The sequence below is a fragment of the Pseudohaliea rubra DSM 19751 genome (genome assembly GCF_000764025.1).
In the GTDB taxonomy this organism is placed as follows: Bacteria; Pseudomonadota; Gammaproteobacteria; order Pseudomonadales; family Halieaceae; genus Pseudohaliea; species Pseudohaliea rubra.
Window position 1 is genome coordinate 1 of record NZ_KN234767.1, and the last position, 56,872, is coordinate 56,872.

Below are 56,872 nucleotides of genomic sequence, written 5' to 3' on the forward strand. Positions count from 1 at the left end.
GCCTGGCGCTCGACGGCGCCGCCGCCCCCGCGGCCCTGGTTGCGCTCAACGGCGCACTGTTGCCGCTGCCCGGAATGATGGGCAGGCTTTTCCCCGGTGCGGCCCGGGTGCTCGACCGGGTGCCGGCGCTGCCGCAGCTGCTGGCCTTCAGCGCCCGGCGGCGGCCGATGATGGACCGCTTTATCGAGCAGACGGGCTCTACTGCCGACAATATCGGCGTCGATTTCTACCACGGGCTGTCGCGATCCTCGAAGCACATCCGCGGCGTTCTCGGCATGATGGCGGCCTGGGAGCTGGAAGGGCTCGAGGCGGACCTTGCCGGGCTGGCCATTCCGCTACACCTGGTGGCCTGCCAGAATGACCGGGCGGTGCCGCCGGCGCAGGCACGCAGCCTCCTTGGTCGCGTGCCCGGCGCGGTGCTGCACCCGTTGCCGGGGCTCGGTCATCTCGGCCACGAGGAGAACCCGCAGCTGTTTGCGGCTTTGATCATGGGGATCGTCGACGAGGCGGGCCTGCCATGATTTTTTTTGTGGATGTATCGTGGATTGCCGGGACGGCTGCCGGAGGGTGCCCCCAGTCGCTCCACGATATTCGCTTGGTGGGGGCACCCTCCGGCAGCCGTCCCTACCGCCCTGGAAGTCCGCAGAGCGGTAGGGGCGGGCGCGGGATGCTTCTCTCACCAAGCGAATATCGTGGAGCGACTGAGAGAAGCATCCTGCGCCCGCCCCGGAAAGCTGCGAGGAGCCGATCGATGGATCGAGCCTTGTCCTGAATCAAGCTTCACAGGGGGGGAGGCTGTGCTATGCTGTTAAGACAGCTTGACACTTTATGGTGTAAGAAAAAATGAACAGTCCGCTGCCGGAGTTCGCCACGCCCATCGCCGGGCCCGATGCCCCTCACGCCGTCGTGATCGGCAGCGGTATCGGCGGCCTCGCCGCGGCGATCCGCCTCGGTGCCCGCGGTTTCCGCGTTACGGTTCTGGAGCGCCTGGATGCGCCCGGGGGCCGGGCCTACGTGCACAAGCAGGACGGCTTCACCTTCGATGCCGGGCCGACCATCGTTACCGCGCCGTTCCTTCTCCGTGAACTGTGGAATCTATGCGGCAAACGCTTCGAGGACGATGTGGACCTGCGCCTGATGTCGCCGTTTTATCGTATCCGCTTCGACGACGGTAAAGTCTTCGACTACAGCGGCGACGCCGACGCGACCCGCGCGGAGATCGCCCGTTTCAACCCGGCGGATGTGGCCGGCTACGATCGCTACATGGAAATCAGCCGCCGCACCTACGAGATCGGCTTCGAGAAGGTGGGGCACCTGCCCTTCGACTCCTTCGCCGATCTCGTCAAAATGGCGCCGGACTTCCTTGCCCTGCGCGCCTACCGGAGCGTCTACAACCAGGTCTCGCACTACGTGCAGGACCCCTACGTGCGTATCGTGCTCAGTTTTCACCCGCTGCTGGTCGGGGGAAATCCTTTCTCTGTGCCGGCAGTGTACACGCTCATTTCCTACCTCGAGCGCCAGTACGGTGTGTACTCGGCCATGGGGGGGACCGGGGCAATCATCAACGGCATGGTCGGCCTGATCCGTGGTCAGGGCAATCGCCTGCGCTTCAATGCGGAGGTCGACGAAATCCTGGTCGAGGAGGGCAAGGCTACCGGCGTGCGCCTTGCCGGCGGCGAGACCCTCAAGGCTGACATCGTTGTCTCCAACGCCGATGCCGCCTGGACCTACCGCCACCTGGTGCCGGCCAGCGCCCGGCGCACCTGGACGAACCGACGTATCGAGCGCTCGCGCTTTTCCAACGGATTGTTTGTCTGGTACTTCGGCACCAACCGACGCTACGAAGATGTGCCGCACCACGCCATCGTGCTCGGTCCACGCTACAAGGGGCTGGTCACCGACATCTTCAAGCACAAGCGGCTGAGCCAGGATTTCAGCCTGTATCTGCATCGGCCCACGGCGACGGACCCGGCCCTCGCGCCGGAAGGCTGTGACAGCTTCTATGCCCTGTCGCCGGTGCCGCATCTCGAGGGCGATGTGGACTGGTCGGAGCACGCCGAGACCTACCGCAAGGCGATCGAGCAGCGGCTGGAGGAGACGGTCCTGCCGGGCCTTGGCGCCTCCCTGGCCACGTCTCTGGTGACCACGCCCCTCGATTTCGAGAACCGGCTCCTGTCCTACCGCGGTGCCGGCTTCAGCTTCGAGCCGGTGCTCACGCAGAGCGCCTCTTTCCGTCCGCACAATCGCAGCGAGGATGTGCAGGGGCTTTACCTGGTGGGCGCCGGCACGCATCCGGGCGCCGGGATGCCCGGGGTTATTTCCTCGGCCCGGGTTCTCGATACGGTCGTTCCCCATGCCAACACCTTCCGCTGAGCGCCCGCTGCCGCTGCGGGAGGCGGATCTCGCCGCCTGCCGGACGCTGCTGAAAACCGGCTCGCGCTCCTTCTTTGCGGCGGCACATTTCCTGCCCTATCACTGCCGCGACGCGGCGACGGCGCTCTATGCGTTCTGCCGCCAGGCTGACGACGCGGTGGACGAAAGCGGCGCGCCTGCCGAGGCGCTGGGGGTGTTGCACGAGCGCCTCGATGCGCTCTACGACGGCACGCCGCAGAACTACCCGGCGGACCGCGCCCTCGCCGCGGTGGCGCAGCGGCGCGGCCTGCCCAAGGCGCTGCTCGAGGCGCTGCTCGAGGGCTTTGCCTGGGATGCGGAAGGTCGCTGCTACGAGGATCTCGAGGGCGTACTATCCTATTCGGCCCGGGTCGCCGGCGCCGTGGGTGTCATGATGGCGGTGCTCATGGGTGAGCGCGATGCCGATGTGCTCGCCCGGGCAGCGGACATGGGCGTTGCCATGCAGCTCACGAATATCAGCCGGGACGTCGGCGAGGACGCGCGCAATGGCCGCCTGTACCTGCCGCGGGCCTGGCTGCGCGAGGCGGGCATCGACCCGCAGGCTTTCCTTGCCGCGCCGGCGCACAGTGAAGGCCTTGCCGAGGTGCTGGCCCGCCTGCTGGCCATCGCCGCTACGCTTTATCGCCGGGCCGACAGTGGCCTTACGCGGCTGCCTTCCCGCTGCCGCCCCGGCATGTACGCGGCGCGCCTGCTCTACTCAGCCATTGGTGAACAGCTGGCGGAGCGCGGTTACGACGCCGTGAGCCGGCGCACCGTGGTGCCGGGCCTTGGCAAGCTGCAGCGCCTGCTCAGCCTCGGGCGCATGCCCTGGCTCAGTGACGCTGATCTTGCGGCGCCGGTGCTTGCGGAGAATCATTTCCTCGTGGAGGCGGTGAATGCGCACCCGGGGCCGCGAGTCAGTTCCCTGCTCGAGAGTGAAGGGCGGATCTCCTGGGTTCTGGAGCGTTGGGCCGAACTCGATGAGCGCGCCCGGATGCCGGCGCGTGCTGCCATCTCTGCCAGCGGCGCCCGCCGCGCCTGACGCTGCCCGCCCCTTTTACGGGGTCGGGTCTGGCAGACGACACCTTACCCCTGCTTATCCCTGCGGGCTCTTCGCGGCAGCCGGAACGGCAGCAGCAGCTGAACCCATCGGCGGCTGAAGCGATCCAGGTTCAGGCTTTCGTGTACCGCCCGCACCGGCTCGCCCAGGGCGCGGTACTGCAGCAGGGAGCGCGAGTAGAACGGCGTGTCCTCGAGGGTGCGTTGCACGGTCACCGGGGTGTCCCGGTCGGCCTGGGTGCTGCGCGCCATGCGCCAGATGCTGGCCCGCGGCAGCTGTTGCCTTGGCAGCGGGTCCAGCTCGCTGACCGCGCCGGTGGCCCCGAAGCGCAGCGCCAGCAGGCGCTCGCTGCCGTCCCGAAGGCGCGCGTGGTACTGCACCAGGCTGCCGCCGTCGGCCAGCGGAGCCCGCGACCAGTCCCAGTCCCGGAAGGCCGCTTCGAGCGGTTCGGCGCCCCGGTTGCTGTCGAAGTAGCCGTGACCCTCCCAGCTGAGCCCGGGTTTTTCCATGGTGACCCGGGCGCGGCAGCTCGGGGCGACGGGCCACCAGCGGTGTCTGCCGGCGGGGTCGAGGGCGTAGTCCGTGGCGGTAATGCCGGGCAGCTCCAGCTCGATGCGGCCGCGCAGGCGGCCGGGTACCGGCACGGTCACTTCGTCCAGGGTGACGCTGATCTGCCGGCCCTGCCAGTGGATCGCTGAGCCGCGGGCGCGCAGGTGCTCGCTGTCGCGGATCAGGTCGCCGGCCCCGCGCTCGGTCATCGCCCAGTGCTTGCGGCCAGGGTTGTAGAGCACCGCATTGAAGCCGCAGTACTGCTCCGGGTCCGGCGCCGCCAGGCGCCGCCGGGCGGCCGCATAGTAAGGCGAAAAGACGCTGCCGACGAACACGATCACCGTGAGTGCGTGCTCGCCGTCGTCGCTCATGGCGTCGAGGTACCACCAATGGTAGCCGCCAGCTGTTACCGGGGCGGCGAACCCGGGCGCCGGTGCGGCCGCACGCTCGAGCATGGCTTTTTGTCCTGGATCAGTAAAGTTCCTTGCAGTCTAGCAATGTCTAACTTAAATTACAGTTTACACTGTCAATAAAATTGGACATGTTTGCAGGCTGGCCTTCGGCCTCCGCTAGCGGTCCACGGAACAGCCCTGCAGGCGGCGCGGGATGATCGCAAGGCAGGCACGCAAGGAAGGTGGCGCGATGGGCAAGATCGAGGCACAGGGGCTCCCCGGATACGAGTTGGCGTTGCAGGATGCCGTTGCCGGGGCGGCGGGGGAGGCGTGTCCTCCGCAGTTGGGTCGGGCGCTGCATTACGCGGTTTTCCCCGGCGGTGCGCGGGTGCGACCACAGTTGTGCATGGCCGTTGCGGCCGCCAACGGTGGCGGCGACGCCGCGCTCACCGGCGCGGCGGCCGCGGCCATCGAGCTTCTCCACTGTGCATCTCTCGTGCATGACGACATGCCCTGCTTCGATAATGCCAGTGAGCGCCGGGGCAAGCCCTCGGTTCACCAGGTATTTGGCGAGCAGCTGGCGCTGCTCGCCGGCGATGCGCTGATCGTCGCCGCCTTCGAGACCCTTGGCCGTGCTGCCGGTGCCGGCGACCCGGCGCGGTTGCCGGCGCTCCTGGCCGTGATCGCCGAGGGCGTCGGCGCGCCCCACGGTATCTGTGCCGGTCAGGCCTGGGAATGCGAGCCCCGTGTCAATCTCGAGCGCTATCACCGCGCCAAGACCGGGGCGCTGTTCATTGCCGCGACCGCTGCCGGTGCCGTGGTGTCCGGGGGCGATGTTGCCGCCTGGCGCCGCCTCGGCGACTGCATCGGCCACAGCTACCAGGTGGCCGACGATATCCTGGATGCTGCCGCCGAGGCGTCCGAGATCGGCAAGCCGACCGGGCAGGACGAGGTCCATGGCCGGCCCTCGGCCGTGCGCAGTCTCGGTCTCGACGGCGCCGTTGCCCACCTCAAGGCGCTGGTCGATGCGAGCGTGGAGGCGGTGCCGCCCTGCGCCGGTCGCGAGCAGCTGCAGCAACTGGTCCGCAACCAGTCCCGGCGCTTTCTGCCGAGGGGCCTGGCCGGCCAGGCTGCCTGAGCGCGGTGAGCGAGCAAGACGGCAGCCAGGCGGCTACGGTCGTGAGTGGACCTCCGGCGCGGCCCGGCGGCCTGCGCAAGCGGTTCCTCTGCTGGCGGGACCGGCTCCTGGGTAACCCGTCTTTCCACCGTTTCGCTGCGCGTTTTCCGCTGACACGGCCGATCGCCCGGCAGCGTGCCCGGGGACTTTTCGATCTCAGTGCCGGTTTTGTCTACTCCCAGATTCTTTTTGCCTGCGTCCGCGCGGGGCTGTTCGACCTGCTCGCTGACGGTCCCCGCAGTACCGCCTCGATCGCCTCCGCCACCGGTCTGCCGGAAGAGGGCGCTCTGCGTCTCCTCCGGGGTGCTGTGGCGCTGCGCCTGGTGCAGCCCGCGGGTGCCGGCTACTGGCGCCTCGGCGTCCAGGGCGCAGTGATGCTGGGTAATCCGTCTATCGGCGCCATGGTTTCCCATCACGAGCGCCTCTACGCCGACCTTGCTGACCCCCTTGCGTTACTCGGCGGCCGCGCAGCGACGAACCTGGCGAGGCTGTGGCCCTACGCCGCCGGTGAGCGCGACGCTATGGCAGCCGACGAGGTGGCGGCCTACAGCGAGCTCATGGCGGCCTCCCAGAGCCTGCTATCCGAGGACGTTCTCGATGCCTGCGGTGCCGGCGATGCCCGCCACTGGCTCGATGTGGGCGGTGGTGAGGGGGTATTTCTCTCCGCAGCCCTGCGCCGCAACAGCGCACTGCAGGGCACGGTGCTCGACCTGCCCCAGGTGGCGACCCGTGCCCGGGAGCGGCTGCTGCAGTGTGGCCTCGCTGCCCGTGCCGAGGCGGTCGGCGGCGACATGTTCAAAGATCCCTGGCCGCCCGGGGCTGACACCATTTCCCTGGTGCGGGTGCTGCACGATCACGACGATGCCCCGGCCCGTGCGCTGGTCGCCCGGGCGCGGGAGGCGCTGCCGCCGCGGGGCCGGCTGGTGATCGCCGAGCCCATGGCCGGGACCCGGGGTGCTGAAGCTATGGGTGATGGTTATTTCGGCTTTTACCTCTGGGCCATGGGCAGCGGCCGGCCGCGCACAGCCGGTGAACTCAGGCGCTGGGTGCTGGAGGCCGGTTTCGATCGTTGTCGGGAATTGAAAACCGCCCAGCCGATGCTTGCGCGGGTGCTGGTGGCGGAGCGTGACAGGCAGAATGTTAAATGAACTTGACATCTGTGGATGTAAACTTAAACTTACACCCAGCGGTTTTGCTAAGACAGCCGCTCTGCCCGCCGCACCAAGGTGCCGGGTCAGCTGGTAATTCATTGTCAGGTCAGGGGATTTCCTGGTGAGCAGTCAAGCTACAGCCGTCGTCTTCGAGCAACCGGGCAAAATGTCCGTGCGTAAGGTCGGCCTTGTCGAGCCCGGTGAGGGCGACTGCGTCATTGATATTGAGTGGAGCGGCATCAGCACCGGCACCGAGCGTCTGCTCTGGCACGGCCGTATGCCGGCCTTCCCGGGCCTCGCCTACCCGCTGGTCCCCGGTTACGAATCTGTAGGCCGTGTTGCCGCCGTTGGCGATAGCGGTGCCCTGACCGTGGGCGAGCGCGTCTTCGTGCCGGGCTCCCGCGGCTATACCGATGTTCAGGGATTATTCGGTGGCGCCGCCGATCGCCTGGTGGTCGATGCCAGGCGGGTGACGCCCCTGAGCGACGCGTTGGGGGAAGAGGCAGCCCTCCTGGCTCTCGCGGCGACGGCCCTTCGTGCCGTAACCCGGGGGCCGGAGGGTGTGCTTCCCGATCTCGTGATCGGGCACGGCGTGCTCGGCCGGCTGGTGGCCCGGGTGGTGCTTGCCCTGGGCGGCGAGGCGCCGACCGTGTGGGAGCGCGACGCCAGTCGTCGCGCGGGCGCCAACGGCTACCCGGTCATCGATCCCGGCAGTGAAACGCGCCGCGATTACCGTCTTATCTGCGATGTCAGCGGCGCCGCAGGGCTCCTCGATACGCTCGTGGGGCACCTCGCCCCGGGCGGCTGCATCGTCCTCGCCGGCTTCTACGAAGAGCCGGTGTCTTTCACCTTCCCGCCGGCCTTCATGCGCGAGGCGCAGCTGCGCATCTCCGCTGAATGGCAGCAGGAAGACCTCGAGGCCGTGGTCAGGCTGGTCGCCGATGGGCGGCTGGACCTCGACGGCCTCATCACGCACCGCCAGCCCGCGGCTCAGGCCGCGCCAGCCTATCGCCAGGCTTTTGGCGATAGTGAATGCCTAAAAATGATCCTGGATTGGAGGTCCGCTAAATGACTGATGCATCCGTAAACGAATACACACCGGATCACGAAAAAGAAGACGCCGGAGATCTCCTGGCGAGCTCCGGAGGTGGACCGAAAACACAGATCATCGCCATCTACGGCAAAGGGGGCATCGGCAAGAGCTTCACGCTGTCGAACCTCTCCTACATGATGGCGCAGCAGGGCAAGAAGGTCCTGCTCATCGGCTGCGATCCGAAGAGCGATACCACGTCGCTGCTCTTCGGCGGCAAGGCCTGCCCCACGATTATCCAGACCGCCTCGGCAAAGAAAGAGGCCGGCGAGGAAGTGCGTGTTGAAGACGTCTGCTTCATGCGCGACGGCGTCTTCGCCATGGAGCTCGGCGGTCCGGAAGTGGGTCGTGGCTGCGGCGGTCGGGGCATCATCCACGGCTTCGAAACGCTGGAGAAGCTCGGCTTCCACGAGTGGGATTTCGACTACGTGTTGCTGGACTTCCTCGGTGACGTGGTCTGCGGCGGCTTCGGCCTGCCCATCGCCCGCGACATGTGCCAGAAGGTCATCGTGGTCGCCTCCAATGACCTGCAGTCGCTCTACGTGGCCAATAATGTCTGCTCCGCCGTCGAATATTTCCGCAAGCTCGGCGGTAATGTCGGTGTCGCCGGCATGGTCACCAACAAGGATGACGGCACCGGCGAGGCCCAGGCCTTCTGCGAGGCCGTGGGTATCCCGGAGCTGGCCAGCATCCCGGCCCACGAGGACATCCGGCGCAAGAGCGCCAACTACGAGATCATCGGCTATCCCGATGGCGAGTGGGGATCACTCTTCGGTCAGCTGGCCAGCAATGTGGCCGCGGCGCCGCCGCATCACCCGACACCGCTGTCCCAGGACGGCCTGCTGGAGCTCTTCTCCGGCGATGCCGTTGGCCGGGATGTGGTCCTGAAGCCGGCCAGTCAGGCGGATCTTTGCGGTGCCGACCATGCGCCCAAGCCGTCCCTGGAGGTGATCTATGACACGGTCTGAGCACGAGCAGGCGTCCGAGGCGCCGGCCGTGAACGGTGCCGAGCGCATTCCCGTTGCCTCGGTCGAGGACCTTCCGGCGGCAGACATAAAGAACGTTGAAGAGGCGGTCGCCTCCGAGGGTGGCGGCTGTCATGCCGGCGCCGACCGCATGCAGGCTGACGCCAGGGCCAGCGGCAAGGCTGCCGTACTTGAGCAGTACAAGCAGGACTATCCGACAGGCCCGCACGATCAGCCGCAGAGCATGTGCCCCGCCTTCGGCTCCCTGCGTGTGGGTCTGCGCATGCGGCGCACGGCGACGGTGCTCTCGGGCTCAGCCTGCTGCGTCTACGGCCTTACCTTTACCTCGCACTTCTATGGTGCCCGCCGCACGGTGGGCTACGTGCCCTTCGATTCCGAGACCCTGGTGACCGGAAAGCTTTTCGAAGACATCCGCGAATCCGTGCACAAGCTCGCCGACCCGGAGCAGTACGACGCTGTTGTGATTATCAACCTCTGCGTGCCGACGGCTTCCGGCGTCCCCCTGGATCTGCTGCCCAAGGCGATCAACGGTGTGCGGATCATCGGCATCGACGTGCCGGGCTTCGGTGTGCCGACGCACGCCGAAGCCAAGGACATCCTTGCCGGCGCCATGCTGCGCTACGCGCGCACGGAGATCGAGGCCGGTCCCGTGGCGGCTCCCAAGGGCGGCCACAGTGAGAAACCGGCGATCGCCCTGGTGGGTGAGATGTTCCCGGTTGATGCGATGACCATCGGTCGCCTGCTGGCGCCCATGGGCCTTGCCGCCGGTCCGACGGTGCCCACCCGGGAGTGGCGGGAGCTCTACGCCGCCCTTGATTGCGCTGCCGTCGCCATGATCCACCCCTTCTACACGGCCACGCAGCGCCAGTTCGAGGCCGCGGGCCGGCCCTGTCTCGGTTCCGCGCCGGTGGGCTACGAAGGTACGGAAGCCTGGCTCGAGGCCGTGGCGGCGACCTTCGACGTCGCCGGTGAAGACCTTGAGGCTGCCAAGGATGCGGTGCTGCCGGCGATCGCGGAGGCCCTCAAGGCCGCGCAGATCGACGCGCGCATAACGCTCTCGGGCTACGAGGGTTCGGAGCTGCTCGTGGCCCGGCTGCTGGTGGAAAGCGGTGCCGACCTTCGCTACGTAGGCACCGCCTGTCCGAAGACACGCTGGTCCGACGCGGACCGGGAGTGGCTGGAGGCGCGGGGCGTTGAGGTGAACTTCCGGGCGTCCCTCGAGGACGACGTGGCCGCCATGCGCAACTACCAGCCGGATCTCGCCATCGGCACCACCCCGGTGGTGCAGAAAGCCAAGGAGCTGGCCATCCCCGGCCTGTATTTCACCAATCTCATTTCCGCTCGTCCGCTCATGGGTGCCGCCGGGCCAGGCTCCATCGCCGAGGTCATCAACGCAGCCGTGGCCAACAAGGCCCGCTTCGATGCCATGGAAGCGTTCTTTGACGGCGTTGGCGAAGGCGACAATGCCGGGATCTGGCAGCCGGAAATGCTCGATGCGAAACATGCGCCCCTGGGCGCAGGAGGAGCAGTCTGATGCTGGTGCTTGATCACGATCGCGCGGGGGGTTACTGGGGCTCTGTGTACGTGTTCACGGCCATCAAGGGCCTGCAGACCATCATCGACGGTCCCGTCGGCTGTGAAAACCTGCCCGTGACCTCCGTACTGCACTACACCGACGCGCTGCCGCCTCATGAGCTGCCGGTGGTCGTCACCGGCCTCGCGGAAGAAGAGCTGGGTCAGCACGGCACCGAGGGCGCCATGCGCCGGGCCCACGAGACGCTCGATCCGGATCGCCCTTCCGTGGTGGTTACCGGTTCCATCGCCGAGATGATCGGCGGCGGTGTTACGCCGGAAGGCACGGGCATTGAGCGCTTCCTGCCCCGGACCATCGACGAGGATCAGTGGCAGAGCGCCGATCGAGCCATGAACTGGCTCTGGACCCGCTTCGGCGAGAAGAAGGGCCGCAAGCTCGGCGCCGCCTGGAAGAAAAAGCGCGAGGCCGGCAAGGCCGCGCCGCGGGTCAACATCATCGGTCCGATCTACGGCATGTTCAACACCTGGTCGGATCTCGCCGAGCTCCGTCGCCTGGTCGAGGGCATGGGTGCCGAGGTCAACATGGTGTTCCCGCTCGGCAGCCACATTGATGACGTGTGCAAGCTCGCCGAGGCCGACGTCAACATCTGCATGTACCGGGAATTCGGGCGCCTGCTCTGCGAGGAGCTGGAGATGCCTTACCTGCAGGCGCCTATCGGCCTGCACAGCACCACGAAGTTTCTCGAGAAGCTGGGCGAGCTGCTCGATCTCGACCCGCAGCCTTTCATCGCGCGGGAGAAGCACACCACCATCAAGCCGATCTGGGACCTGTGGCGCTCCGTTACCCAGGACTTTTTCGGTACGGCGAGCTTCGGCATAGCCGCCAGCGAGACCTACAGCCGTGGCGTGCGTCACTTCCTGGAGGAAGAGCTGGGGCTGCCGTGTCATTTTGCCTTCGAGCGCCGCGCCGGCAAGAAGACCGATAACGAGGCCGTCCGTGCGGCGGTGCAGCAGAAGACGCCCCTGGTGGTCTTCGGTGGCTACAACGAGCGCATGTATCTCGCCGAGGTCGGCGCCCGCGCCGTGTACATACCGGCCTCCCTGCCCGGTACGATCATCCGCCGGCATACGGGTACGCCGTTTATGGGCTATGGCGGCGCCTGCTACCTGGTCCAGGAAGTCTGCAACGCGCTTTTCGACGCCCTGTTCTACATCCTGCCGCTCGGTACCGATCTCGACAAGGCCGAGGCCACGCCGGCCCGGGAGCGGACCTCCATTGCCTGGGAGGTGGAAGCGGAAATGGCCCTCGACAAGCTTGTGGCCGCAGAACCGATTCTGGTCCGGATCTCGGCGGCGAAGCGCCTGCGCGATGCGGCAGAGAGTGCCGCCCGCGGCAGCGGCGCAGAGCAGGTCACACTTCAACACCTGCAGCTGGCTCGCCAGCTGCTCGCCACGGTAGGCACCGCGTGAGCGGTGCTACCGGGCGGATGACGCCGGGGCAGAACCCCGGCGCGATGACAACAGCCCCGTGAGAAACGAGGGGGAGGGATAAGACATGAAAACAGGTCAAGCGCACCACGACGTCCACGCGACCGCCCTGCACGACCGCATCGAGTTCCGCATCCTGATCGCGGTCTCCATGCTGTGGTTCCTGCTGGTTGCCGCTGTAAGCCGGCTGCTGCCCCGCAGCTGCCGGCCCCTCGCCGGCTCGGCGCCGCGGCACGAGTCGCTTTTCGCCGAGGCGCGACGAACGGCTTATACGGTTATTCCCTACGCATTCATGCGCTGAAGGTGCCGTGCGCTGCGGCGATCGCGGCGCTTGAGAAAGATGACACTGGCCCGGGGCGGGCGGTGAGATTGTGTATACGGGGTCCCTGGGTTGGACCGGAGGAAGAAAGATGACGATGTTGAGCTTCGAGAAAAAGTACCGGGTCAGGGGGGGGACTCTCCTGGGCGGTGACCTTTTCGATTTCTGGGTCGGCCCCTTCTACGTCGGCTTTTTCGGCGTGACCACTATATTCTTCTCGGTGCTGGGCACCGCGTTGATCCTCTATGGCGCCTCGCAGGGGCCGACCTGGAACATCTGGCAGATCAATATCGCGCCGCCGGACCTGAGTTACGGCCTCGGGCTCGCGCCTTTGAGCGACGGGGGGCTCTGGCAGATCATTACCATCTGCGCCACCGGCGCCTTTGTGTCCTGGGCGCTTCGGCAGGTGGAAATCTCGCGAAAGCTGGGCATGGGTCTGCACGTACCTTTCGCCTACGGCGTCGCGGTGTTTGCCTATGTCACGCTGGTGATCATCCGGCCGCTGCTTCTCGGCGCCTGGGGCCACGGTTTCCCCTACGGCATTCTGAGCCACCTCGACTGGGTGTCTAACGTTGGCTACCAGTACCTGCACTTCCACTACAACCCGGCGCATATGCTGGCTATTACCTTCTTTTTTACTACCACCCTCGCGCTGTCCATGCATGGTGGCCTGATCCTGTCGGTCACCAACCCGCCGAAGGGCCAGAAGGTCAAAACAGCGGAGCACGAGAACTCGTTCTTCCGTGATGACGTCGGTTATTCGATCGGCGCCCTGGGTATCCACCGTCTCGGCCTGTTCCTGGCCCTGTCGGCGGGCTTCTGGAGCGCGGTCTGCATTGTGATCAGTGGTCCCTTCTGGACCAGGGGCTGGCCCGAGTGGTGGAACTGGTGGCTCGAGCTGGGTATTTGGAACTAAGGGGGTAGACGACCATGGAATATCAGAATCTGTTTACACGCCTCCAGGTCGAGGCCCCGCTGCATCCCGGCCTGGATCTCGGTCCCGACACGGACAAGCGCTCCGGCATGACCGAGAACTACTGGCTCGGCAAGATCGGTGACGCGCAGCTTGGCCCCATTTACCTGGGGGGTACCGGGATCCTGTCGATCCTGTTCGGCTTCATCGCCATCGAGATCATCGGCCTGAACATGTGGGCCTCGGTGAACTGGGACCCGGTCGAGTTTATCCGGCTTCTGCCCTGGCTGGCGCTCGAGCCGCCGCCCCCGGAGTACGGCCTCAGCATTCCGCCGCTGGCCGAAGGGGGCTGGTGGCTCATGGCCGGTTTTTTCCTGACCGCGTCGATTCTGCTCTGGTGGGTGCGCACTTATAACCTGGCGCGGCGTAACGGCATGGGCACACACCTGGCGTGGGCCTTCATGGCTGCCATCTGGCTTTACCTGGTACTCGGTCTTATCCGGCCGGTGCTTATGGGGTCCTGGTCTGAAGCGGTTCCCTTCGGGATCTTTCCGCACCTCGACTGGACCGCGGCCTTCTCGATCCGCTACGGCAACCTGTTCTACAACCCCTTCCACATGCTGTCGATTGCCTTCCTCTACGGCTCGACGCTGCTGTTCGCGATGCATGGCGCCACCATTCTCGCGACCAGTCGCTACGGTGGTGACCGGGAGATTGACCAGATTACCTACCGCGGCACTGCAGCCGAGCGGGCCCAGCTGTTCTGGCGCTGGACCATGGGCTTCAACGCCACCATGGAATCCATCCACCGCTGGGGCCTCTGGTTCGCGGTTCTCACGGTAATCACCGGCGGTATCGGCATCCTGCTGACCGGAACTGTGGTCGAGAACTGGTACCTCTGGGGCGTGAAACACGGTATTGCGCCGGGCTACCCGCCGATCGAGGCGATTCCGCCGGCGAACCCGATGACTACAGGAGCGGGGCAATGAACCTACTGCATACGATCCGTTTGCCGCTGGTGGCCGTGGCCGCCGCGGCCACCCTGGCTGCCTGCAACCCGCCGCCGCACGACACGGTGCAGCGGGGCTTTCGCGGCACCGGCATGGAACTGGTAGTCGACAAGGCCGAGCGCGCCGAGAGCGTGGCAGCCAACGAGGCGCCGGATGTGATCCCGCAGGTGCCGCCGGGCGGTCCGAAGGCCAGCGACCTCTACGAGAACGTGGAGGTCCTCGGTGACCTGACCGTGGGTGAGTTCACTCGCGTGATGGCCTCCATCACCCAGTGGGTAGCGCCGGAAGAGGGCTGTAACTACTGCCACGTGCCGGGCAACTTCGCCTCGGAAGATGTGTACACGAAAAAGGTTGCCCGCAGCATGCTGGCGATGACCCAGCGCCTCAACGAGGACTGGGGTGAGAAGCACGTCGCACCGGCCGGTGTCACCTGCTACACCTGCCACCGCGGCCAGGCGGTCCCTCAGTATGTGTGGTCTCATGATCCGGGGCCCGAGACCTCGGATAAGTTCGGCAATAGCGGGCAAAACATCCCGTCGCCGGCCGTGGCCTATGCGTCCCTGCCCTACGATCCGCTGACACCGTTCCTCGAAGAGGATTATCCGATCAGCCTGCAGGGCAACACGGCACTCCCGACGGGCCCGAACGTCGGTACGAAGCAGGCCGAGTGGACCTACGCGCTGATGATGCACTTCTCGGACTCGCTGAATGCGAACTGCACCTTCTGTCACAACAGCCGTGCTTTCTCGAACTGGGAGCAGAGCCCCTATCAACGGGTCAAGGCCTGGCACGCGATCCGTATGGTGCGCGAGACCAACAATGGCTACATCAAGCCCACAGGCGAATGGCTGCCGCCGCACCGCCTCGGTTCCGAGGGTGATGTGCCCAAGGTGAGCTGCATGACCTGCCACCAGGGCGCCTACAAGCCGATGTACGGTGCGAACATGATTGACCCCTTCCCCAGCCTTGCCAGGAAGTCCGGTGTGGCTGTTGACATGGCCGAAGCGGCCGCTGCGGCGAAGGCCGAGCGGCAGGGCCCGGTGCCGGCCGTTGGCAACATGGGTGGCGGGGAGTAGCGCGCGGCCGCGCGCTAGGAGGAATTCCCAGCCCTGCGGGCCCTCCGGGGCCTGCCGGACGAGGGAACTGCGCAGTCAGCGCCGCAAGGCGTGGTGGTTGTGCGAAGTGGACAACCCAGGCAACACAGCATGGGCTGTTAACGAAGAAACACATGGGAGGTATAAACCATGAGTGAGCAAATCAACAGTCCTTCCGGGCTGTCTAGTGACGAGGCCAAGGAATTCCACAGCTTCTTTATGCAAGGTTTCCTGGGCTTTACTGCAGTAGCCGTGGTCGCACACATCCTGGTCTGGATGTGGAAGCCCTGGCTGGTATAAGTCGGAAGCACCGCGAGTTAAAACCCGTGGCAAGGCCGGCGTTGGACCGGTAGACCGCAACAACTTGGAGAAGCGAAATGTACAGGATCTGGCTGATTTTTGATCCCAGGCGAATCATGATCGCGACGGCGGCGTTTCTGTTTACCTTGGCATTGTTGATTCATTTCATCCTGCTGAGCACAGAACGCTTCAACTGGCTTGAGGCAGACGCGTCGGCAGCGGCTACGGCCTCTACCGAAGTGGCTCCCCTGCCAGAGTCGAAAGCGTAGTTCGTCATTAAGCTGACGGAGTGACGCCCGCCGTTCGCGGCGGGCAGAGCTCTCTAACATTTTGCCGCGGCGCCTGGCGCCCGCGGCTTTCATCGTGCCTTCGCGGGAGCGGATCATGCAGCTTGCCAGGGGACAACAGGTTTCCTTTGCCGACGAGCCACTCATCCTCGTCGACAGTGACGACCTCCCCAGGGGGCACGACAGCAAGGAAGCGGTGCACGCCGGGGAAGGTCTTCTGCATCGTGCCTTTTCGGTTTTTCTCTTTCTCAACGCGGACACGGTGCTCCTGCACGAGCGCAGCGGCGAGAAACCGCTCTGGCCCGGGTTCTGGACCAACAGTTGCTGCAGCCACCCGCGCCGCGGCGAGTGCAACCACACGGCCACGCAGCGGCGCCTCGAGCAGGAACTCGGCGTGGCCGCCGAGCTCACCTACCTGTACAAGTTTGAATACGCGGCCCGCTACCTTGATGTGGGTAGCGAGCGAGAGCTCTGTTCCGTCTATATCGGCGCGCTGGCGCAGCCCCTGGCACCGCGCCCGAATCCGCGCGAGATTGCAGCGTGGGGCTGGTTTGACTGTGCAGCCGTAGATGCCTGGCTGGCTCGGGAGCCGGAGCGCTTCACGCCCTGGTTCAAGCTTGAGTGGGCTGCGCTCCGGGGCCCCTACCGGGGCATGGTGGAAGACCTGTTCCCGACGCCGGGAAAGCGCCTGGCTGAGGCGGGCTGAAGCCGTTAAGGCGCCGGCTTTCTCAGCTGAGGCTCAGCTGATACCCGGCTAGGACGCCAGGGCGATGCCTCGCGCCGCGCGGTAATGGGGGGATGCATCGCTCCAGCGTTGATGCAGGGCGAAGCGGCCGTACTCGGTCACCGATACCTTGTCGTCGGAGATTTCCACGAAGCCCTGGCTTGCGAGCTCCTTGAGGAGGTCGTTGTCCTCAAGGAGGTCACCGTAGTCCGATAGCTCCAGGTTGCACAGCAGCGCGCTCAGGGCAGCCTGCTGGCGCTGTTCGCTCTCGCTGATGCGCTCGCCCGTGCAGAGCGGCAACACCCCCGACTGCACGGCCTCGTGCCACTCACCGAGCTGTACCTTGTTCTGCACGTTCGCCTCGCGGAGCTGGCTGATCGCGTCGGCGCCGAAGCCGTAGAGATCGCCGCTATCGCGATCCGTGTAACCCACCCAGTTCCGATGCAGGTGCCCGGCGTGCTTGGCGCGGGTGAGGGCGTCGTGTTCCAGCGCAAAGCAGTCCAGCCCGACCCACTCGTAGCCGTTGCCCATGAGCGTTTCGCTGGCCGTGTTGAACATGGCCACCTTGTCTGCGAGGGACGGCAGACTCTCGGCATCAAGGGCACGCTGGTGCTTGAAGACCGACGGTCGCGGCGAGAAGCTCTGGCAGATAATGCGGTCCGGGTTGAGGTTGATCATATTGGCGACGGTGCCGTGTACCGATTCTACAGACTGGTTGGGCAGGCCGTAGACCAGATCCATGCTGATGGTCTCGAAGCCCTCGCTGCGGGCGCTGTTAATAACGTCCTCGAGTACCGACAGGGAGTGGGAGCGGCCGATGGCCAGCTGCACGCTGCTGTCGAGATCGCGGATCTGCAGATCCAGGATACGGAAACCGAGCCCGCGCAGTAGCGTGAGCTGTGATGGTGAGCACCGCTTCGGGTTGGCCTCCAGCGAAGTCTCCGTGTCACTGGTCACGTGGAAATGACGATCAAGCACGTCCATGAGCTGAACGAGCTGTGTGTCGCTCAGGTAGTTGGGTGTGCCGCCACCCAGGTGGAGCTGGTTGAGCGTCAGGCCGCGCCCGATACGGTCTGTCACCATGCTGATTTCGCGCTCCAGGCCGACGATGTACTCGTCGATGGTCTCGCTGTTGTGCGTCACCGTGGTGTGGTGGTCGCAGTTCAGGCACCGGGAGGGACAGAAAGGCAGGCGTACATGGACGGCGATACTGTCGCCGCTGCCATGCTTGCTGGCCAGCAACTCGGCATAGGCGCCGGGCGTCAGGCCAAGATCTGTCGTCGCGAAGAGCTCTGGGAGCGCGTCGTCATCAGCCGTGCCCCCGCGTGATGCGAAGGGGGGTGTTACCAGGGGGCTCATTCGGCACCTCCAGTGGCGCTTTGCGTGTCGCCCGGCCGGGCTTTCGCGCGGATCAGCGGGCCCGCTTCAGGGCCTGGGCGTGTGCAGGGAGCTTCGAGTTCAATCATCTTTTGCTTATGCTGCCCTTGAGAGGGTAGAACCCGCCTTGATCACTGTCAAAGAAATTGGACGCTGCCTTCAGCTGCCCTTCAGCCGGTGCCGACGCTCCGGGGCTGCCGGGGGGCCGGCGAAACCTCGGTCAGCGGGCGGCTGGCGGGAGGACGGTGGCGCCCCCGGGCGCGGTCAGCGGCGCTGAGAGCCCATTGCCAGAGTGCCGAATCGCGTAGCGGTAGCACCATGAACCAGTGCTCCAGGACCGCGAGCGCAAGGAGCGAGCCGATCAATGTGTTGCCCAGGCGTCCGAAGTCGTCGGGGGCGCCGAGGGCGGCTCGCAGCAGTAGCGCGGTGGCCGCAGTGCCCAGCGACACGGAGACCGGGAACAGGTAGTTCATGCGCCGCTTGCGCATATAGGTGACCAGGTAGCGGCTGCGCTCCGGGAGCCAGTGCTCATTGAAGTTGGAGACACCCAGATAGAGGTTCAGCTTGGCGCTCCAGCGCATGATCCAGAGCACGAGATAGGTGCCGGTGGCAACCTGGTTGTCCCCGCCCCAGCTCAGGGCGACGACGGCGATGCCGGCGCCGGCCACGGCCAGCTCATGATGGATGCTCGTGCCCAGGGCGAGGCGGAAGCGGCGCCAGCCGCGGGCGTCGGCTGGGCATGACCGCTTGTGCGTGCCTGTGATGAAATCCATGAGATAGCTGATTTCGAGCCAGCCCCAGACGGCCAGGGCAATGGCGAAACCGGCGGCCGCTCCCAGGGGGGTCGCGTCCCGCGCGACCTGGGGCAGGAGCGTCAGGCTGAACAGGCTCAGGGTGGAAAAGGCCAGTACGCTCCAGCGATGACTGTAGCGCGGCAACAGGTTGAGGTAGAGGATCACCCCGGTACTCAGCCACCAGCCGAGGAGGGCCGTCAGGAACGCGACGAGGTATGCAGACACGGCAGGCGGCCTCAGCGGGGCTCGGCGGTGAGCAGCGCCGCAAAGGACGCCTCGTTGGTCTGGCCGAAGGCGACGAGGTTCACCTCGTTTTCAAGCGCTGTGTCTGCCAGCACCAGGCTGCCGTCTGCGTAGCGGGCGAGCAGGAAGGCCGGCTGCATGCCGATATCCCGGGCCCGACGGGCGCGGGCCATGCTGCGCATGATGCCGCGGATGAAGCTGTCTTCTGCCGGGGCAAGCTGCGCGAGGCGGTCGCCGCTTTGGGCATCATAGACATAGACCAGGCCGTTGCGAACGTCCTCAAAACGAAGCAGGCGGCTGTCTACCATGGCTCCCCGAGGCTCTGCCGGGGGCTCATAGCCCGACAGGCGCAGGCTGGCGACGCCGATCACCGTGAACACCACCACCGCACCGACCGCCGAAGCGATCCATCGCGAGAGGGGCCAGGGTGGCTGCGCCGCCATGGTCACGCCAGCGCCCCGGCCGGTGCGAGGCGATCGCCGCCGGCAAAGCGCTCCTTGCTTCGCTCGCGGGCAACGGCAACGTCGTTACTTCCCGCCTTGACGGCAGCGATGAGCTGACCGGCGACCCGCTCCGCATCGGGCACGCTGCGGAGACTGGGAATAACCGGCGACAGGTGCCAGGGGCGGACATGGGGCCAGAGGGCCCAATAGGAGATCCACTCGCCCTTGGCGAGGCGCAGGGCAATATCGCCAGAGCCATCGCCGAAGGGAAGAAGGTCCGCTGCGGCGATGCGCTCGAGGGGCAGGTTGATCATCATGGGCAGGGCGACGCCGAAGCGCAGCACGACGCGACGGTTGGTCAGCGTGTACACCGTGGTCCGGGCGTAAAGCACGCCCAGGCCGCAGAGAATGCCGAGGCCGACGGCCGCCAGTGCGAGCTGCCAGCCCAGGCTGGTGAGGCCTTCCATGACCCCGCCGCCCTGGCTGTAATGATAGATCTGGTGTGCGGTGATGAGCAGCGCAAAATAGACGCCGACCTGCAGCGCATGAAAGGTCCGTCTTGCCATGCTCCACCAGTCGGGCTCAGTCTGGCAGAGGATCTCCTCGCCCGCCGGTAGTGCTTCCGGCAGGCCGCGGATGGGTTCGTGGTCGTACTCATTGTTGGCGTGCTGGTGGCTCATAGCAGGGGCTCCGTGCGCTCCCGGGTGCCATAGAGGGTGCCACCGCCGACATAGGCGCAAACGCGGTCCTCTTCCTGGAGCGTTATCTGATCAGGGTTGGAGAGCGTCGGCATGTTGGCAAACTGCGCCGCCCGCAGGCAGTGGACCTTGACGGTCCCGTCGCTACGTATCCGGGACAGGGTAAGCGGGACAAGGGCTCGCTTGCCGTTCTCCCTGACCTCGATTTCCAGGTAGCGGACCTGGGGTTCGCTGCGATCGACCCAGAGGTCGGTGACCGTGGCCGCAACCTCGTTATCCAGGCCAAGTACCGCTTTGCCCCGCGGGTCCGGGTCCTGGTGCGCGACCTTGAAGTCCGTGGCTACGCGCATGGGTACAACCTTCGGTTCACCCTCGAAGGTCAGGTCCGGGAAGTCCGGGCGAATGGCCCAGGCTGCGGGGCCGACGCCATCGACGAGCGGATCACCGGTGGGGTGAAAGGGGTCGCTGTAGTGCGGCGTGATGCGCTTGGCTTTGAGTTCATACTCCGGCCTGTCTGTTCCCGGTCGGACGATATCGTCGGCGCCGTGGAGCATTTTGTAGCTGTGGGGATCGGGCAGGCCGGGAAAACCGACAACCTTGACCCGCCGGTAATCGTCGGTCTCCAGCGGATAACCCTCGCGCTTGTTTTCACGGTGCAGGTAGAGCACCAGAAGCAGGAAAAACAACCAGAACGCATAGAGCGTCATCTGGGCCACGTCCATGTAGCCGGTAATGTCACCAATCATGTCAGCACCTCCATCAGGGCTTAGTCATTCGGGGAACTCTGCGAGGTAGAACGCCGGCTGGCGCAGAACCTCGTCTTCCGGGCCCCTGACCAGCGGCCCGATAATCACCAAAGCGGCAAAGAGCACCGCAATTTCAAGATGGTATACAGCACTGTAGCCCGTCGCCGGCCCGCTGAGGGCCTCGCCGAGGGCGCCGCTGGCGGCCAGGTGGCCAACGCCGTCGCGCAGCGCCCCGCCGGCTGCGATGGCAAGGCCGGTGGCGGTCGCCTGCACTGCACCCCAGGCGCCAAGGGCCAGGCCAGCCTGGCCGTCTTCGCCGAGGCGCATGGCTGCGGTCAGTGTGCCGACGGCGAAAAGGCCGCCGCCGAGGCCGATGGCAAAAGTGCCGAAACGGAACAGGTCTGCCGAAGCGAGCGGCGCGGCAAAAATGACCGCGGAAAACGCAAAGATGCCGAGCAGCGCCCCATAGGCAGAAAGGCGTATCGGGTCCGCGCCCCGGCTCAGCTGCCGGGAGGCAAAGGCAAAGGCCCCGAGCATACCCAGGGCGAAGAGGGCCGTGAGAGCGGTCGTGGCGCCTACGGAAAGGCCAAGCACCTCGCCGCCGTAGGGCTCAAGGAGAATATCCTGCATGCCGAAGCCGGCGCTGCCCAGGGCCACAGCGAGCAGCAGCCGCGCCGTGCGACCCTGGCTGCAGAGCTCACCCCAGGCCTCGCGGAAGGGCGGCCGCTCGGCGCTGCGGTTGCGCGAGGGATCCCGGGCTTCCTGCTTCCACAGGGCGACGACGTTGAGTACAACGGTCACGGCGGCGGCACCCTGGATGACCTGGATCAACACCACTGGGCTGAAATCCGCCAGCATGAACGAGAACACGAAGGAGCTGCCGATCATGCCGACCAGGAGCATGACGTAGAGCAGGGCGACCACTCGCGGGCGGTTCTTTTCATTGGCAAGGTCGGTGGCCAGCGCGAGGCCGGCGGTCTGGGTCGTGTGCAGCCCGGCGCCGACGAGTAGAAAAGCAAGGCCGGCCGCCGCCGGGCCCACCCAGGCCGGGCCCATGGCCGGCTCCCAGAGAACCAGCAGGGCAAAGGGCATGATGGCAAGGCCGCCGAACTGGGCGATGCTGCCGAGCCAGAGGTAGGGCACCCGCCGCCAGCCCAGGGCAGAGCGATGGTGGTCACTGCGAAAGCCGATCAGGGCTCTCGCGGGCGCGAACAGCAGCGGCAGGGACACCATGACGGAGACCAGCCAGGCCGGTTGTTCGAGCTCCAGGACCATGACCCGGTTGAGGGTGCCGTTCAGAAGCACAATGGCCATGCCGACAGAGACCTGGAACAGCGACAGGCGCAGCAGTCGGTCCAGCGGCAGGTCTTCGGTTACCGCGTCGGCAAAAGGCAGCCAGCGTGTCCCGAGACGGGACAGCACCTGCTGCGTGATGGCCACGGACCGTTTCACCCGGCGCTTGCCTCCTGCCGGCGCAGCTCGCAGGCCTGGGAGGTGTAGAAACCGCTTTTCACGCGGTGGCTGCGCCCGCGCTCCCAGGTCGCAAGACCCGGAGCATCGCCAAGGTCGCCGTAGAGGCGCTTCTCAGCGATGGGGACGATGGCCGGCGCGCGGTCTTTTCGCGGAAACAGGCCGCCGACGGCGTGCATGATCGCCAGCAGAGGCGTGCGCGGAGCGAAGGTGAAGACGATGCCGTGGCGCACGTTGGCCGCCAGCTTCGCCAGTACTTCGACGGCGTGGTGCGGGTCGTAATGGATCACCGAGTCCATGGCCACGACGTAGTCGAAGGCTTCGCCTTCCACAGATGCCATGTCCCCGACCCGGAAGTCGATATGGCCGGGGGCGAGATCCGTCGGCTGCCGCTCCCGGGCCAGTTCCACCAGCGTGGGCGAGAGATCGATGGCCACGACGCTGGCGCCCCGGCGCGCAGCCTCGACACTGAAGGCCCCGGTGCCGCAGCCGGCATCCAGCACCTTCAGCCCCGTGAGATCCGCGGGCAGCCAGGACAGCAGCGTGGCGCGCATCTCGTCGCGGCCCGCGCGCACGGTCTGCCGGATACGGCTGACCGGCGCATCGGAGGTCAGCGCTGACCAGGCGTCTGCGGCGGTTCGATCGAAGTAGGTTTCGATCTCTGTGCGCCGCTCGTCATAGCTTGTCGATGTCATCAGTCGAAGCCTTAATCAAAGCCCAGGAAGTCGAAGAGGTCCCGATCTTTCATGGGCGTCACTTCCTGCGGCTCGATGCCGCGAAGCAGGGAGTCGGCAAGGTTCAGGTATTCCTGCTGAACCTCCTCGAGGCCCTCGCAGGGCTCCATCTCGAACAGCGTGCACTTCTTTAGGCGGCTGCGACGGATGACGTCCAGGGCCGGGAAGTGCGCCAGGCGCTTCAGGCCGACGGCCGCATTGAAGCGGTCAATCTCGTCGGTTGCCTCGCTGCGGTTGGCGATGACACCACCGAGGCGGACCTTGTAGTTCTTGGATTTTGCGCCGATGGCCGCGGCAATGCGGTTCATGGCGAAGATCGAATCAAAGTCGTTGGCGGTGACCACCAGGGCACGCTCGGCATGCTGCAGCGGCGAGGCAAAGCCACCGCAGACCACGTCGCCGAGGACGTCAAAAATGACGACGTCTGAATCCTCAAGGAGGTGGTGCTGCTTGAGCAGCTTGACCGTCTGTCCGACGACGTAGCCGCCACAGCCGGTACCGGCGGGCGGGCCGCCGGCCTCGACGCACATGACGCCGTTGTAGCCTTCGTGGACAAAATCCTCGATCTGCAGTTCCTCCGAGTGGAACTCAACCTCTTCGAGTGCGTCGATGACCGTCGGCATGAGGGCCTTGGTCAGCGTAAAGGTCGAATCGTGCTTCGGGTCGCAGCCGATCTGAATGACCCGTTTGCCCAGCTTGGAGAAGGCGACGGAGAGGTTCGACGAGGTGGTGGACTTGCCGATCCCGCCCTTGCCGTAGACGGCAAAGACCTGGGCCTGGCCGATGTCGATTTCCGGATCCAGGTGTACCTGGACGCTGCCGTCGCCATCGGGCGGACTGCCGGGGGGATCAACGAGTTGTACGGGGATGTTATTGTCAAGACTCATGCTGCTACCTCTTCTGTGACGCCTTCGAGCCAGTCTTCCAGATCCTCGCCGGCACGGCGGAGGGCCTCGAGGGTGGCGTCGTCGGGGTTCCAGTATTGGCGGTCGTGGGCCTCGAGGAGCCGATTGGCTACTTTGACCGAGGCTGCGGGGTTGAGCTTGGCGAGACGCTTGCGCATGTCCTCGTCGAGGATGAAGGTCTCGGAGAGCTTCTGGTAGACCCAGGGCGCTACCTGCCCGGTGGTGGCGGACCAGCCCATGGTGTTGGTTACATGGGACTCGATCTGCCGCACACCCTCGAAGCCGTGCTCGAGAACGCTCTCATACCACTTCGGGTTGAGTACGCGGGTCCGGGTCTCCAGCGCCACCTGCTCGGCGAGGGTGCGCACCTTGCCGTTGCTGGTGGTCTGGTCGGAGATGTAGATCGGCACGTCCTCGCCGCGGGAGCGCTTCACGGCCCGGCTGATGCCGCCGAGGGTGTCGAAGTACTGGTCCAGGGTGGTCACGCCGACCTCGACGGAATCGAGATTCTGGTAGGCGAGCTGCACATTGGACAGCACCGAGTTGAGGAGATCTGCCTGCGGGGCGGACTGGCCGGAACGGCTGTAGGCGTAACACTTGCGCGACGTGTAGGTGTCGGCGAGCTCGCCCTCGTCTTCCCAGCGGCTGTTGTCGACCAGCAGGTTGACGTTGGACCCATAGGCGCCCTCGGCGTTCGAGAATACCCGCAGGGCCGCCGTTTCCAGGTCGCAGCCATGCTTGGCCTGGTAGGCCAGGGCATGCTTGCGCACGAAGTTCATCTCCGCCGGTTCGTCCGCTTCGGCGGCGAGATAAGCCGCCTCGGCGAGCATGCGCGTCTGCAGCGGCAGCAGGTCGCGGAAAATGCCGGAGAGCGTAATGATGACATCGATGCGCGGCCGGCCCAGCTCCTCGAGGGGCTTCAGGACAGCGCCGCAGACGCGGCCGTAGCCATCGAACCTCGGGTCGGCGCCGATGAGTGCCAGGGCCTGAGCGATGGGGCCGCCCTCGTTCTTGAGGTTGTCCGAGCCCCAGAGCACCAGGGCGATGGACTCGGGCAGGCCGTTGCCCTCGCCGACGTGCCGGTCGAGGAGCGTCTGTGCCTGCCGGGCGCCGTCGCGCAGGGCGAAGTGGCTGGGCAGGCGGAAGGGGTCGAAACCGTGCAGGTTCCGGCCCGTGGGCAGTACGTCCGGCGTGCGCAGCAGGTCGCCACCCGGCGCCGGGCGGATGAAGCGGCCGTCGAGGGCGCGGAGGATGGCATCCAGCTCGCTGTCCGTCCCGAGCATCAGTGCGGTCTGCGCAAGCTGGCGGCAGGCCTCGAGCAGCGTCTCTTCGTCGGCGTCGACGCTATGGGTTTTCGAGAGCTGCGCCGCGACGGTTTTGGGTTCTTCGCCGTCGAGGAGGGCTGCGATCGTTTCCCGGTCGAGCGTGAGATCGTGGCTTGCCAGGGCGATGGCGTCGAGCATATCGAGCTGCTCCTCGCGCGACGGCACTTCCCCGACCACATGCAGGCCGTAGGGGATCAGTGTTTCCTCCACCTCGATGAGTTCCCGGCGCAGCGCCTCGATCGCGTCGGCGGCCGTCTCGTCCCAGATCGGTTCAGCGAGGCAGAGTTCGAGCTCCGCCGCCTGGCTCTGGATCAGGGAAGCGAGATCGGCACGGGCCTCAGCACCCTTGTCCTGCTCGCTGCGCCAGCGTTCGATGGAAGCCTTGAGATCGAGCAGCCCTTTGTAGAGGTCGGACTGGGTGATCGGCGGCGTCAGATAGCTGACCAGCGTCGCGGCGGAGCGGCGTTTCGCGATCAGGCCCTCGGAGGGGTTGTTGGCGCCGTAGAGGTAGAAGTTCGGCAGGTCGCCGATGAGCCTGTCCGGCCAGCAGGAGCCGGCCATGCCCGCCTGTTTGCCGGGCATGAATTCCAGTGCGCCGTGGGTGCCGTAGTGGAGCACGGCGTCGGCGCCGAAGTCCTCGCGCAGGTAGCGGTAGAAGGCGCTGAAGGCATGGGTGGGCGTGAAACCGTGCTCGAAGAGCAGGCGCATCGGGTCGCCTTCGTAGCCGAAGCCGGGCTGTACGCCCACCAGCACGTTGCCGAACTGCGCGCCCATGACGAAGATGTTGCGTCCGTCGGTGAGTTCCTTGCCGGGCGCCGGGCCCCACTGGGCCTCGATGTCTTCGAGGTAGGTCTCCCGGGCGACGTGGTCGTCGGCGGGGATGTGCGCGTGCACGTTGGCCATGGCGCCGTAGCGGGCCGCATTGCCTTCGATGATGGCACGACGGAGCGCATCCACATCGTCGGGGACATCGACGTCATAGCCCTGGGCGTCCATGGCCCGGAGCGTATTGAAAAGCGATTCGAAGACCGCGAGGTTGGCGGCGGTCCCGGTGTTTCCGGCGTGCGGCGGGAAGTTGAAGATGACAATGGCGACCTTGCGCTTCGCGCGCTGGCCGCGGCGCAGGGCAACCAGGCGTTCCACGCGGCGGGTGAGCACGTCAACGCGCTCCGGATGGGCGCGCATGTCGTGCTCGCTGCTGCCCTCGGCGGCGTCCGAGCGGCCACCGAAGACCGCGGGGCCCGTGGCGCCGTCCAGTTCCGGGATGGCCACCATCATGGTCGCCTCGATAGGCATGAGACCGTTGGCAGAGCCCTCCCACTGCTCCAGGCTCTGGAATTCCAGGGCGTGGGCGGCGATGTAGGGGACGTCCAGGCTGGCCAGCATGTCCTCGGCGGCCTTCGAGTCGTTGTAGGCCGGGCCGCCGACGAGCGAGAAGCCGGTCAGCGAGAGCACGGCGTCGACCATCGGCTCGCCGTCGACCATGAAATACTTTTCCACCGCCGGGCGGGCGTCGAGACCGCTGGCGAAGGCGGTGATCACCCGCAGTCCGCGCTCGCGGAGGCTGTTGATGACGGCGTCGTAGTGGCCCGCGTTACCGGCGAGGGCGTAGGAGCGCATGATCAGGACGCCTACGGTGCCGCGGCAGCCCTTCGGCGCCCGGGGCAGGTCTTTCAGGTCTTCACTGATGCCGCGCTTGAGAGTCGGGTCGTAAAGCCCCACATCGGGGTACTCGATCGGGGAGTGGGTCTTCAGCTGCCCGCGCAGCGCAGCGCGGGGGCCGTCGGCATAGCGGTCGATGAGGAAAGCCATCATCCGCTGCAGGTTCTCTTCGGAGCCGGCAAGCCAGTACTGGAGCGTGAGGAAGTAGGCGCGCACATCCTGCGCCGTGCCCGGGATGAAACGCAGAATCTTCGGCAGCTGGCGCAGCACCGTGAGCTGCTGCGCCCCGGCGCTGGACTTGGCGCTGCCGGTCTTGCCGCGCAGGCGCTTGAGCAGGGCGACGGGCCCCTTGGCCTCGCCTTCCATAGTGAAGCGGCCCATGCGGGTCAGCTTCATGACCTCGGCGCCGGACATGCAGCAGATCATCGCGTCGCAGTCTGCCTGCCGTGCAGTCAGCGCCGGCAGCACAGGGCTGATGTGTTCCTCCATGAACAGCATGGTGACGACAATGATGTCGCCCTCGGCGATGTCCGCCAGGCAGCGTGCCAGCTGCTCCGGCTCCTTGTCCCAGGCTGCGGCGGCATGCGTCCGCATGTCGAGCCCCGGCAGCTCCTTGCTCAGGGCTGCAGCGGCGCGGTCTACGCTGCCGGTGACGTGGTTGTCCAGGGTGACCAGGACAAACCGCAGCGGTGTTTCAGCGGCTGAAGTGCGCTTTCGCTTCATAGAGCGTCTCCACATTGATCGCGGCTACGCCGCGCTCTGTCGCATACTTTTCCGTGTTGCGTCGGGCCTTGCCGCGGACGAAGAAAGGAATCTTCTTCAGTTCCTTTTCGGCGTCCGCTTCCCAGCGGATGGCGGCATCGCCATCGGCCGCCGGCGCTTCGGCGGGCCGGTGACTGCTGCCGCCGACGGCGGCCAGGTGCGAGGGCACCTTGTCGTCGTTGAATTCGAAGTCCTCCCGGAACATGGTCAGGAGGTGCTCCTCCAGGCCCATCACCAGCGGGTGGACCCAGGTATCGAAGATGACGTTGGCACCCTCGAAACCCATCTGCGGTGAGTAGCGCGCCGGGTAGTCCTGCACGTGGGCCGGGGTCGAGATAACTGCGCAGCCGATGCCGAGCTTCTTGGCGATGTGCCGCTCCATCTGCGTGCCGAGGACGAGCTCGGGCTGGAGATCGGCCACGGCCTTCTCCACCTCGAGGTAGTTGTCGGTGATAAGCGCCTCGAGGCCATAGTCCTTGGCGGCCTTGCGCACCGCACGGGCCTGCTCCCGGGAGTAGGTGCCCAGCCCGACGACCTCGAAACCCATCTCCTCGCGCGCCATGCGCGCGGCGGCCAGCGCGTGGGTGGCATCGGCGAAGATGAACACCCGCTTGCCCGTCAGGTAGGTGGAATCCACGGAGCGTGAGTACCAGGGCAGCCGGCAGACGGCGTCGGCGGTAAGCTCGCACCCGGTCAGCCCCAGGGTTTCGGTGACTTCCTGCAGGAAATCACCGGTGGCACCGACGCCGATCGGCACGGTGCTGATCGTGGGCTGTTTGAAGGTGCGCTGGAGCCAGGCGCAGGTGGTTTCCGCTACCTCCGGGTAAAGGCAGACGTTGGCGTCCGCTTCCGGTAGGCGCAGCAGGTCCTGGGGGCTCGCCCCGAGGGGGGCGACCACACCGACCTCCACGCCGATGCTTTCGAGCAGCTTGCGCACTTCAATGACATCGTCCCGGCAGCGGAAGCCGAGGGAGCTGGCGCCAAGGAGGTTGACCTTCGGCCGCTGCCCCTCCGGTCGCGGCGGCCGGGTCCAGCCTGGCTCCGGCGCCCGGCGGTTGAGGAGGCCGCGGACGAGCGAATAGAAGGTCTCGGAAGCGCCCCAGTTCTCCTTGCGGGAGTAGGCGAGCATCTCCAGGGGAATGATCGGCACATCGAGCCCGGCGCCGGTGGCCAGGGTGCCCGGCTGGTCCTGGATCAGCTCCGCCGTGCAGGAGTCACCGACCAGCAGCACGCTGGGGCGGAAGCGCTCGACGGTGCTTTTCAGGGTGTCGGTGACCAGCTCGGCAGTATCCGAGCCGAGATCACGGGCCTGGAAGGTCGTGTAGGTGACCGGCGGCCGCTTGCGGTCCCGCTCGATCATGGTGAACAGCAGATCGGCGTAGGTGTCGCCCTGCGGCGAGTGCAGCAGCAGGTGAACGCCGCGCATGGCGTTGGCGATGCGGATGGCCCCGACGTGCGGGGGGCCTTCGTAAGTCCAGAAGGTCAGCTCCATTGCCGCCTATACCTCCAGCATGTCCTGCCGTAGCAGCGGCCGGGTGAACAGGCCGGCGAGATCGCCAGCCTGGTCGTAGCCGTGCACGGGCGTGAAGACCAGTTCAATGGACCACTTGGTGCGCAGCCCCTCGGATTCCAGCGGATTGGCGATGCCCATCCCGCAGACCGTGAGGTCCGGTCGCGCTGCGCGCACCCGGTCGAGCTGCGGGTCGAGGTCCTGCCCCTCGGTGATGCGCACGCCCTCGGGCAGCAGGGGCAGCTCTGCCGCCATGGTCTGCTGGTCAAAGAAGGGGGTGCCCACCTCGCCGAGCGCCATACCGCACTCGCGGTGCAGGAAGCGCGCGAGGGGCAGCTCCATCTGCGAGTCCGGGAGGAAGGTGATGCGCTTGCCCGCAAGACGCTCCCGCGGTGCTTCCAGGGCGCGCATGGCGCGCGCCTTCGGCGCAGCGGTCACCTGGTCGAAGTGCTCGGGCGCGACGCCGAAGGCATCAGCCGCGGCGCGGAGCCAGGCCGTGGTGCCTTCCGCGCCGTAGGGGTAGGGCGCCGGCAGCAGCGTCGCGCCGCGCTTGCCGAGCGCGCGGGTGGTGTTGCCGAGGAAGGGCTGGGCGAGCAGAAGGCGTGTCTGCGGGCCTATGGGCGGCATTTCATTGGAGCTGCGTGCCGGGAAAAAATGTACCGGCCCGATGCCGAGTTGCTCGAAAAGCCGGGCGAACTGGTCCTCGACGATATCCGGGAGGCTGCCGGCGACCATCAGGGCGGGTTTGCCGCTGTCGTCGGTGGGCAGTTGCGCGGCGAGGCTTTCGAGGCAGCTGTCCTCGCCCTGGGTGAAGGTGGTCTCGATACCGCTGCCGGAGTAGTCGACGAAGCGGATCCGGCCGTCGTATTTCTGGCCCAGGCGCTGGGCGGCGTTAGCCAGGTCGAGCTTGATCACCTCCGAGGGGCAGGAGCTGACCAGGAAGATCGTTTTGATTTCCGGGCGCCGGGCGATGACCTGGGCGGCGACCCGATCCAGTTCCTCGTTGGCGTCCGCAAGGCCCGCCAGGTCCCGATCCTGCAGCACCGCCGTGGCGAAACGCGGCTCGGCGAAGATCATCACGCCGGCAGCGGACTGGATAAGGTGCGCGCAGGTCCGTGATCCCACGACCAGGAAGAAGGCATCCTGGATCTTGCGATGCAGCCAGATAATTGACGTCAGGCCGCAGAACACAGCGCGCTGGCCACGCTCCTGGATGATCGGTGCGCTGCCGGGGCGGTCGCTGGCGAGGACGGCGTTGCTCATTCTGCGGCTCCCGCAAGTGTACCTGCGGCGGCCGTATTGGCGGCCTCCTGCAGGCGGGCGGCGCGCAGCTTGAGAAGGAACTGCGCCGCGTTGATGACGTAGGCCGCGTAGGCGGCAAGGGCTATCCAGAGCTGACCCGCCGGGGTGAACCAGTCAAACAGCCAGCTGAGGAGATAGGCGGTGTGCAGGGCGATGACCAGCATGCTGACCATGTCTTCCCAGTAGAAGGCCGGGGCAAACAGGTACTGGCCGAACACGACCTTCTCCCAGATCGCGCCGGTCACCATGATCCCGTAAAGGATGCCCGTCTTGACGACCACGGAAGCCGTCGCGGCGCCGAGGCCGGTCCCGTTGAGGAGAAAGTTCACCACGAGTACCAGGCTCACCAGAAAAACCAGGAACTGGAGCGGGGCGAGGATGCCCTGAACCAGCGTCCAGGGGGACTCGTCCCGCCGGCGACGCTGTTCCGGGGTGTACAAGGCCGAGCTACCTCCGCCGGGGGAATGTGTTGCCATGGATCGCATCCAACCGCTACTCATCTGCTGCCTTGGAAAAGTTAGTCCCCTGGGCGGATCATGTCAACTAAACCTGACACATAAATGAGTCTAGTGAAATTGACAAACATCGCATCTTGGCGTTTACTTTATTTACATGCACAGGCTGCAAGTGCGTGTGTGGGTGGGGGATGTGTATAATCTGCGCTTCCGCCGTTTATCGGCAAAAGATATAAAAACGCCTTTTTTTATATTTGCGGACGCGAGGGCATGGCCGTCGATTGGGACGCTGCAGCGCTGGTTGGGTTACTTGCGAAAGTGGCCGATATTTCCTTCGTCCTCGATCGAGACGGCGGGATCACTGAGCTTGCGTCAGACGGCGGTGAGCTGGCAGCGCATATTGATCATCACTGGCTCGGCCGATCCCTCCTTGATACCGTGGCGGGCGACAGTCGCCAGCGCCTTGCCGGCGTTCTTGCTGCGGCGCTTGCCAACCCCGCCGTCGCGCAGCGCATTGATCTCGTACACACCCTCGAGGACGGCGCTTCACTGCCGGTCGAGTACCGGCTCGCCGCTCTGCCCGACGGCGGCGGCGTGATCGCCGTCGGCCGTGACATGCGGCCGGTCGCCAGCCTTCGCCAGCAGCTTCTCAATGCCCAGCAGGCCCTGGAGCAGGATTACTGGCGTTTGCGCCAGGTCGAGACCCGTTACCGGCAGCTGTTCGATATGATCGCGGATGCCATTCTGGTGGTGGACGCGGGCAGCGGGCGCACCCTGGAGGCGAACCCGGCTGCCGGCGAGCTCCTCGGCGGCGGTGGTCAGCGGGTGGTCGGCAAGCCCTTCCCTCTCGGGCTGTCGGAGCGTTCCCAGCGGGATGTCGCCGGTCTCCTCGGCGAGGCTCAGGCCACCGGCCGGGCGTTGCTCTCCGGCGTCACCCGGGCCGTCGATGACGCGCCGCTCTCCGCGGTCGTCAGTTACCTCCGTCAGGGCACGGAGACGCGCTTTCTCGTGCGTCTTGCCCGGGAGAGTGCCGACGGCGCCGGGGGCGACGAGCAGTCCCTGCCCTCCAGCCTCCAGCGGGCGCCCGATGCGGTGCTGCTCACCGATACGGACGGTCGGGTGCTCGCCGCCAACAAGACCTTTCTGGACCTCGCGCAGGTGCTGAGTGATGACCGGGTCATCGGTCTGTCTGCGGACCGCTGGCTGGGCCGCTCGGGGGTGGACCTGTCGGTGCTGCTGTCGAATCTCAACGAGCGTGGATCGGTAAAGCTCTTTTCTACCGTGCTGCGCGGCGACGGCGGCGTGAATACGGATGTGGAGATCTCCGCCTGCACCCTGGAGGATGCGCCCCGGGGCCGGCTCGCCTTCTATATCCGCGATGTCAGCCGCCGGGTGAGCGATGGTCAGGCCAGCGGTGAGAACCTGCCGGCCTCGATCGAGCAGATAACGCGCCGGGTCGGGCGCCTGCCCCTCAAGGAGCTGGTCCGCGAGTCCACGGACATCATCGAGGCCATGTGCATCCGCGCTGCCCTGGAGCTTACCCAGGACAATCGCGCTTCCGCGGCAGAGCTGCTTGGCCTCAGCCGGCAGAGCCTTTACGCGAAGCTGCGCCGCTACGATATTTCCGGCGTGGAGACGGACGCGATCTCCTCCTGAGCACGGTGCTCCGGGTGGCTGTCAAAAAAAACTGACAGTTTTTCCTCTAAATGTGTAAATCCCGATTGACGCTTTCCGACGCCCCTTCTATAGTCGAAGCTATGCAAGGCTCCGAGTCTATCGTCAGCGGGAGTGCGCGCCTTGACCCCAGGGCGCTCCTGCAACTTCTGAAGCCCGTCACATGGTTTCCTCCCATGTGGGCTTTCGCCTGTGGCGTCGTTTCCGCTGGTACGCCGGTACTGGAGCGCCCCGTGGCCCTGGTCGCCGGGGTCCTGCTGGCAGGCCCCCTCGTCTGTGGGGCGAGCCAGGTGGTGAATGACTGGTTCGACCGCGAGGTCGATGCCATCAATGAGCCCGACCGGCCCATCCCCTCGGGAAGGGTGCCCGGCAACATCGGCCTTTATTACGCTATTGGCTGGTCTCTGCTTGCCCTGCCCGTTGCCTGGATTCTGGGGCCGGCGGTGTTCTGGGCGACGCTCCTCGGGCTTGCCCTTGCCTGGGCCTACAGCGCGCCGCCGCTGCGCCTCAAGCTCAACGGCTGGTGGGGTAATGCTGCCTGTGGTTTTGCTTACGAGGGGCTGGCCTGGGTCACCGGCGCCGCCGTCATGCTCGGCGGGGTGCTGCCCCCGGCGCCAATCCTGATGCTGGCGGTACTCTACAGCCTCGGCGCGCACGGCATCATGACGCTCAACGACTTCAAGGCCATCGAGGGTGACCGCCGTCTCGGGGTGCGCACGATCCCCGTGCAACTGGGGCCGGAGCGGGCGGCGAAGCTTGCCTGCGTGGTCATGGCCGTGCCGCAGCTAGTGGTCGTCGCTCTCCTGGCCTCCTGGGATCGGCCCTGGCATGCGGCCATCGTTGCTGCCCTGCTGGTGCTGCAGGGTTTCGCCATGAAGCGCCTGCTGACGGACCCCAAGGGCCTGGCCCCCTGGTATAACGGCACCGGCGTCCTCCTCTATGTGCTCGGGATGATGACCAGTGCGGCGGCCGTGCGCGGCCTCGGGAGCGTCCTGTGAGCGGGCCGGGCCTCGGCTGGCTGTCCATCGTCCGCCTCGGCCTGGTGCAGACGGCGCTCGGCGCCATCGTTGTCCTCACCACATCAACGATCAATCGGGTGATGGTTGTCGAGCTGGCTCTGCCGGCCATGCTCCCGGGTTTTCTGGTGGCTTTGCACCACGTCGTGCAGATGAGCCGGCCCCATTTCGGTCATCGCTCCGATGTCGGCGGGCGCCGCACGCCCTGGATTATCGGCGGTATGTTCGCCCTGGCCCTGGGCGGCGTCGGCGCAGCCACGGGAACCGCCGTGATGGCGACGGCCCACGCCCTTGGCGTGGCGATCGCCGTCTGCTCCTTCGTCGTGATCGGCCTCGGCGTCGGCGCCGCCGGTACGTCACTGCTCGCTCTCCTGGCCAAACGGGTCGAGCCGGGCCGCCGTGCCGCTGCCGCCACTATTGTGTGGATCATGATGATCGCCGGCTTTGCGATCACCGCCGGCGCCGCGGGGCACTTTCTTGACCCCTTCAGCCCTGAGCGGCTGGTAGCCGTAACGAGTACCGTCTCGGCCGCCGCCTTCCTGGTCACCGTGCTTGCCCTCTGGGGCGTGGAGGGAGCGGCGCAGACGCCTGCCGCCGCAGACCCGGCGTCACCGCACGGTGCCGCAGCCCGCCCGCACTTCGGTCAGGCGCTGCGCGAGGTGTGGGAAGAGCCCGATGCGCGCCGCTTCACCATCTTCGTCTTTGTCTCCATGCTCGCTTACAGCACCCAGGACCTGATCCTCGAGCCCTTCGCGGGGCTGGTCTTCGGCATGACCCCGGGGGAGTCGACCCAGCTTGCGGGGGTACAGCACGGCGGCGTGCTTCTCGGCATGCTGCTGGTTGCGATAACCGGCACCGCCGCCCGCCGTGCCGCGCCCGGGCTTCTGCGGTGGTGGACCGTTGGCGGTTGCGCCGCCTCCGCCCTGGCTCTTGCTGGTATTGCGCTGGGTGGTGGCTACGCCGCATCCTGGCCCCTGCGCCTGAACGTGTTCCTGCTGGGCCTCGCCAATGGCGCCTTCGCAGTCGCCGCCATTGCCTCCATGATGACCCTGGCGGGCGGCGGCAAGCGTCGCAGTGAGGGGATCCGCATGGGGCTCTGGGGTGGTGCCCAGGCCATCGCCTTCGGGCTCGGCGGCTTCCTCGGCACCGTCGCCATCGATGTGGCCCGTCTCTTTCTTGATAACCCGGCGCACGCCTACGCCATCGTCTTTTCCGGCGAAGCGGCGCTGTTCCTCTACGCGGCAGTGCTCGGTATGACCGTGCGCCTTGCCACTTCAGCTGACACAGATGACCGGCCGGCACCGTCCTTCGGGGACGTAGCCATGGCCGAAGTCCTCCAGGGGAGGTAACCCGGATGCACGCTACAGAACATTTTGATGTGGTCATCGTCGGCGGCGGCCCCGCCGGCGCTACCGCTGCCACAGACCTCGCCCGCGGCGGGCACAGCGTGCTGCTGCTGGAGCGGGCTTTCCGCATCAAGCCCTGTGGCGGGGCCATTCCGCCCAGGCTGATTGAGGATTTCGACATTCCCCAGCACCTGCTGGTGGCCCGGATCAGCGCTGCGCGCATGGTTTCGCCGGCCAACGAGCGCGTGGACATGCCGGTGGGCGATACCTATGTCGGCATGGTGGACCGCGATGTCTTCGACCCCTGGCTGCGCAAGCGGGCGGCGGAAGCCGGCGCCACCGTGCGCACGGCGACCTTCAAGGACCTGGAGTACCGGGACGACGGTACCGTCTGCGTGACCTATCTCGACAAGGACACCGTGGGGGAAAGGCGCCAGGTGGTGGCCCGCGCGGTGATCGGTGCCGACGGCGCCCGCTCCCGGGTTGCTGCCCGCTGCGTACCCGGTGGCGAGAAGGTGCGCACCGTCTTCGCCTACCACGAGATCGTGGAATCGCCGGCCGCCAACGATGGTGCCGACTTCGATCCGCAGCGCTGCGACGTGTGGTACCAGGGGCGGCTGTCGCCGGATTTCTATGCCTGGGTGTTCCCGCACGGGGACAAGACCAGTATTGGTGTCGGTAGCGAGCAGAAGGGTTTCTCGGCCCCGGATTCCGTGGCGAAGCTGCGTGCGGATGTGGGTCTTGCCGAGGCGCGCACGGTCCGCCGCGAGGGCGCACCGATTCCGCTCAAGCCGCTGAAGCGCTGGGATGACGGTCGCAACGTGCTCCTCGCCGGTGATGCGGCTGGTGTTGTTGCGCCGGCCTCCGGTGAGGGCATCTACTACGCCATGGTCGGTGGCCGCCTGGCCGGCGAGGCCGTGGCGCAGTTCCTCGCCACAGGCGATGCGCGGGTGCTGCGCCGGGCCCGCAAGCGCTTCATGCGCGAGCACGGCCGCGTCTTCTTCATCCTCGGCATGATGCAGCGCTTCTGGTACACCACCGACAAGCGCCGTGAGAAGTTCGTCAAGATCTGCAAGGATCCGGACGTGCAGTACCTTACCTGGCAGGCCTATACGCAGAAGAAGCTGCAGCGTGCCCGCCCGGTGGCGCACGTGCGCATTTTCTTCAAAGACGTGGCCCACCTGCTCGGCTTCGCCCGCTAGCCGGCCGCACCGGTTCCGTGGAGGGCTGGTTCGCCAGCGGGCGCGTCGTCGATGTGATCCTGCTGCTGGTCGTTCTGGAGGCGCTGCTGTCCTTCCGGCTCGGGCGCGGCACCGCCCTGTTGCCAAACCTTGCCGCCGGTGCCTGTCTGCTGCTCGCGCTGCGCGCAGTGCTCACCGGCGCTTCCGGTGCGGTGCTCGGCTTATGGCTGGCGCTGGCGGGGGTGGCGCATGCCTTCGATGTGGCCGCCCGTTTCCGGGGCGGCCAGCCTTAGTAAGCCACGGGGCCCGGCCGCTGGCGGGAGAGCTGGCGCGCTACCAGGCCGGTGCCATGCGCACCTGCTCCGGCAGCTCGTTCGACTTTACCGGCATGAGATAGAGGCGTGCGAAGATGGCACCGCCGCGCAGGGCCAGCCAGCCCCGCTGCAGCCGGCTGAAGACACCGCCCCGTGCCTTGGCCGCCTGGGTGGCGATGTTGATATCCCGCAGGCGCTCGAGGCCGCGGCGGAAGGCCGGGTTGTCTGTATCGAGCGTGAGCGGGAAGATCTGCTTGCTGATCTCCGTGGTGATGTCGAAGACCTTGTAATCGAACTCTGTCGGGTCCATGCCCAGGGCCCGGTACAGCTGGGGCCGGGTGTGGTCGCGCACGTACATGGTGGAGTAGACCGCGAGCAGGAAGAAGCGGATCCACAGCTTGTTGACGCCGCGGGTGAGGTGGGGATTCGCACGCATGATCAGGGCGAAGGCCTCGCCATGGCGGAACTCGTCGTTGCACCACTCCATGAACCATTTGAAGATGGGGTGAAAGCGATGCTCCGGGTGCCGCTCCAGGTGTCTGTAGATGGTGATATAACGCGCGTAGCCGATTTTCTCGGAGAGATAAGTCGCGTAGAAAATGTATTTCGGCTTGAAGAAGGTATAGGCCTTTTCGCGCTTGAGGAAGCCGAGGTCTACGGCAACGCCGAGGTTCTTGAGAGATTTGTTGATAAAGCCGGCGTGGCGGGACTCGTCCCGGGCCATATAGCCCATGAGGTCGGCGATATCCTTGTTGTTCACATGCTTCTGGATTTCCTGATAGAGCACGCAACCGGAGTACTCGGAGGTGACCGAGGTGGTGAGGAAATCCAGGAACTCGTCGTGGAGTTCTTCGGGGATATTCACGTCCTCGAAGGTGATCTCCTTGCGGAAATGAGGACGGTTTTCATCGCGCTCGAATTCGGCCATCATCTCGTCCCATTCGCGACGGACGGGAGAGATATCCAGCCGATCCATGGCATCGTAGTCGGTGCGGTAAAAGCGGGGTGAGAGCAGGGTTTCCTGCGTCGCTTTTTCTGTGGTGGCGGAGATGCCGGTGGCGGCGATGGTCTGACTCATGGCTTGGGATCCTCGTCAATTTCACGCGCGGTGCCCTGCGGGGAGCAATGCGAATCACTCCCAGAAGCATGGGCCAGCGGCGCGAAACTGTCAACTAAGTTTGACATTATACATGTAAAGTATAGGTGACTATACTAAGGGCCTCAAGTGAACTGCCCGCGAGCGGCGGTCGGCCGGCTCTCCTGTCGGCCCCAGGGAGGGAAGGTTATGCCAGATGGTTCCGAAAGCGTTCGTCGCCGCGAAAACGGGGGCCAGCCCACGTTGTACCACATCGGCTACGTCAGTACCCAGCGTAGGCCCATGCCGGCCGATGAGCTCCTGCAACTGCTGGAGAGTGCACGGGCCTACAACGGGGCCCGGGATGTCACCGGCGTGCTGCTGCACCGCGACAATTCCTTTTTCCAGGTGCTTGAGGGCACCGAGAGCGATGTGCGCGCGATCTTCAGCCGCGTCAACAGTGACCCGCGGCACGAGCGGCTGGAGGTGCTCTTTGATGAGCCCGCGCAGGAACGCGAGTTCGCCGACTGGCGCATGGGCTTTCTCGAGCTCGACGGTGTGGATGTGACAGCGGTCGAGGGCGTCTCCGACTTTCTCACCCGCGACCTCGACCCCCGGGAGCTGTTCACCCGCCTCTCCCGGGCCAAGCGCCTGATGCTGCTGTTCCGGCAGATGTGCTAGCGCCTGCCGCGCGGTGGCCCGCCCCGGCAGGCTGCTGCGCTGGCTTCCCGTCGGCCGCTTCTAATCGGCCGTTGAAAGACCCTGCAGCGGTGGGAAGGCGGCCAGGATGCGCGCCGCGGCCGTATCGTATTTGTCCTGATCGCGCTGCGGCTCGCCCTTCAATCTTGAGCTGGTGACGCTGCGCCAGACCGATTTCTTCATGCCCGGGTCGATCATGTCTACGACAAAAGTGCCCAGCGTATAGTGGCGAACGGTGGTCTGCGTGCGGGTCGGCATGCAGGACCAGCAGCTGTACAGGGCATAGCGGTTGTAGGGCCCCCAGCCTGCGCCGTACATGCCGCTGTAGACAGGCGTTTCGTAGGTGCGTACATCCGTTTTCTCTTCCGTGGCCAGGTGCCAGCTCAGGAGCAGGTCTGCCTTCGCCGGATCATCGACGACGGTGATGCCCTTCGCCTCCAGGGCCCGCCGGAGCGCAAGATCGACACGATCGATGGTCATGTCCGAGAGGCTGAGCGGGTTCTCGCCGCTGACATGGCCTGAGTCCCGGTACCAGGCGATCGTATCGACGGTGTTGAAATCGTAACCGGGATTGAAGTCGACCATGGGTTCTGGCGGCCCGCTGGCACAGGCGGCAAGGAGGGCGGTACAGAAAAGCGCGAGCAGCGCGTTGGTGCGGCGGCTTGCGGAGCGGGTGCTGTCACTCATGGCGGGCGTCCTTCTCTTGTCGTGGCCTAATGGTACCACCGCCGCGCGGCGCCTGGCGCGTCCGCCCGTGCCGCTGTCAGGCCGGCGCCAGGCCCGGGCCACCGGGACAGTCAGCGAGCAGCTTGAGAATGGCCTCGACATGCTGCCGCGGCGCGCCGGCCGCCGCCAGGGCAGTATCCCGCTGACGGCGCCAGGTTGCGTAATTCGGCGGCAACGCGGCTGCCAGCCGACCTTCGAGGGCCTGCAGGGGCGGCAGCAGCTGCTGTCGCCGACGGTCTACGGCGGCGGACCAGGGCTGCACCTCGCCGACAAAGAACTTCCGCACCACGGTGCGCAGCACGTCCACCTCACCGGGCACCAGCCCGCCGGGGCAAAGAGGACCGGCTGCTCCGCGCCTTGCCAGCACCGTGTCGGCGCGTGCCAGTACCTCCTGCTGCAGGGTGAGCGCGGCCAGCAGCGCCCCGCCGTCACCGCGGGCGATGGTGGACAGGAGCAGCTCAAAGGCCTGGTTGTCGGCCCGGTAGTCACCCGCCAGCCAGCGCGCGGCGAGCGCATCAAGGGTAAGCAGCGCACTGACGGGCTCGCTGCTCGTTGCTTCCGGGTAATTGCCCAGGCCCGCCGGTGCACGCCAGAAGTCCCGGAATTCCTCGCTCCCGAGCGTGGCGTTGTAGATGCGCACCGGTAGCTGCTCGCGCTTGGTCGCCACTGCCCGGTCGAGAGTCTCTGCCAGCTCGTCGCGGCCATCCTCGCGTAGCCGGTCACTGCAGGCAGGCGCAAGGCGCAGGAACTCCAGCTCCAGCAGTAGACGCTGGGACGGTGCGGCGAGGCGACCCAGGCTGCTGTTGCGCTTGCCGACGGTGACCTGAAGCGCACAGCCGCGCAGGGCGAGGAAGTCGAGGGCATCGATGCTATCTGCGGCAACCTCGAACTGTAGCGCGGCAACACGCGGCGGCAGCGGCGGGGCCGTGTTGTCCGCAGCCGGTGCCGGCGTGTCGAGGGCACCCGCGAGGCGGCTGAGGTACCGCTCGAGTGCGTCCCCGGGCCCCCGGCTGCAGCCGCCCGGGCCCGCAAGGAGGACGGCGGCGAGGGCGAGGGTTGTCAGCGCGCGGCGGGGCAGGGGCCTAGCCCGTGATGCCGAGGGCCTCGCGGGTGCGGGCCTGCCAGCTGTGCAGGTGCGCGCAGCTTTCGGGAACGGACTCCTTGATCCAGCCGGCGAATTCCATTGCCACGAGGAGGTCGATGTCGGCCAGGGTCACGCTGTTGCCCACCAGAAAGTCGCGTCCGGCCAGGGTCCTGTCGAGGGCGGGCCAGCTTTGGGCGAGCCGCGAGCGGCCACGCTCGCAGAGAGCCGGTATCTGCGTGACCTTGAAGGGGCCCGGGAGCGCCCGGTCCTCAAAGGCGGGGGTGCCGTTGCGCAGGGTCTCGGCAATCGCCATGAAAACACTCAGGAACAGGTGGTGGTCCCACGACAGGACCTGGGCGCGGGCCAGGGGCCCATCGCCGAACAGCGGCTTCTCCGGGTGCAGCGCCTCGAGGTAGTCGCAGATACCGATGACCTCGGTCATGACGGTGCCGCCATCGAGCACGAGGGCCGGGACCGTGCCGGCGGGATTGATGGCGCGGAAGCTCTCGCCCAGCTGTTCCCCTTTCATGAGGTCGATCTGAGTGGTCTCGAGCTCAATACCTTTATAGGCCAGGAACAGGGTCAGCCGCCGGGGGTTCGGGGCCGGGTCATAGGTGTACAGGTGCATGTGGTGACTCCCACGGTGACTGGGTCGGGCGCGTAGCGTAGCAGCCCCTGCGGGCCCTGTCCCGCGAGTTTCCGGCCGGCGGCCGAGTAGCTATAATGCGCGCCGACCAATAGGGAGGACACACCGTGTTGAAAAAGATTCTTGTGGCGGCCGCGGCCGGCGGCCTGGCCCTGTCGGCCCTGGCCGTTGACCTCACCGATGAGCAGCGTGCCGAGATCGCCAAGCGCCTGGAGCCCGTCGGCTCCCTGTGCCTCCAGGGCGATAGCAGCTGCGTCAAGCAGGCCGGCGGTGCCGCTGCAGCGGGCGGCGGCGATGCGATGGCGGCGGCCGTCGATGGCGAGGCCGTCTACAACGAGGCCTGCATGGCCTGCCATACAACGGGCGCTGGCGGTGCGCCGATGATCGGCGATGCCGGCCAGTGGGCGCCCCGGATCGAGAAGGGCATGGACGCGCTGCACAACAGCGGTATCAACGGTGTCGCCGGCACGGCCATGATGGCCAAGGGCGGCCGGGCGGACCTGTCCGACGAGCAGGTCGTCGCGGCCGTCGACTACATGGTTGAGAACAGCCAGTAGACCGACGAGGTTCCCCGGGGCCCGGATGCAGCCATGATGGCCGCGCGGTCAGCGGCCCTCCAGGGCTTCAGAAGCCTTCAGGTTGCCGGGTTGTGCCAGCAGAGCAGGCGGGCGGCGTCGGCCTTGATGTCGGGCGCTTCAACCCCGTGGGTGACGGGCGTCGGAGCGAGCTTCAGGAACGTCTGCGGAGAGCCGGTGACGCTCAGCTACAGCAACGTCAGCGAGGCGTGCGGAGAGCTTAAGTTCGGCAGGGACACAGCAGGCGACGGCAGCGTGTTGGCTGATGGCGAAGAGGTCATCACGGCGGCCTGTTCCAATCAGTGCCGCTAATCAGCTGAATAACGCCTGCAGCGAGGCCAGGGTCTCCTGGCCTCGCTCTCCATTGCCGCTATAGGCCCCCCGACGCCTCGAGCTGCTCTTTACTGTGGCGGGTCTTCGCTAGCTGAAGCGCACCATATGCTTGATATCGTCGCCCTTGAAACTGAGCAGCGTGGCATTCTTCCGCGTCGGCGCAAGCATGACGTCGAACGGCTCTTCGCGGATTCCGGGTCCGCGGTGCCGAAGTAGCTCTCGCCCGAATTCAGCACCGATAGCCGCTGGCAATCCCGGCAGGGCGAATGCGCCAGGGACAGGCCGCCGCGGCCGATGCCCTGCGCGTCCACGTCCCCGGTTGTCCAGCCGACGTGCGGTGTAAAATGTTCTGGGAAGGGTGGTTACAGCGTCTCCAGGGAGGCCATGGGCACGAACAGTTTCATCGGGTTGTCCGTCAGTGGCAGGAAGAAGTCGAAAGACTGGTAGAAGTCCAGTGCGTCCTGGTCTAGTACATCAAGAACCACGCCCATGGCGGGCAAGCCCTTCGGGTTGCTGGCAATCTGGTAGGCATGCCTGAGCGCAGTAACCAGTGTTTTTGCGCCCAGGCCTTGCCGATGGACCCGCCGGCCGATGCCCAGTTGCGCCAGCAGGATGACAGGAACGGGATAGCGAGGCAGGCGTGACGGGTCTGGCAGCTCCTCGCGCACTAATGTCTGATGGGCCAGGGTGTAGTACGCGGCTACGTTGGGCTTTCCTGTACTGTCTTCGGCGGTGTAGGGAAGTACAAAGGTCCGATTCAGGTTCAGCGCCATGTTCTTCGCCGCATAGCGGCGAAGATATACGTTGATGGCTTCCTTGCCGCAATCAAATGTTCTGACATTGACCGTGCGTGGATCCAGTGGCAAAAACTCAACGGTCGGCATTCAGCACGAGGCCTTCCTGGTCAAGGGCTTGTGCTGCCTTACGCAGCTTGTCAGTTGGCGTTGGCGGATTGTCACAGGCTTCGCAAAAAGCGTCGAACTGCGCGTTGGTCAATTGCATGCTGCTGTAGGCTTCCAGAACCTCGGGCGCATGTTGCTTCACCAGCTGGGTGACATAAGCCTTGATGCTGGTTAAGCCCGACGCACGCGCGGCGCGCTCGGCCAGTACATAGGTTTCTTCATCCCACTGCATTTCATAACGCAAGACTTTGGGCATGGTTAGCTCCGATATTTTTCTACGGAATAAATCCGTAATTGCATGAATTATTACGGGGTTTATCCGTAGAAGCAAGAAGGGTGTTCAGGGGGTTATTGGGGGGACTCGGGGCTGCTGGCCCTGTTGGCGGGCCTGCTTGGCTTCGTCGGCCTGCGTCGTCTTCCGCGAGCCCGGTCGCTTTGAACCGTTAGGCCCCCGGTGATCCGGGGGTGCCTCAGCTCCTTATTGCTCGCCGGCGTCAGTCAAACAGCGCCTGCAGCGAGGCCAGGGTCTCCTGGCCTCGCTCGCTGTTCTTTTCTTTATCCGCCTCGGTGCCGCCAATACGCTCGAGGTCATCCTGCGGCAGTTCGTCGAGGAAGCGGCTCGGTGTGCTGTCGATCTTCTCCCCGTACTGGCGCCGCTGACGGGCCCAGGTCAAAGTCAGCGTTTCCCGGGCGCGGGTGATGCCCACGTAGGCCAGGCGGCGCTCCTCCTCGATGGCGCCGTCATCGAGGCTGTTGCGGTGCGGCAGCAGCCCCTCTTCCATGCCGATGAGAAACACGTGGGGGAACTCCAGCCCCTTGGCGGCGTGCAGGGTCATGAGTTGTACCGAGCTCTCGCTGGCGCGCTCTTCCTCCTGCTGTTCCATCAGGTCGCGGAGCAGGAGCTGTGCCACCGCGTCTTCCAGGGAGCAGTTTTCCCGGCGCATGAGTGAACCCAGGCTCTCTACCAGGAACCACACATTGCGCATGCGGCGCTCCGCCACGGTCTCGTCGGAGCTCTGCTTGAGCAGCCAGTCCTCGTAGCGGATCTCCCGCAGCAGATCGCGCAGGGCATCGGTGCCGCCGCTCTCGCGGGCCGCGCGGCGGGTGCGTGCGAGGAGGGCGGTGAACTGGCGCAGCCGCTCCGCCGTGGCCGTGGGCACCGCGGCACCGTCACAGGCCCGGGCCAGGCTGGTGCCCCCTGCGGTGGCCGCCTGCCCGAGTGCGGCGAGGGTCGTTGCACCCAGGCCCCGGCGCGGCGTATTGGCGGCGCGCAGGAAGGCGTTGTCGTCGTCCGGGTTGATGAGCAGGCGCAGGTAGGCCATGACGTCCTTGATCTCGTTGCGGGCGAAGAAGGACGTACCGCCGCTCAGCTGGTAGGGCACCTGCTGGCGCTGCAGCACCAGCTCCAGGAGCCGGGCCTGGTGGTTGCTGCGGTAAAGGATGGCGTAGTTACCCCAGCGGGTGCGCTTGCGCAGGTTGTGGTCAACGATCTCCGCTACCACCTGCTCCGCCTCCGCGTCCTCGTCGGCGCACTGCATCACGCGCAGCGGCTCCCCGGGGCCCAGGTCGCTCCAGAGTGACTTCTCGTGCAGGTGCGGGTTGTTCGCGATGAGGGTATTGGCCGCGTGCAGGATGCGCGTGCGCGAGCGGTAGTTCTGCTCGAGCTTGATCACCCGCAGCGCCGGAAAGTCCTGCCCCAGCTGGCCGAGGTTTTCCGGCCGGGCGCCGCGCCAGGCGTAGATGGACTGGTCGTCGTCGCCCACGGCGGTGAGCGCGCCGCGGGGGTCCACGAGCTGGCGCACCAGCAGGTACTGCGCCTCGTTGGTGTCCTGGTACTCGTCCACGAGCAGGTAGTGCACCTGTTCCTGCCAGCGCTGCCGCGTCTCCGGGCAGCGCCCGAGGAGGGCCGTGGGCAGGCAGAGGAGGTCGTCGAAATCCACGGCGTTGAAGGTGCGCAGGGCCTCGTCGTAGCGCTCGTAGGCGCGCGCCGCCAGCAGGGCGGTGGCGTCCTCCGCGGCACTGGCGGCCGCGGCCGGTGCAAGGCCGGCGTTCTTCCACTGGCTGATGCGCTGCATGATCACCGGCGCAGGGTCTGCCGCGCGAGCCTGTTCACCGGCCAGGAGGTCCCGGAGCAGCGCCAGGCTGTCGAGGTTGTCCATAATGGAAAAGCCGCGGCGCAGCCCCGCCTTGCCGAGCTCCGCGCGCAGGATGCGCAGGCCCAGCTGGTGGAAGGTGCTGATGGCCAGGCCCTCGGCCTGTTCCCGGGGCAGCAGCCGCCCCAGGCGCTCGCGCATCTCCCGGGCGGCCTTGTTGGTGAAGGTCACTGCTGCGACCCGGTCTGGCCGGAGACCGCACTCGCGCACCAGGTAGGCCACCTTGCGGGTGATCACGCTGGTCTTGCCGCTGCCGGCGCCGGCGAGGACGAGGAGCGGGCCGTCGATGTAGCGGACGGCGTCGCGTTGGGGGGGGTTGAGGTCATTCATCGCGTTGGTGTGTTTCAGCTGAAGAATGTGACGACGCGCACAGGTGTTGAATAGCTGACGCTCTGTTAATGGCCTGTTAATTCCGAGTCCGGACTTGACTTGTTAAACTTTTAAAGAAATGAGAGGAAGTGTCATGACGTCAGACAGCCCGCTCAAAACCGGCACGATCGGGGGCAACCCCGGTACTACGGTGCTGATCGTCGAGGACGACTTCGCCAACAAATACCTTTGCGAAGCTCTGCTTCGCGATGCGGGGTTCCGCGTAACCTCGGTAAGTAACTGCACTGAGGCCAAGCGCATTCTACGCCGCTTCCGCTTCAGTGTCGTGCTGCTGGATCTTGGTCTCCCGGATGGCGACGGGATGGAGTTGCTCCCCGAGCTGCGCCCGAGCCAGGCAGCCCTGATCATGACCGTGCGCGGCGAGCCGGAGCAGCGCGCCAGGGGCCTGCGCTCCGGGGCGGTGGATTACATCGTCAAACCCTTTCATCCGGACGAGTTAATCTGGCGCGTAGAGCGGGCGAGAGTCTATCCGGACCCCAGACGCCTCGGGACGGCGGATCATATTCTGTGGCGTGGCTTCGCGCTCCATCCTGAGCACCGGGAATTTCATGCGCCCGGGGGGGGGGTTATTCGCCTCACGGCGGGCGAGACAGAAATCCTCGGCAGGCTGCTTCGACGCAACACCGTGGTGGCCCGTGAGGTCCTCGCCGACGCTGTCTCAAGCGGCTACGGCAGCGGCCGTTCCGTATCAGTGCTTGTTTCCCGGCTTCGTCGCAAATTGCGGGCCACCACTGGCTTCGAGCACATCGAGATCCTGGCTATCCAGGGCAGCGGGTATCATATTCAATGGACGGGGTCACAATGATCCACGTCCTGCTTCTGCTAGCGCTTCTGGCCGGCTTTCTGTCGGCGGGGCCCGACGCGAAGGCGGAACCCGCACGGTATTACGCCGCCGATTATCTGCACGATATCGAGGGCGGGCAGACGGTGGCTGAAGCGATCGCCGGAGCCGGTCGCGCATGGCGTTCCGGCACTGCCCCCTCCGGGCACCTGGAGGGGGCTCTCTGGGTTCGTTATAGGGCGGCAGCGCTTGCCGATGAGGCTCCGGTCGTCGTCACGATGGGAGACTGGTGGGTAGATTCAGTGAGCGCCTATCTTGTTGGCTCATCGGGCGGGGTGGTCCGGCGGCTGGCGGCGGTTGCCGAGCCCGGCTTCTACACGCCCCACGCCTTTCGCCTGCCGACTGACCTCGCACCCGGGACACAGCTGGTTTTCCGCCTCGCGTCGGAAACCGCCATAAGGCCGCAGCTGTCTTCCTTTTCTCCGACAGCTTTCGTCAAGCTGCTGGAACAGCGCCGTCTCCTGGCTGTGGGCGCACTCGGTGGCATGGGGGTCTGTGCTCTGTTTCTCGCGATCGCGGCGATAGTGCTTCGGGCCCCATCGGCCGCCTGGCTCGCCCTGGCGACGGTCGGTTTGCAAGCCTACGTCATACTTGATGCCGGCGCCCTGCCGGGCAGCTGGCTGGTGCAGCTGCATGGTGATTTTGCTGTATGGAACCCGCTTTACATGCTGCCCGTTGTCATCGCCATGCTGGGTATGCTGAGAACCGCGTTCCCCCTTGCGCAGCACTACCCGTGGCTGGAGCGTGTGTGTCTGGGCGGGCAGGGGCTGCTGATTACCTGCTGGGTCGCTGGCCTGGCCGGCGGAGGGCGATGGCTGCTGGTGATCACCAACGTGTCGGTGCTCGGTGTGTTGCTTGTCATTCTGCTGACTTTCGCTCTGTTGATTAAGCGGGGGCAAAAATGGGCTGGCCTGGGCCTGTGTTCCGCCCTGCCACTCGGCCTTGTGGCGCTTCTGCGCAGCCCTCTGCTCTTCACTGAGCGCTCGGTAGGCGGCTGGGACCAGGTGCAGCAGCTGCTGCCCTTTGCCACCGTACTGCTATGCATAGCCCTGCTTTTGAGCCGCTTTTTGACAGAGATCGACGAGCGGCGGCGTATCGGCCGGGATCTCGCCAGTGTTGAAGCTGACGCCCGGCGGAAGCTTGAGCGAGAGGTGCGTCGCCGGACCCTGGAGGCGGAGCGAGCCCGCCTGGCGGCAGAGAAACTGGCGCGCGTGAAGGATCGTTTCATGGTGGCCGTCTCGCATGACCTGCGCACGCCGCTGGCGACCATCGTCGGTGTTGTTGAGCTTCTCGAATCGGGCGCCGATGACCTGAGTGCGGACCGGCAGCGCGGCATGCTGCGGCGCGCTTCGCGATACATCCTCGATGTGATCGAGGATCTGACCCTCTACGAGCGCCTTAAGTCAGGCTCTCAGCGCCCGTCTTCTAACCAGTTTTCACTGGTTGGGATTGCCGAGGATATCGAGGGTCTCCTGGGCGAAAGGGCGGCCGATAACGGCGTGCTACTGTCGATCGACATACCGCCGGGGCTGCCTGACGTCGTATGCGACCGGCGCTACGTATCGCGGATACTGGTCAACCTGACGACGAATGCGTTGGCAGCGACGTCTTCCGGTGGGGCAGTGCAGTTGGATCTTGCTTTGCGACAGGGCGAAACGGGCCGGGAACTCATGATGACTGTGGCCGACGCGGGCCGTGGGCTTGCCCCGGAGGCGCTAGCCGCCCTTCGTAGTGGGGATGTCGCAGGCTACGGGTTCACGGTAGTGGGTGACCTGGTCAACGCGCTTCAGGGCAGGCTGTCAGTCGACAGTGAGCTGGGCAAGGGGACAACCGTCATCGTTACCATACCGGTAGAAATAGCCACGGCTAGCGAGGACTTGGACCCCGCGAATGCGCTGCTCGAGGTCCAGCGTGTACTGCTGGTGGAGGATGTGCCGGAAAACCAGTTGATCGGCTCTGCGATGCTGCGTTCCTTCGGGCTGCAGGTCGTAGCCGTCGCATCGTTACGGGAGACGCGGGAGGCGCTTGCCGAGGGAAGCTATGACGTGCTGCTGCTCGACCGCCAGCTCCCGGACGGCGACGGGCTGGCCGCACTCGAGGAGCTGCGCGCGCTTTGCCGCAGCCGCTTTTACTACCCGCGCTGCGTACTCGTCACGGCGGATTCCAGCGCCGAGGCGCGGGACAGCGCGCTGAACAACGGCTTCGACTCCCTGCTCTTGAAGCCATACACGCTGCGGCAGCTACGTGATGCGCTCGCTGGTGGCTCCGGCCGCCTCCCTGACGTGCCCGCGGTAGGCCACCGTAACTACCTCGACCTGCTCGCTCCAGAGCAGCGGAGGCAGGTGCTGCAGGGCTTCAAGGCAACAGCGGGCGAGGTGCAGGACGCGCTGCGGCTTGCGCTCAAGTATGATGACGTCGAGCTTGCCCTGTCGGCCAGTCACCGCCTTGTGGGCAGCGCTTCTGCCGCGGCCCGCGAGCGGCTTGCTGAGCAGGCACGTGCGGTAAATGACCACCTGAGGCGCGATCATCGCCTCGACCGTCACGGCCTGGAACAATTGCTGTATAGGCTGGCCGCCAGCGTGGAGGGGGTGGCGGTCGAACAGGCAGCTCTCTGACGCCGCGCTGCACGCAGCAGGGGGCCAGCACCCTGGGCGTCCCGTCCTGACCGAGCCGTTATCGCAACAGTCGGCCTTTGCGAAAGGGCGTCGGCCTTGAAAAATAAAAGCCCTGGAAGCTCCGGCAGCCATGCTTTGCGAGTAAGTTCAGCTGCGCCCGAGTTTCAATGCCTTCCGCTGTTACGGACAGGCCGAGCTCTATCGCCAGCTCCAGCATCGCGGCGATCACCGCGTAATTTTTGTCGCAATAGCCCGCCTGCGCCACGAAGGATCGGTCGATCTTGATGCCATCGATGGGCAGCTGGACGAGATGCGTGAGAGATGAATAGCCGGTGCCGAAATCATCCAGGATGATCCGGAAGCCGAACTCGCGCAGCAGGTTGAGACCCGCCGTGACCGCAGTGGGGTTGTCGGCGATTGCCGTTTCCGTGACCTCGAGCTTGCAGCGCTCCCGGGGCAGCCGGCTTTGGGCCAGCAGCTCCGCGAAGCGGGGGATGAAGTCTGGCTCCGTGAACTGAACAGGGCTCAGGTTGATCGCAACCGTGGAGTCCTGACCGAGGTGCTCGAGCAGCCCAGCCTCGCAATCCCGTGCTACCCGGGAGAGGAGCCCGAAGCCGAGCGGATGTATGAGGCCCGTTGCCTCGGCCCAGGGGATGAACCGGTCGGGCCCCAGGGTTCCCCGCCGCGGGCATTCCCAGCGCAGCAGGGCCTCTGCTCCGAGCACCCGGCCGCGCTCATCGTGTTCGGTCTGGTACCAGGGGCGAAATTCGCCGTGGAGCAGCGCAGCTTCTAGGTCGCCCGACCGGGTAGGGCTTGCTGCCGTAGCTCTGGGGATATCGCCAACGGCGTTGTCCATGCTAGTACCGACCATCAAGGATGCCCAGAGTGTGGCGGCAGCGGTTTAACCGGTGGTCAACATTACGTTGCAACGCAGATAACTCGAGTGAGGCTAGCTTTTCTCTTGTGACGCAAATCACAAAATGACCAGGGAAGCGCGTGGGACCTTACCGCTGTATGAGAGTCGGGCTCACTGCGGGAGGTGCATGTATGAGGGGCCGCCTTTCGTTGGCTTTTTTCCACCTTGATGAAGTCCAGTTCAGCGCCGTAATCCCCTGCTCAGTCGGCAAGAGGCCTCGAGACGAGCTTTTGGTCGATTGTCCCGGCGGACCTTGCTCGGGGAGCCATGCCGCTGCGCTACGCTCAGGCCCTCAGGCTGCGGGCAGCCGGATAGCGCTGCTTGGACAACGTCGTGCGGAAAAATTCAGATTGTTAGGCGGCTCTTCATCCCCTGTTAACTCTCTGTTAAGAGTCTTCCGGTGAAATACCCGTCCCGAAACTATCCCCACATCCGGATTGGAGAATCAACAGATGGTAATTGGCACATTGTCATTCGCAACCAAACGGGGCCGGCTGCGCCAAACCTGCGGGGTATTGTTGGTTGCGGGCTTATGGGGCATAGCTAGCCCATCGCAGGCGGGCTGTCCAGCGACACAAGCGCCAGAGGGATCTGGAACCTCCACCGATCCATATCTAATCCAAACAGTTAATAATCTTTACTGGATGTCTGAAGTAGGGGACGGATTCGGTTCCGGGCAGTTGTCTGATGCGAGTACCTCGGCGGTTTATTTGAAGCAAACTCAAGACATTGATGCCGCATCAATCAACGAATGTCCCGATCCTTGGAATTCCCCTCAGCTAAAAGGCATTTACGATGGGGATGGTCATCGGATTTCAAATTTGACGGCATATAAAAATGGCAACGCATTGGGCCTTTTCGGAACTCTTTTGATCGCGAGTGATGCGGGCATCAAGAATTTGGTCCTCGAAAATTTTACAGTTGGAGATGAGGATGCTCGGGACGTGGGGGGGATTGTATCCAGTGTCGCATATGCTACCGGCGCATCGGACCCATCAGAGCGAGCTCTCAGTTTCTCAAGGCTTAAATTAATTTCTTCAACGCTTAAGACTACGGACTTTAGCGGCAAGATTGGTGGGATTATCTCGTATCTCGGCCCGCCTCCCACTGGCTCTGGAATCAGTGTGGAAGTTACACTGGAGGAGCTTGCCGTTGTTGATACCACGATGGAGACAACCAGCTCTGGAACTCCCGCTGTGGGCGGACTGGTGGGCAACGTTCAAGGCCTGCAAGACTTTACGCTAAAAAATGCTTATGTCGATGCAAGCCTGATAGCCAATTCTAGTGGCAATGCAACCAGAACAGGTGGGCTAATAGGTTGGCTCGATGGCGATGCTACCGATCCAAATGTTCCGAGTGGTGATGTAGAAAAGAGTTATGCGGTTCTGCGGGATGGAGTTGGCTCGAACACTCGACCTAGCAGCATTGCGTTATTCGGGTCATTTTCGACTTCAGACTCCGACATGGATTTGACGTTTCAGCATCTTTATCTGGAGAGTGCCGACGAGGATGTAGGCGATACCTCTGGCTTAACGTATGCCAGCACCAGAGTCAGTGCAGCTGATCTTTTGGATGATGCCACATTCAGTGGGTTTGATTTTACAGCCTCTGGTCCTTGGCGCATTAATTCTGCCGTCAATGACGGCGCACCCTACCTCAGCTGGGAGTTTCCTGATCCTGAGGTTACGGTCGACACTTCACCTGTCCCACCTGGCGCTGGAATCTCTGTCACTCCGAGCGATAACCCAATCACCGTTGTATTGGGACAAACGCAATCTTTGGATATCACCGTCAACCCGGGTTATGCCCTCCAGATTGACCCGGCATCCACCTGCGCAGGCAGTTTGACCGGAAGCACTTACCAGACGGAAGCACTCACCGAAGACTGCACCGTCAAGATCAATGCCTTCAATCATGGCGATGCGTTTGTTGATGGTTCGGTAGAAGTAGAAGACGCGGCGCCGAACAGTGGCGATGGCAACAATGATGGTGTGGACGATGCCGACCAGGTCGAGGTGGCATCCGTTCTGTTGGATTCTGATTCCGGCTCGGCTGTATATGCAACGGTCGAATCCCTTGGTGGCCGCCCGCTCGTCGAGGTCTCGACTAGTTCGATTGACACCGACAACTTCGCTTCTTTGCCCGGTCTTCCCGAGGGTTCTGAGGCGGTGCTGGGTATGCTCGAGTTCAAAGCTCTACAGGTAGCAAATGGGGGCACAGAGACCTTCAAGGTCACCGTGCACTCCGACGCCGCATTGGAGGGTGTCTTGAAATGGAATAGGGTTGCCGACCAATGGGACTCGATTGGTACGGTGAGTGGGCAATCTGTCACCTTCTACATCACAGATGGTGGACCATACGACCGCCACGGTTCAGCCGATGGCGAAATCCTTGACCCCATTGTCCCGCTGACGTCGGTCTCGACCTCCGGAGGCGCCAGCGGTACTGCCAGCGGTGACGCGTTGGCGGTGCCGACCACCTCGCGCTCTTTACTGGCGCTGATGGCGGCTTTGATGCTGGGGTTGGTATTCCTGCAAAGGGCCGCCCGTCATCAACAACAACGGCTTTAATCACGCTCAGCTGGTTGACTCAAGCCCGGGCCGCCAATGGCCGGTTGTTTGGGCTGTGTCTGCATTGTATGACCCATTCGTTTGAGAGCGCACTGTTTCAAGCGAATTAAGGAGGATTCTCATGATGAGGAATAGAACAATTCGAAACATCGCCTTTCTTTTCGCCATAGGATGGGGCGGGACCGCACAGTTCGCGACGGCGCAGACGGTGCCTGGTGGCGATTTTGACCGCCCTACCTTTATTGATCTGGAGATCCAGGAAGCTGTATCGATAGCGTGTGATGAAAGACTGGATTTCGGTGTGCTAGCGATTGCGCCCACTCGGGCAAGCGCCGCAACGATTACGCTTGCCCCCGTATCGGGCGCTGAATCAAAGACTACGGAAGGATCAATATCCGGAGGAAGTCCAATCGCGTGTGTTATCTCGGGCGCCCCGGGTGACAACCACGTCCAGGTCGCGGCGAACGGCGTAGTGTTCGAGGGGCCAGACACCCCAATATCCCCGACGTTCTCAGGGGACGTTTTTTTTTCTGGCAGTAGTGCTGGCGATAGTAACGTGATCATCCAATTGACTCACAGTGGTTCAGCATTCGATGGCACCAGCAGCAGCAATTTCGTATTGCAGGGGGATGGAACTGGGACTGTTTTCATTGGCGGGGAGGTAACGGTTCCGGCAGAGCTTGGCGCTAACGACATCGGGGTATTAGAGGGCTTTGTGGGTTTGGCGATAGATATCTTTGAAACGACCGCGAGCAATTAACGGTCAATTCTCGGCAGATCTGTCGATTCGTTGAGAGGTAACCGGTCTTACGGCCGCAAAGGGTGATCCAACAGTGAAATGTAGACGTGACATTCAGGCTAGGCTCGGGGCCTTAGTCTTGCTAGCCCTTGCCTTTCCCCAGGTCGTGGTGGGCCAAACAGCCAGCGATTCTGCGTCAGCCTCGGTGACACTGGAGCAAGGGGTCAGTGTGTCCTGCACGGACTTAAGCTTTGGAACCATTACATTCGGAGACATGACTGAGACAAGCGTGACGGTGGCGGTAGATCCGGACACAGCCGAGGTGACTGCGTCGGGAGCCGCTAGCGTCAGCTTAAGCGGAGGCGCGCCAGCCGAATGCACGGTCACTGGTTCGTCAGCCGGGTCCGTGCAGGTGTTTATCGACGGCGCTATCGTTGGAGGTGCAACTTCGATCATTGTGCCAATGGCTGGATCGGGGCCGGAGCAATCTCTCGAAGCCGTGGCATTCGCGTTGGATGGTTTCAACCCAGTCGGCGTGTCAGGCGGCACTGCTTCTTTTTTTATTGGTGCTGAAGTTGCGATCCCCAGCGGTCTCACGGCCGACGATCTTGGTGCGTACTCCGGAACCATGAACGTTAGCGTCCAGGAGCAGTAGGCAGTTTTCTGCATTTTGCCCTGAGCGTCATGTTTTTCGTGGTGCGGTGTCCGTCAGGCAGCGTCAAAGAAAAACTTCAAACGTGGACCATGTGATCAAACTTATTATGAAACCAATATCGAGAGCGGTTTTTCTTGCGGGTGCTTTTATATCGAGCTCATTATCAGCACAGACAACGACGCACACATCTCAACTGGAGGTCACGATTGGGATCATGGGTGCAGTCAGTGCTAGCTGCACCAAGGCAGTAAACTTTGGCGTCCTCCGCCTCCAGCACGACGTGCTCGGTGGCATTGAGTTGCCAGCGAGTGGAGTGATCCGACTAGGCCCCAATGGCTTGGAGCTGAATGGAGCCACTGGTATCAGTGAGGTTCACCCAGGCCATCTGGGTGAGTGTACGGTGCTTGGAGTTCCAGAGAACCGCACATCTTTCGATTTCACTTTTAGGGCCAATAGCTCGTTCCCGTTCGATTTGGCGGGGCAGAATGGCGCTTCCGGGCTGCGGATGCCAGATAGTCCCGTGTCCGGAATTCAGGTAATAGATCTGTTTTCAATTGGTGATGGCGGAGAGAGGTCACTCGGCGACCCTGATTTCATCGCATACACGGAGGGCGATAGGTTCCCTTTTACATACAAGATTGGCGGAACATTGGTATTACCAACAAATTTCGTTCAGGAAAACATGGGTGGATACGGCGGAACAATAGAGGTTGTACTAGAAGACAATTTATAGGTAGTGCCTGCTGCAACGTGCCTACATGAGGCATAGAGCGGTTGGCGACGGGTAATTCATTACTCAGCGATTACTGACCATTCAGAGGCAACGTGAGCATGGCTCTGAGAGAGGTCTGTTCTCTTCTCTTCACGCCATACCGCAACAACAATCATCGGCCGCCACGGAAGAGGGGGGCGAGTTGGACCGGCAGCTGGATGCCTTGCGTTCCCCAGCGGAGCATCCCCTTCGGGTGGTGAAGCGCCAGTTCGGCATTACAACGCAGCGATACCGGGACCAGGCAAAAAACACGTATCGTCTGCAGGGATGGCCTGGTGTCCGCGACTACAGACAGTGTGCTGCTTGAAGTTTTCACCACCAGATCAGACGTTCCTTAGGATCTTTTCTTCCTGGAGATAAATAAGTCATGGAATGTACTCTGTTCAATAATAGTGCGCGCGGGAAAAGGTCCAAACTGAAAGAGTTGATTGGTCTCGATAAAATCAAAGCGCAAAGCCTGTTGAAAGCTTTATCATTGACTGGGGGGCTCCTTATTTTTTGCCTACCACGCTACGGGCTCGCGATCTCAGTTTCTGTCAGTGACACAGTGGTGGTTCTGGATTCGCGTCACAGGTCTGGTGAAATCCAACTGCTCAGCATGACGCCTTCTCCCGTGGAGTTCGAAATCACTCCTATTGATGTCCCTGAAGGTGCTCTTGATGGGAGCGACTATCTACGGTGGTCGCCGCCACGAGTGTTAGTTCCGGCCAATCGGGGTCGGCCGCTGCGGATGGTTTTTAGACCACCCGCGGATCTCCCCCCTGGAGAATATATTGCTCGCTTGGCGGTGAAATCTCGTCAAGTCGATTATCAACCTGATTTCGACGGGCCCGATAAAAGTACGGGGGCGGATGAAACGCGGTTCTCGGTAGGGGTGGCGATTCAGCCCGTCCTACCGCTCACAGTGTATATCCGTCATCAGATAGAGCAGCCGGAGCTGACAATTAGTGCATTTATGCCTGCGCCCAACCAGGAGAATGCTCACGGCCATTTTCTGGTCAAAAAAAATGCTGGTGACGTCAGTTTCATTGGGACAGTTTCGATGGTGGGACAGAATTCCGGTGAGATCCTATCAAAAGGCCGATTACGTATTAGCCAGACGGCGTCAGAGCGGCGCGTTCGTGTGCCGCGTCGAGAAGGCGAGGGGGTGCTTGGCGAGCCAGTCTGCCTCTACCTCTGGGATACATACCCGCCTCGCGGTCGCCCTGTCAAAGAGGTGTGTGGTGAGTGACACGCAGTTTTTCGCCAGGGTTATGTATCAAAGTATTAATTGCTGTCGCCTCCATTTCGGTGGCAAATTTAGCGTTTGCGGGTGTCTCGGCTTTAGCTGAGGACGTTGGTCACACTGATTGGTTGCTTGTAGAAACCTCGCTCAATGGTCAGCTGCTGCCAGATTTTCAAGACGCAGCAAGATTGCCCAATGGAGAGCTATTCCTGTCGGTCGAGCCGCTTATACGCGCCGCCGAAGGGCGTTTCGAGTTCTCACCGCACGAGATTATCCAGATTGGACTTGGTGTAGGCAGTTCAAATGTAGAAATTGATATCGCGGAGAAAAAACTTTTAATCGATGGTGAAGTGCGGGATTGGCGCCAGGGCGATATTGATTATCGTGACGGACAGTTGTTCATGGGAGAGCGTACACTTTCGGATTTGTTCGGACTCAGTGTCACGTTTAACGAGGGGGCAATGCGTGTTGACGTGCGGAGCGCTCGTCCGTTGCCAGCAGATGCTCGCCGGCTAAGGGAACGACGCTGGGAGCGCTTCGGTCGGGGGGGCATGGAGACCGACGTCTATTACACAAATCTTTATACCCCTTATAAACTGTGGGGCACGCCTCGGGGTAACGTGGGGGTGTCGACCAACAGTGGCGAAGGGACTTCTGGCGCAAGCAGTACGGTCGCTGGGGAGATCAATGTTGAGGCGGGTTTCCTGACTAACCAGATTTTTGTCGCCGGGAATGACCAGGATGGCGTCAGTAACCTGAGGTGGACCGGGAGGCGATTTTCTCCGGAGGGCGAAGCTTTTGGTATTCCTGGGCTATACAGCGCAGAAATCGGGGACATTTCTCCGTTGCGACTGCCACTGTTGGATAGTATTCAACGCGGCCGAGGGGTGTCTTTCAGTACCACTCCAACTTCGCGCCCCGACCTCTTTGATGTCACACGTATTGAAGGGGATGCCCTGCCCGGCTGGGACGCTGAACTATATCGAGGTAATGAACTAATTGACTTTTTGGTTGTTGGCGACGATGGGCGTTATAACTTCGATGACGTGACGCTGGGTTTTGGTGCCAACGATTTTAGAGTCATGTTGTATGGCCCTCAGGGAGAGGTCGAGGAGCGTGAAGTCAGCCAGATCATCCCCGATGGGCAAATGCTACCCGGAGAAATTCATTTGCGGGGAAGCTTCCTTCAATCGGGCCAGTCGGTCTTTGGTCGTACTAATAACGAACAATCGACAGGTGAGCAGATAGCGGTCAGAGCAGATTTCGGGCTGAGTTCAAGGCTCTCTGCGGGATTGATATTGAGCGCAAACCATTCATCAAGTTCAGAATTTAGTCAGTTATATCCCGGAGCGCCGGAGAGAGCAGGTGAGACGCAAGATTCAAGCGACCATAATATCGGTTTGATCCTCAGCCCTGCATTGAGTCGCCTGCGTAGCGAATTTGTCTTAGTTCATCAGAGCCACGGCGCGAACGCCGCAAACGTTGGGTTTGGTTTTACCGTCGCTGATACTGCGATAACAGGAAATTACAAGTTC

52 protein-coding genes (1 of these 52 cut by a window edge) are annotated in these 56,872 nt (G+C 64.4%); 31 read left to right on the plus strand and 21 right to left on the minus strand.

Annotated features, from left to right (window positions below):
- The 3 genes from HRUBRA_RS09315 to HRUBRA_RS09325 form a co-directional block, all read left to right on the plus strand.
- Positions 1-521 (plus strand): alpha/beta fold hydrolase (locus HRUBRA_RS09315; protein ID WP_035516554.1); only part of this gene is annotated, 521 nt, incomplete at its 5' end.
- 322 nt (positions 522-843) lie between these two features.
- Positions 844-2,373 (plus strand): phytoene desaturase, encoded by a 1,530-nt coding sequence (locus tag HRUBRA_RS09320; RefSeq protein WP_035516556.1) that lies wholly within the window; start codon positions 844-846, stop codon positions 2,371-2,373.
- On the plus strand, positions 2,354-3,433 hold the full coding sequence (locus HRUBRA_RS09325; RefSeq protein ID WP_035516557.1) for a phytoene/squalene synthase family protein: 1,080 nt from the start codon (positions 2,354-2,356) through the stop codon (positions 3,431-3,433). Before HRUBRA_RS09320 ends, HRUBRA_RS09325 begins: the two co-directional genes overlap by 20 nt.
- Before the next feature lie 44 nt (positions 3,434-3,477).
- On the opposite strand, the gene HRUBRA_RS09330 is transcribed toward HRUBRA_RS09325, so the two are convergent.
- Positions 3,478-4,455: a carotenoid 1,2-hydratase gene (locus HRUBRA_RS09330; RefSeq protein ID WP_201771575.1), complete on the minus strand. Its 978-nt coding sequence runs from the start codon at positions 4,453-4,455 to the stop codon at positions 3,478-3,480.
- A gap of 151 nt (positions 4,456-4,606) precedes the next feature.
- Between HRUBRA_RS09330 and HRUBRA_RS09335 the strand changes: the two genes are divergently transcribed.
- From HRUBRA_RS09335 to idi, 13 genes are all read left to right on the plus strand, one after another.
- Positions 4,607-5,530, plus strand: a complete 924-nt coding sequence (locus HRUBRA_RS09335) for a polyprenyl synthetase family protein (RefSeq protein WP_236629835.1) — start codon at positions 4,607-4,609, stop codon at positions 5,528-5,530.
- 5 nt (positions 5,531-5,535) lie between these two features.
- Positions 5,536-6,717: a methyltransferase gene (locus HRUBRA_RS09340; RefSeq protein WP_052094597.1), complete on the plus strand. Its 1,182-nt coding sequence runs from the start codon at positions 5,536-5,538 to the stop codon at positions 6,715-6,717.
- A gap of 124 nt (positions 6,718-6,841) precedes the next feature.
- Positions 6,842-7,792, plus strand: coding sequence for a chlorophyll synthesis pathway protein BchC (bchC, locus tag HRUBRA_RS09345; protein ID WP_236629836.1), 951 nt, complete (start codon positions 6,842-6,844; stop codon positions 7,790-7,792).
- Complete coding sequence (locus HRUBRA_RS09350) at positions 7,789-8,778, plus strand: chlorophyllide a reductase iron protein subunit X (RefSeq protein ID WP_035516560.1); 990 nt, start codon at positions 7,789-7,791, stop codon at positions 8,776-8,778. The genes bchC and HRUBRA_RS09350 overlap by 4 nt, the downstream gene beginning before the upstream one ends.
- On the plus strand, positions 8,765-10,330 hold the full coding sequence (gene bchY, locus HRUBRA_RS09355; RefSeq protein ID WP_035516561.1) for a chlorophyllide a reductase subunit Y: 1,566 nt from the start codon (positions 8,765-8,767) through the stop codon (positions 10,328-10,330). Before HRUBRA_RS09350 ends, bchY begins: the two co-directional genes overlap by 14 nt.
- A complete protein-coding gene (gene bchZ, locus HRUBRA_RS09360) occupies positions 10,330-11,799 on the plus strand; it encodes a chlorophyllide a reductase subunit Z (protein ID WP_035516563.1) in 1,470 nt (489 codons plus the stop codon). Before bchY ends, bchZ begins: the two co-directional genes overlap by 1 nt.
- An 85-nt stretch (positions 11,800-11,884) precedes the next feature.
- Positions 11,885-12,118: a hypothetical protein gene (locus tag HRUBRA_RS09365; protein ID WP_035516564.1), complete on the plus strand. Its 234-nt coding sequence runs from the start codon at positions 11,885-11,887 to the stop codon at positions 12,116-12,118.
- 109 nt (positions 12,119-12,227) lie between these two features.
- The gene (gene pufL / locus HRUBRA_RS09370) at positions 12,228-13,052 is read left to right on the plus strand and encodes a photosynthetic reaction center subunit L (RefSeq protein WP_035516566.1); all 825 of its coding nucleotides are present in this window, start codon (positions 12,228-12,230) and stop codon (positions 13,050-13,052) included.
- A 14-nt stretch (positions 13,053-13,066) separates the two neighbouring features.
- Positions 13,067-14,038 carry a photosynthetic reaction center subunit M gene (gene pufM, locus HRUBRA_RS09375; protein ID WP_035516568.1) on the plus strand — a complete coding sequence of 324 codons (972 nt, stop codon included), beginning with the start codon at positions 13,067-13,069 and terminating at the stop codon, positions 14,036-14,038.
- Positions 14,035-15,135, plus strand: a complete 1,101-nt coding sequence (gene pufC, locus HRUBRA_RS09380) for a photosynthetic reaction center cytochrome PufC (RefSeq protein WP_052094599.1) — start codon at positions 14,035-14,037, stop codon at positions 15,133-15,135. The genes pufM and pufC overlap by 4 nt, the downstream gene beginning before the upstream one ends.
- Before the next feature lie 168 nt (positions 15,136-15,303).
- Positions 15,304-15,453: a light-harvesting antenna LH1, beta subunit gene (pufB, locus tag HRUBRA_RS09385; protein WP_035516571.1), complete on the plus strand. Its 150-nt coding sequence runs from the start codon at positions 15,304-15,306 to the stop codon at positions 15,451-15,453.
- A 77-nt stretch (positions 15,454-15,530) separates the two neighbouring features.
- Positions 15,531-15,722 carry a light-harvesting antenna LH1, alpha subunit gene (gene pufA, locus HRUBRA_RS09390; protein WP_035516572.1) on the plus strand — a complete coding sequence of 64 codons (192 nt, stop codon included), beginning with the start codon at positions 15,531-15,533 and terminating at the stop codon, positions 15,720-15,722.
- 115 nt (positions 15,723-15,837) lie between these two features.
- Entirely contained in the window at positions 15,838-16,446 is a 609-nt protein-coding gene (gene idi / locus HRUBRA_RS09395) for an isopentenyl-diphosphate Delta-isomerase (protein ID WP_052094600.1), read from the plus strand.
- Between the two features lie 48 nt (positions 16,447-16,494).
- Here idi and HRUBRA_RS09400 read toward each other — a convergent pair whose 3' ends face one another.
- From HRUBRA_RS09400 to bchF, 12 genes are all read right to left on the minus strand, one after another.
- Positions 16,495-17,823, minus strand: coding sequence for a radical SAM protein (locus tag HRUBRA_RS09400; RefSeq protein WP_052094601.1), 1,329 nt, complete (start codon positions 17,821-17,823; stop codon positions 16,495-16,497).
- A gap of 188 nt (positions 17,824-18,011) precedes the next feature.
- Positions 18,012-18,860, minus strand: a complete 849-nt coding sequence (gene puhE, locus HRUBRA_RS09405; protein ID WP_084592570.1) for a putative photosynthetic complex assembly protein PuhE — start codon at positions 18,858-18,860, stop codon at positions 18,012-18,014.
- 11 nt (positions 18,861-18,871) lie between these two features.
- On the minus strand, positions 18,872-19,321 hold the full coding sequence (gene puhC / locus HRUBRA_RS09410; protein ID WP_052094602.1) for a photosynthetic complex assembly protein PuhC: 450 nt from the start codon (positions 19,319-19,321) through the stop codon (positions 18,872-18,874).
- Between the two features lie 2 nt (positions 19,322-19,323).
- Positions 19,324-20,001, minus strand: coding sequence for a photosynthetic complex putative assembly protein PuhB (puhB, locus tag HRUBRA_RS09415; RefSeq protein WP_052094603.1), 678 nt, complete (start codon positions 19,999-20,001; stop codon positions 19,324-19,326).
- The gene (puhA, locus tag HRUBRA_RS09420) at positions 19,998-20,765 is read right to left on the minus strand and encodes a photosynthetic reaction center subunit H (RefSeq protein ID WP_035516573.1); all 768 of its coding nucleotides are present in this window, start codon (positions 20,763-20,765) and stop codon (positions 19,998-20,000) included. The genes puhB and puhA overlap by 4 nt, the downstream gene beginning before the upstream one ends.
- Before the next feature lie 24 nt (positions 20,766-20,789).
- The gene (locus tag HRUBRA_RS09425; RefSeq protein ID WP_052094604.1) at positions 20,790-22,217 is read right to left on the minus strand and encodes a PucC family protein; all 1,428 of its coding nucleotides are present in this window, start codon (positions 22,215-22,217) and stop codon (positions 20,790-20,792) included.
- On the minus strand, positions 22,214-22,930 hold the full coding sequence (gene bchM / locus HRUBRA_RS09430; RefSeq protein ID WP_035516575.1) for a magnesium protoporphyrin IX methyltransferase: 717 nt from the start codon (positions 22,928-22,930) through the stop codon (positions 22,214-22,216). Before bchM ends, HRUBRA_RS09425 begins: the two co-directional genes overlap by 4 nt.
- 11 nt (positions 22,931-22,941) lie before the next feature.
- Entirely contained in the window at positions 22,942-23,856 is a 915-nt protein-coding gene (gene bchL / locus HRUBRA_RS09435) for a ferredoxin:protochlorophyllide reductase (ATP-dependent) iron-sulfur ATP-binding protein (RefSeq protein ID WP_035516576.1), read from the minus strand.
- Positions 23,853-27,584 (minus strand): magnesium chelatase subunit H, encoded by a 3,732-nt coding sequence (locus HRUBRA_RS09440; protein ID WP_035516579.1) that lies wholly within the window; start codon positions 27,582-27,584, stop codon positions 23,853-23,855. The genes bchL and HRUBRA_RS09440 overlap by 4 nt, the downstream gene beginning before the upstream one ends.
- Complete coding sequence (gene bchB, locus HRUBRA_RS09445) at positions 27,556-29,115, minus strand: ferredoxin:protochlorophyllide reductase (ATP-dependent) subunit B (RefSeq protein ID WP_035516580.1); 1,560 nt, start codon at positions 29,113-29,115, stop codon at positions 27,556-27,558. The genes HRUBRA_RS09440 and bchB overlap by 29 nt, the downstream gene beginning before the upstream one ends.
- Positions 29,116-29,121: 6 nt before the next feature.
- Positions 29,122-30,396 carry a ferredoxin:protochlorophyllide reductase (ATP-dependent) subunit N gene (locus tag HRUBRA_RS09450; RefSeq protein ID WP_035516582.1) on the minus strand — a complete coding sequence of 425 codons (1,275 nt, stop codon included), beginning with the start codon at positions 30,394-30,396 and terminating at the stop codon, positions 29,122-29,124.
- Positions 30,393-30,911 carry a 2-vinyl bacteriochlorophyllide hydratase gene (gene bchF / locus HRUBRA_RS09455; protein ID WP_144244436.1) on the minus strand — a complete coding sequence of 173 codons (519 nt, stop codon included), beginning with the start codon at positions 30,909-30,911 and terminating at the stop codon, positions 30,393-30,395. Before bchF ends, HRUBRA_RS09450 begins: the two co-directional genes overlap by 4 nt.
- 249 nt (positions 30,912-31,160) lie before the next feature.
- Here bchF and ppsR point away from each other — a divergent pair, with 249 nt between their 5' ends.
- The 5 genes from ppsR to HRUBRA_RS09480 all read left to right on the plus strand — a co-directional run bounded on the left by ppsR (position 31,161) and on the right by HRUBRA_RS09480 (position 36,400).
- Positions 31,161-32,546 (plus strand): transcriptional regulator PpsR, encoded by a 1,386-nt coding sequence (gene ppsR, locus HRUBRA_RS09460; protein WP_035516585.1) that lies wholly within the window; start codon positions 31,161-31,163, stop codon positions 32,544-32,546.
- A gap of 101 nt (positions 32,547-32,647) precedes the next feature.
- On the plus strand, positions 32,648-33,562 hold the full coding sequence (gene chlG, locus HRUBRA_RS09465; protein ID WP_084592571.1) for a chlorophyll synthase ChlG: 915 nt from the start codon (positions 32,648-32,650) through the stop codon (positions 33,560-33,562).
- Complete coding sequence (locus HRUBRA_RS09470) at positions 33,559-34,929, plus strand: BCD family MFS transporter (protein WP_035516587.1); 1,371 nt, start codon at positions 33,559-33,561, stop codon at positions 34,927-34,929. The genes chlG and HRUBRA_RS09470 overlap by 4 nt, the downstream gene beginning before the upstream one ends.
- Positions 34,930-34,934: 5 nt before the next feature.
- Complete coding sequence (locus HRUBRA_RS09475; RefSeq protein ID WP_035516588.1) at positions 34,935-36,128, plus strand: geranylgeranyl diphosphate reductase; 1,194 nt, start codon at positions 34,935-34,937, stop codon at positions 36,126-36,128.
- A 17-nt stretch (positions 36,129-36,145) separates the two neighbouring features.
- Entirely contained in the window at positions 36,146-36,400 is a 255-nt protein-coding gene (locus tag HRUBRA_RS09480; protein WP_035516589.1) for a hypothetical protein, read from the plus strand.
- Positions 36,401-36,440: 40 nt separating this feature from the next.
- On the opposite strand, the gene acsF is transcribed toward HRUBRA_RS09480, so the two are convergent.
- A complete protein-coding gene (acsF, locus tag HRUBRA_RS09485; RefSeq protein ID WP_035516590.1) occupies positions 36,441-37,499 on the minus strand; it encodes a magnesium-protoporphyrin IX monomethyl ester (oxidative) cyclase in 1,059 nt (352 codons plus the stop codon).
- Between the two features lie 207 nt (positions 37,500-37,706).
- On the opposite strand from acsF, the gene HRUBRA_RS09490 reads away from it, so the two are divergent.
- Positions 37,707-38,177 carry a BLUF domain-containing protein gene (locus HRUBRA_RS09490; RefSeq protein WP_052094606.1) on the plus strand — a complete coding sequence of 157 codons (471 nt, stop codon included), beginning with the start codon at positions 37,707-37,709 and terminating at the stop codon, positions 38,175-38,177.
- Between the two features lie 60 nt (positions 38,178-38,237).
- On the opposite strand, the gene HRUBRA_RS09495 is transcribed toward HRUBRA_RS09490, so the two are convergent.
- From HRUBRA_RS09495 to HRUBRA_RS09505, 3 genes are all read right to left on the minus strand, one after another.
- The gene (locus HRUBRA_RS09495; RefSeq protein WP_052094607.1) at positions 38,238-38,882 is read right to left on the minus strand and encodes a DUF4136 domain-containing protein; all 645 of its coding nucleotides are present in this window, start codon (positions 38,880-38,882) and stop codon (positions 38,238-38,240) included.
- Between the two features lie 76 nt (positions 38,883-38,958).
- Positions 38,959-39,999 (minus strand): DUF3080 family protein, encoded by a 1,041-nt coding sequence (locus HRUBRA_RS09500; RefSeq protein WP_201771578.1) that lies wholly within the window; start codon positions 39,997-39,999, stop codon positions 38,959-38,961.
- Between the two features lie 4 nt (positions 40,000-40,003).
- A complete protein-coding gene (locus tag HRUBRA_RS09505; protein ID WP_035516592.1) occupies positions 40,004-40,633 on the minus strand; it encodes a glutathione S-transferase family protein in 630 nt (209 codons plus the stop codon).
- Between the two features lie 125 nt (positions 40,634-40,758).
- Here HRUBRA_RS09505 and HRUBRA_RS09510 point away from each other — a divergent pair, with 125 nt between their 5' ends.
- Positions 40,759-41,208 (plus strand): c-type cytochrome, encoded by a 450-nt coding sequence (locus tag HRUBRA_RS09510; RefSeq protein WP_052094609.1) that lies wholly within the window; start codon positions 40,759-40,761, stop codon positions 41,206-41,208.
- A gap of 713 nt (positions 41,209-41,921) precedes the next feature.
- On the opposite strand, the gene HRUBRA_RS09520 is transcribed toward HRUBRA_RS09510, so the two are convergent.
- The 3 genes from HRUBRA_RS09520 to HRUBRA_RS09530 all read right to left on the minus strand — a co-directional run bounded on the left by HRUBRA_RS09520 (position 41,922) and on the right by HRUBRA_RS09530 (position 44,944).
- Entirely contained in the window at positions 41,922-42,443 is a 522-nt protein-coding gene (locus tag HRUBRA_RS09520) for a hypothetical protein (RefSeq protein ID WP_035516597.1), read from the minus strand.
- Complete coding sequence (locus HRUBRA_RS09525; RefSeq protein WP_035516598.1) at positions 42,430-42,717, minus strand: type II toxin-antitoxin system TacA family antitoxin; 288 nt, start codon at positions 42,715-42,717, stop codon at positions 42,430-42,432. The genes HRUBRA_RS09520 and HRUBRA_RS09525 overlap by 14 nt, the downstream gene beginning before the upstream one ends.
- A gap of 238 nt (positions 42,718-42,955) precedes the next feature.
- On the minus strand, positions 42,956-44,944 hold the full coding sequence (locus HRUBRA_RS09530; RefSeq protein WP_035516599.1) for a UvrD-helicase domain-containing protein: 1,989 nt from the start codon (positions 44,942-44,944) through the stop codon (positions 42,956-42,958).
- 133 nt (positions 44,945-45,077) lie between these two features.
- Here HRUBRA_RS09530 and HRUBRA_RS09535 point away from each other — a divergent pair, with 133 nt between their 5' ends.
- Together HRUBRA_RS09535 and HRUBRA_RS09540 are read left to right on the plus strand one after the other, a co-directional pair.
- Positions 45,078-45,809, plus strand: a complete 732-nt coding sequence (locus tag HRUBRA_RS09535) for a response regulator transcription factor (protein ID WP_052094610.1) — start codon at positions 45,078-45,080, stop codon at positions 45,807-45,809.
- Complete coding sequence (locus HRUBRA_RS09540; protein WP_084592574.1) at positions 45,791-48,460, plus strand: response regulator; 2,670 nt, start codon at positions 45,791-45,793, stop codon at positions 48,458-48,460. The genes HRUBRA_RS09535 and HRUBRA_RS09540 overlap by 19 nt, the downstream gene beginning before the upstream one ends.
- 58 nt (positions 48,461-48,518) lie before the next feature.
- On the opposite strand, the gene HRUBRA_RS09545 is transcribed toward HRUBRA_RS09540, so the two are convergent.
- Complete coding sequence (locus HRUBRA_RS09545) at positions 48,519-49,316, minus strand: EAL domain-containing protein (RefSeq protein ID WP_052094611.1); 798 nt, start codon at positions 49,314-49,316, stop codon at positions 48,519-48,521.
- A gap of 512 nt (positions 49,317-49,828) precedes the next feature.
- On the opposite strand from HRUBRA_RS09545, the gene HRUBRA_RS15165 reads away from it, so the two are divergent.
- The 6 genes from HRUBRA_RS15165 to HRUBRA_RS15180 all read left to right on the plus strand — a co-directional run.
- Complete coding sequence (locus HRUBRA_RS15165; RefSeq protein WP_144244437.1) at positions 49,829-51,946, plus strand: choice-of-anchor U domain-containing protein; 2,118 nt, start codon at positions 49,829-49,831, stop codon at positions 51,944-51,946.
- 121 nt (positions 51,947-52,067) lie between these two features.
- Positions 52,068-52,706 carry a hypothetical protein gene (locus HRUBRA_RS09555; protein ID WP_035516605.1) on the plus strand — a complete coding sequence of 213 codons (639 nt, stop codon included), beginning with the start codon at positions 52,068-52,070 and terminating at the stop codon, positions 52,704-52,706.
- 208 nt (positions 52,707-52,914) lie between these two features.
- Positions 52,915-53,340 carry a DUF4402 domain-containing protein gene (locus tag HRUBRA_RS09560; protein WP_035516606.1) on the plus strand — a complete coding sequence of 142 codons (426 nt, stop codon included), beginning with the start codon at positions 52,915-52,917 and terminating at the stop codon, positions 53,338-53,340.
- Between the two features lie 82 nt (positions 53,341-53,422).
- Entirely contained in the window at positions 53,423-54,073 is a 651-nt protein-coding gene (locus HRUBRA_RS15170) for a hypothetical protein (protein WP_144244439.1), read from the plus strand.
- A 406-nt stretch (positions 54,074-54,479) separates the two neighbouring features.
- Positions 54,480-55,343 carry a hypothetical protein gene (locus HRUBRA_RS15175; protein WP_144244440.1) on the plus strand — a complete coding sequence of 288 codons (864 nt, stop codon included), beginning with the start codon at positions 54,480-54,482 and terminating at the stop codon, positions 55,341-55,343.
- Positions 55,340-56,872, plus strand: the 5' portion of a protein-coding gene (locus HRUBRA_RS15180) for a hypothetical protein (protein WP_144244441.1). It continues 1,200 nt past the right edge of the window; only the first 1,533 of its 2,733 coding nucleotides appear in the window; it begins with the start codon at positions 55,340-55,342; the stop codon falls past the right edge of the window. Before HRUBRA_RS15175 ends, HRUBRA_RS15180 begins: the two co-directional genes overlap by 4 nt.

Coding starts and splice junctions, on each gene's coding strand:
- HRUBRA_RS09335 (WP_236629835.1), top strand. CDS start 4,607: ATGATCGCAAGGCAGGCACGCAAGGAAGGTGGCGCGATGGGCAAGATC.
- HRUBRA_RS09505 (WP_035516592.1), bottom strand. CDS start 40,633: ATGCACCTGTACACCTATGACCCGGCCCCGAACCCCCGGCGGCTGACC.
- HRUBRA_RS09535 (WP_052094610.1), top strand. CDS start 45,078: ATGACGTCAGACAGCCCGCTCAAAACCGGCACGATCGGGGGCAACCCC.
- HRUBRA_RS09490 (WP_052094606.1), top strand. CDS start 37,707: ATGCCAGATGGTTCCGAAAGCGTTCGTCGCCGCGAAAACGGGGGCCAG.
- HRUBRA_RS15175 (WP_144244440.1), top strand. CDS start 54,480: ATGGAATGTACTCTGTTCAATAATAGTGCGCGCGGGAAAAGGTCCAAA.
- HRUBRA_RS09495 (WP_052094607.1), bottom strand. CDS start 38,882: ATGAGTGACAGCACCCGCTCCGCAAGCCGCCGCACCAACGCGCTGCTC.
- HRUBRA_RS09320 (WP_035516556.1), top strand. CDS start 844: ATGAACAGTCCGCTGCCGGAGTTCGCCACGCCCATCGCCGGGCCCGAT.
- HRUBRA_RS09330 (WP_201771575.1), bottom strand. CDS start 4,455: ATGCTCGAGCGTGCGGCCGCACCGGCGCCCGGGTTCGCCGCCCCGGTA.
- HRUBRA_RS09440 (WP_035516579.1), bottom strand. CDS start 27,584: ATGAAGCGAAAGCGCACTTCAGCCGCTGAAACACCGCTGCGGTTTGTC.
- bchY (WP_035516561.1), top strand. CDS start 8,765: ATGACACGGTCTGAGCACGAGCAGGCGTCCGAGGCGCCGGCCGTGAAC.
- idi (WP_052094600.1), top strand. CDS start 15,838: ATGCAGCTTGCCAGGGGACAACAGGTTTCCTTTGCCGACGAGCCACTC.
- chlG (WP_084592571.1), top strand. CDS start 32,648: ATGCAAGGCTCCGAGTCTATCGTCAGCGGGAGTGCGCGCCTTGACCCC.
- puhA (WP_035516573.1), bottom strand. CDS start 20,765: ATGATTGGTGACATTACCGGCTACATGGACGTGGCCCAGATGACGCTC.
- HRUBRA_RS09555 (WP_035516605.1), top strand. CDS start 52,068: ATGATGAGGAATAGAACAATTCGAAACATCGCCTTTCTTTTCGCCATA.
- HRUBRA_RS15165 (WP_144244437.1), top strand. CDS start 49,829: ATGGTAATTGGCACATTGTCATTCGCAACCAAACGGGGCCGGCTGCGC.
- bchF (WP_144244436.1), bottom strand. CDS start 30,911: ATGGCAACACATTCCCCCGGCGGAGGTAGCTCGGCCTTGTACACCCCG.
- HRUBRA_RS09540 (WP_084592574.1), top strand. CDS start 45,791: ATGGACGGGGTCACAATGATCCACGTCCTGCTTCTGCTAGCGCTTCTG.
- pufM (WP_035516568.1), top strand. CDS start 13,067: ATGGAATATCAGAATCTGTTTACACGCCTCCAGGTCGAGGCCCCGCTG.
- pufL (WP_035516566.1), top strand. CDS start 12,228: ATGACGATGTTGAGCTTCGAGAAAAAGTACCGGGTCAGGGGGGGGACT.
- bchL (WP_035516576.1), bottom strand. CDS start 23,856: ATGAGTCTTGACAATAACATCCCCGTACAACTCGTTGATCCCCCCGGC.
- pufB (WP_035516571.1), top strand. CDS start 15,304: ATGAGTGAGCAAATCAACAGTCCTTCCGGGCTGTCTAGTGACGAGGCC.
- ppsR (WP_035516585.1), top strand. CDS start 31,161: ATGGCCGTCGATTGGGACGCTGCAGCGCTGGTTGGGTTACTTGCGAAA.
- pufC (WP_052094599.1), top strand. CDS start 14,035: ATGAACCTACTGCATACGATCCGTTTGCCGCTGGTGGCCGTGGCCGCC.
- HRUBRA_RS09350 (WP_035516560.1), top strand. CDS start 7,789: ATGACTGATGCATCCGTAAACGAATACACACCGGATCACGAAAAAGAA.
- HRUBRA_RS09400 (WP_052094601.1), bottom strand. CDS start 17,823: ATGAGCCCCCTGGTAACACCCCCCTTCGCATCACGCGGGGGCACGGCT.
- HRUBRA_RS09545 (WP_052094611.1), bottom strand. CDS start 49,316: ATGGACAACGCCGTTGGCGATATCCCCAGAGCTACGGCAGCAAGCCCT.
- puhC (WP_052094602.1), bottom strand. CDS start 19,321: ATGGCGGCGCAGCCACCCTGGCCCCTCTCGCGATGGATCGCTTCGGCG.
- acsF (WP_035516590.1), bottom strand. CDS start 37,499: ATGAGTCAGACCATCGCCGCCACCGGCATCTCCGCCACCACAGAAAAA.
- puhB (WP_052094603.1), bottom strand. CDS start 20,001: ATGAGCCACCAGCACGCCAACAATGAGTACGACCACGAACCCATCCGC.
- bchZ (WP_035516563.1), top strand. CDS start 10,330: ATGCTGGTGCTTGATCACGATCGCGCGGGGGGTTACTGGGGCTCTGTG.
- HRUBRA_RS09530 (WP_035516599.1), bottom strand. CDS start 44,944: ATGAATGACCTCAACCCCCCCCAACGCGACGCCGTCCGCTACATCGAC.
- HRUBRA_RS09475 (WP_035516588.1), top strand. CDS start 34,935: ATGCACGCTACAGAACATTTTGATGTGGTCATCGTCGGCGGCGGCCCC.
- HRUBRA_RS09450 (WP_035516582.1), bottom strand. CDS start 30,396: ATGAGCAACGCCGTCCTCGCCAGCGACCGCCCCGGCAGCGCACCGATC.
- HRUBRA_RS09365 (WP_035516564.1), top strand. CDS start 11,885: ATGAAAACAGGTCAAGCGCACCACGACGTCCACGCGACCGCCCTGCAC.
- pufA (WP_035516572.1), top strand. CDS start 15,531: ATGTACAGGATCTGGCTGATTTTTGATCCCAGGCGAATCATGATCGCG.
- bchB (WP_035516580.1), bottom strand. CDS start 29,115: ATGGAGCTGACCTTCTGGACTTACGAAGGCCCCCCGCACGTCGGGGCC.
- HRUBRA_RS09520 (WP_035516597.1), bottom strand. CDS start 42,443: ATGCCGACCGTTGAGTTTTTGCCACTGGATCCACGCACGGTCAATGTC.
- HRUBRA_RS09525 (WP_035516598.1), bottom strand. CDS start 42,717: ATGCCCAAAGTCTTGCGTTATGAAATGCAGTGGGATGAAGAAACCTAT.
- HRUBRA_RS09325 (WP_035516557.1), top strand. CDS start 2,354: ATGCCAACACCTTCCGCTGAGCGCCCGCTGCCGCTGCGGGAGGCGGAT.
- bchM (WP_035516575.1), bottom strand. CDS start 22,930: ATGACATCGACAAGCTATGACGAGCGGCGCACAGAGATCGAAACCTAC.